At 45.5% G+C, this 57,671-nt stretch carries 48 protein-coding genes (1 of these 48 cut by a window edge); 33 read left to right on the top strand and 15 right to left on the bottom strand.

The window, feature by feature from the left end; all coding sequences use genetic code 11:
* The 3 genes from IQQ51_RS15825 to IQQ51_RS15815 all read left to right on the top strand — a co-directional run.
* Nucleotides 1–151, top strand: partial view of a carbohydrate ABC transporter permease gene (locus IQQ51_RS15825; protein WP_050644910.1) — the 3' end only. The gene continues 701 nt to the left of window position 1, outside the view; the window shows 151 of its 852 coding nt (coding positions 702–852); its start codon lies beyond the left edge, outside the window; it ends in the stop codon at nucleotides 149–151.
* Nucleotides 152–328: 177 nt separating this feature from the next.
* A complete protein-coding gene (locus IQQ51_RS15820; protein WP_193841558.1) occupies nucleotides 329–1,555 on the top strand; it encodes an ABC transporter substrate-binding protein in 1,227 nt (408 codons plus the stop codon).
* Nucleotides 1,556–1,717: 162 nt separating this feature from the next.
* On the top strand, nucleotides 1,718–4,834 hold the full coding sequence (locus tag IQQ51_RS15815; protein WP_193841557.1) for a beta-galactosidase: 3,117 nt from the start codon (nucleotides 1,718–1,720) through the stop codon (nucleotides 4,832–4,834).
* Nucleotides 4,835–5,028: 194 nt separating this feature from the next.
* On the opposite strand, the gene ygjK is transcribed toward IQQ51_RS15815, so the two are convergent.
* From ygjK to ebgR, 7 genes are all read right to left on the bottom strand, one after another.
* A complete protein-coding gene (ygjK, locus tag IQQ51_RS15810; RefSeq protein WP_193841556.1) occupies nucleotides 5,029–7,422 on the bottom strand; it encodes an alpha-glucosidase in 2,394 nt (797 codons plus the stop codon).
* A gap of 15 nt (nucleotides 7,423–7,437) precedes the next feature.
* Nucleotides 7,438–8,502 (bottom strand): protein YgjJ, encoded by a 1,065-nt coding sequence (ygjJ, locus tag IQQ51_RS15805; RefSeq protein WP_048605573.1) that lies wholly within the window; start codon nucleotides 8,500–8,502, stop codon nucleotides 7,438–7,440.
* Between the two features lie 407 nt (nucleotides 8,503–8,909).
* Nucleotides 8,910–10,343 carry an amino acid permease gene (locus tag IQQ51_RS15800; RefSeq protein ID WP_048615552.1) on the bottom strand — a complete coding sequence of 478 codons (1,434 nt, stop codon included), beginning with the start codon at nucleotides 10,341–10,343 and terminating at the stop codon, nucleotides 8,910–8,912.
* Between the two features lie 573 nt (nucleotides 10,344–10,916).
* Complete coding sequence (locus IQQ51_RS15795; RefSeq protein ID WP_048605567.1) at nucleotides 10,917–12,341, bottom strand: amino acid permease; 1,425 nt, start codon at nucleotides 12,339–12,341, stop codon at nucleotides 10,917–10,919.
* A gap of 198 nt (nucleotides 12,342–12,539) precedes the next feature.
* Nucleotides 12,540–12,992 (bottom strand): beta-galactosidase subunit beta, encoded by a 453-nt coding sequence (locus IQQ51_RS15790; RefSeq protein WP_193841555.1) that lies wholly within the window; start codon nucleotides 12,990–12,992, stop codon nucleotides 12,540–12,542.
* A gap of 3 nt (nucleotides 12,993–12,995) precedes the next feature.
* Nucleotides 12,996–16,112, bottom strand: coding sequence for a beta-galactosidase subunit alpha (gene ebgA, locus IQQ51_RS15785; protein WP_193841554.1), 3,117 nt, complete (start codon nucleotides 16,110–16,112; stop codon nucleotides 12,996–12,998).
* Nucleotides 16,113–16,436: 324 nt separating this feature from the next.
* Complete coding sequence (gene ebgR / locus IQQ51_RS15780) at nucleotides 16,437–17,420, bottom strand: transcriptional regulator EbgR (RefSeq protein ID WP_193841553.1); 984 nt, start codon at nucleotides 17,418–17,420, stop codon at nucleotides 16,437–16,439.
* Nucleotides 17,421–17,813: 393 nt separating this feature from the next.
* Between ebgR and galE the strand changes: the two genes are divergently transcribed.
* The 4 genes from galE to galM all read left to right on the top strand — a co-directional run bounded on the left by galE (nucleotide 17,814) and on the right by galM (nucleotide 22,648).
* Complete coding sequence (gene galE, locus IQQ51_RS15775; RefSeq protein ID WP_193841552.1) at nucleotides 17,814–18,824, top strand: UDP-glucose 4-epimerase GalE; 1,011 nt, start codon at nucleotides 17,814–17,816, stop codon at nucleotides 18,822–18,824.
* 193 nt (nucleotides 18,825–19,017) lie between these two features.
* The gene (locus tag IQQ51_RS15770; protein ID WP_193841551.1) at nucleotides 19,018–20,073 is read left to right on the top strand and encodes a UDP-glucose--hexose-1-phosphate uridylyltransferase; all 1,056 of its coding nucleotides are present in this window, start codon (nucleotides 19,018–19,020) and stop codon (nucleotides 20,071–20,073) included.
* A gap of 223 nt (nucleotides 20,074–20,296) precedes the next feature.
* Nucleotides 20,297–21,457, top strand: a complete 1,161-nt coding sequence (galK, locus tag IQQ51_RS15765; protein ID WP_193841550.1) for a galactokinase — start codon at nucleotides 20,297–20,299, stop codon at nucleotides 21,455–21,457.
* 111 nt (nucleotides 21,458–21,568) lie between these two features.
* Entirely contained in the window at nucleotides 21,569–22,648 is a 1,080-nt protein-coding gene (gene galM, locus IQQ51_RS15760; protein WP_061038698.1) for a galactose-1-epimerase, read from the top strand.
* Between the two features lie 219 nt (nucleotides 22,649–22,867).
* On the opposite strand, the gene IQQ51_RS15755 is transcribed toward galM, so the two are convergent.
* Nucleotides 22,868–23,866 carry a substrate-binding domain-containing protein gene (locus IQQ51_RS15755; protein WP_048605550.1) on the bottom strand — a complete coding sequence of 333 codons (999 nt, stop codon included), beginning with the start codon at nucleotides 23,864–23,866 and terminating at the stop codon, nucleotides 22,868–22,870.
* Between the two features lie 197 nt (nucleotides 23,867–24,063).
* Between IQQ51_RS15755 and IQQ51_RS15750 the strand changes: the two genes are divergently transcribed.
* Nucleotides 24,064–24,396: a tRNA-binding protein gene (locus IQQ51_RS15750; RefSeq protein WP_017060796.1), complete on the top strand. Its 333-nt coding sequence runs from the start codon at nucleotides 24,064–24,066 to the stop codon at nucleotides 24,394–24,396.
* Nucleotides 24,397–24,442: 46 nt separating this feature from the next.
* On the opposite strand, the gene IQQ51_RS15745 is transcribed toward IQQ51_RS15750, so the two are convergent.
* Nucleotides 24,443–24,997, bottom strand: a complete 555-nt coding sequence (locus tag IQQ51_RS15745) for a gamma-glutamylcyclotransferase family protein (protein ID WP_193841549.1) — start codon at nucleotides 24,995–24,997, stop codon at nucleotides 24,443–24,445.
* 289 nt (nucleotides 24,998–25,286) lie between these two features.
* Between IQQ51_RS15745 and IQQ51_RS15740 the strand changes: the two genes are divergently transcribed.
* Nucleotides 25,287–26,471, top strand: a complete 1,185-nt coding sequence (locus IQQ51_RS15740) for an NnrS family protein (protein WP_193841548.1) — start codon at nucleotides 25,287–25,289, stop codon at nucleotides 26,469–26,471.
* Nucleotides 26,472–26,538: 67 nt separating this feature from the next.
* Here IQQ51_RS15740 and IQQ51_RS15735 read toward each other — a convergent pair whose 3' ends face one another.
* Entirely contained in the window at nucleotides 26,539–27,546 is a 1,008-nt protein-coding gene (locus tag IQQ51_RS15735; protein ID WP_193841547.1) for an adenosine deaminase, read from the bottom strand.
* A gap of 354 nt (nucleotides 27,547–27,900) precedes the next feature.
* Between IQQ51_RS15735 and IQQ51_RS15730 the strand changes: the two genes are divergently transcribed.
* Complete coding sequence (locus IQQ51_RS15730; RefSeq protein WP_017056240.1) at nucleotides 27,901–28,218, top strand: DUF3622 domain-containing protein; 318 nt, start codon at nucleotides 27,901–27,903, stop codon at nucleotides 28,216–28,218.
* 203 nt (nucleotides 28,219–28,421) lie between these two features.
* Here IQQ51_RS15730 and IQQ51_RS15725 read toward each other — a convergent pair whose 3' ends face one another.
* Nucleotides 28,422–29,468 (bottom strand): succinylglutamate desuccinylase/aspartoacylase family protein, encoded by a 1,047-nt coding sequence (locus tag IQQ51_RS15725; protein ID WP_017060792.1) that lies wholly within the window; start codon nucleotides 29,466–29,468, stop codon nucleotides 28,422–28,424.
* A gap of 271 nt (nucleotides 29,469–29,739) precedes the next feature.
* On the opposite strand from IQQ51_RS15725, the gene IQQ51_RS15720 reads away from it, so the two are divergent.
* The gene (locus IQQ51_RS15720) at nucleotides 29,740–30,279 is read left to right on the top strand and encodes a DUF3332 family protein (RefSeq protein WP_048605541.1); all 540 of its coding nucleotides are present in this window, start codon (nucleotides 29,740–29,742) and stop codon (nucleotides 30,277–30,279) included.
* A gap of 117 nt (nucleotides 30,280–30,396) precedes the next feature.
* Here the strand turns inward: IQQ51_RS15720 and IQQ51_RS15715 are convergent, their stop codons facing one another.
* Nucleotides 30,397–31,869 carry an aminoacyl-histidine dipeptidase gene (locus tag IQQ51_RS15715; RefSeq protein WP_017060790.1) on the bottom strand — a complete coding sequence of 491 codons (1,473 nt, stop codon included), beginning with the start codon at nucleotides 31,867–31,869 and terminating at the stop codon, nucleotides 30,397–30,399.
* A gap of 1,064 nt (nucleotides 31,870–32,933) precedes the next feature.
* Between IQQ51_RS15715 and IQQ51_RS15710 the strand changes: the two genes are divergently transcribed.
* The 14 genes from IQQ51_RS15710 (at nucleotide 32,934) to pgpA (ending at nucleotide 45,725) form a co-directional block, all read left to right on the top strand.
* The gene (locus tag IQQ51_RS15710) at nucleotides 32,934–34,223 is read left to right on the top strand and encodes an NCS2 family permease (RefSeq protein WP_017060789.1); all 1,290 of its coding nucleotides are present in this window, start codon (nucleotides 32,934–32,936) and stop codon (nucleotides 34,221–34,223) included.
* An 84-nt stretch (nucleotides 34,224–34,307) separates the two neighbouring features.
* Nucleotides 34,308–34,772, top strand: coding sequence for an oxytetracycline resistance phosphoribosyltransferase domain-containing protein Tet(34) (tet(34), locus tag IQQ51_RS15705; protein ID WP_009847475.1), 465 nt, complete (start codon nucleotides 34,308–34,310; stop codon nucleotides 34,770–34,772).
* A gap of 89 nt (nucleotides 34,773–34,861) precedes the next feature.
* Nucleotides 34,862–36,115, top strand: a complete 1,254-nt coding sequence (frsA, locus tag IQQ51_RS15700) for an esterase FrsA (protein WP_050619967.1) — start codon at nucleotides 34,862–34,864, stop codon at nucleotides 36,113–36,115.
* 144 nt (nucleotides 36,116–36,259) lie between these two features.
* Nucleotides 36,260–36,649 (top strand): sigma factor-binding protein Crl, encoded by a 390-nt coding sequence (gene crl, locus IQQ51_RS15695; RefSeq protein ID WP_017060787.1) that lies wholly within the window; start codon nucleotides 36,260–36,262, stop codon nucleotides 36,647–36,649.
* A gap of 76 nt (nucleotides 36,650–36,725) precedes the next feature.
* Nucleotides 36,726–37,910, top strand: coding sequence for a glutamate 5-kinase (gene proB / locus IQQ51_RS15690; protein ID WP_012604650.1), 1,185 nt, complete (start codon nucleotides 36,726–36,728; stop codon nucleotides 37,908–37,910).
* Between the two features lie 66 nt (nucleotides 37,911–37,976).
* Nucleotides 37,977–39,227 (top strand): glutamate-5-semialdehyde dehydrogenase, encoded by a 1,251-nt coding sequence (locus tag IQQ51_RS15685; RefSeq protein WP_050711734.1) that lies wholly within the window; start codon nucleotides 37,977–37,979, stop codon nucleotides 39,225–39,227.
* Between the two features lie 156 nt (nucleotides 39,228–39,383).
* Nucleotides 39,384–39,833, top strand: coding sequence for a transcriptional regulator NrdR (nrdR, locus tag IQQ51_RS15680; RefSeq protein ID WP_004734394.1), 450 nt, complete (start codon nucleotides 39,384–39,386; stop codon nucleotides 39,831–39,833).
* 40 nt (nucleotides 39,834–39,873) lie between these two features.
* Complete coding sequence (gene ribD, locus IQQ51_RS15675; RefSeq protein WP_050649652.1) at nucleotides 39,874–40,950, top strand: bifunctional diaminohydroxyphosphoribosylaminopyrimidine deaminase/5-amino-6-(5-phosphoribosylamino)uracil reductase RibD; 1,077 nt, start codon at nucleotides 39,874–39,876, stop codon at nucleotides 40,948–40,950.
* Nucleotides 40,951–41,022: 72 nt separating this feature from the next.
* Entirely contained in the window at nucleotides 41,023–41,679 is a 657-nt protein-coding gene (locus IQQ51_RS15670; protein WP_193841546.1) for a riboflavin synthase, read from the top strand.
* 108 nt (nucleotides 41,680–41,787) lie between these two features.
* Nucleotides 41,788–42,897, top strand: a complete 1,110-nt coding sequence (gene ribBA, locus IQQ51_RS15665) for a bifunctional 3,4-dihydroxy-2-butanone-4-phosphate synthase/GTP cyclohydrolase II (protein WP_050644924.1) — start codon at nucleotides 41,788–41,790, stop codon at nucleotides 42,895–42,897.
* Nucleotides 42,898–43,192: 295 nt separating this feature from the next.
* Nucleotides 43,193–43,663 carry a 6,7-dimethyl-8-ribityllumazine synthase gene (ribE, locus tag IQQ51_RS15660; RefSeq protein ID WP_004741508.1) on the top strand — a complete coding sequence of 157 codons (471 nt, stop codon included), beginning with the start codon at nucleotides 43,193–43,195 and terminating at the stop codon, nucleotides 43,661–43,663.
* Nucleotides 43,663–44,130 carry a transcription antitermination factor NusB gene (gene nusB, locus IQQ51_RS15655; protein WP_004734399.1) on the top strand — a complete coding sequence of 156 codons (468 nt, stop codon included), beginning with the start codon at nucleotides 43,663–43,665 and terminating at the stop codon, nucleotides 44,128–44,130. The genes ribE and nusB overlap by 1 nt, the downstream gene beginning before the upstream one ends.
* Before the next feature lie 114 nt (nucleotides 44,131–44,244).
* Nucleotides 44,245–45,219 (top strand): thiamine-phosphate kinase, encoded by a 975-nt coding sequence (gene thiL, locus IQQ51_RS15650; protein ID WP_193841632.1) that lies wholly within the window; start codon nucleotides 44,245–44,247, stop codon nucleotides 45,217–45,219.
* A complete protein-coding gene (gene pgpA / locus IQQ51_RS15645) occupies nucleotides 45,219–45,725 on the top strand; it encodes a phosphatidylglycerophosphatase A (RefSeq protein WP_017060782.1) in 507 nt (168 codons plus the stop codon). The genes thiL and pgpA overlap by 1 nt, the downstream gene beginning before the upstream one ends.
* A 143-nt stretch (nucleotides 45,726–45,868) precedes the next feature.
* Here the strand turns inward: pgpA and dxs are convergent, their stop codons facing one another.
* From dxs to xseB, 3 genes are read right to left on the bottom strand one after another with little or no spacing between them, the layout of a single operon-like run.
* Entirely contained in the window at nucleotides 45,869–47,752 is a 1,884-nt protein-coding gene (gene dxs, locus IQQ51_RS15640) for a 1-deoxy-D-xylulose-5-phosphate synthase (protein ID WP_193841545.1), read from the bottom strand.
* Between the two features lie 21 nt (nucleotides 47,753–47,773).
* On the bottom strand, nucleotides 47,774–48,658 hold the full coding sequence (ispA, locus tag IQQ51_RS15635; RefSeq protein WP_052878888.1) for a (2E,6E)-farnesyl diphosphate synthase: 885 nt from the start codon (nucleotides 48,656–48,658) through the stop codon (nucleotides 47,774–47,776).
* A 20-nt stretch (nucleotides 48,659–48,678) separates the two neighbouring features.
* Nucleotides 48,679–48,921 carry an exodeoxyribonuclease VII small subunit gene (gene xseB, locus IQQ51_RS15630; RefSeq protein ID WP_004734405.1) on the bottom strand — a complete coding sequence of 81 codons (243 nt, stop codon included), beginning with the start codon at nucleotides 48,919–48,921 and terminating at the stop codon, nucleotides 48,679–48,681.
* 298 nt (nucleotides 48,922–49,219) lie between these two features.
* On the opposite strand from xseB, the gene pomA reads away from it, so the two are divergent.
* The 8 genes from pomA to IQQ51_RS27220 all read left to right on the top strand — a co-directional run.
* Entirely contained in the window at nucleotides 49,220–49,984 is a 765-nt protein-coding gene (gene pomA, locus IQQ51_RS15625; RefSeq protein WP_017060778.1) for a flagellar motor protein PomA, read from the top strand.
* A 12-nt stretch (nucleotides 49,985–49,996) separates the two neighbouring features.
* Nucleotides 49,997–50,944, top strand: a complete 948-nt coding sequence (locus IQQ51_RS15620) for a flagellar motor protein MotB (protein WP_017060777.1) — start codon at nucleotides 49,997–49,999, stop codon at nucleotides 50,942–50,944.
* Nucleotides 50,945–51,260: 316 nt separating this feature from the next.
* Complete coding sequence (gene thiI / locus IQQ51_RS15615) at nucleotides 51,261–52,709, top strand: tRNA uracil 4-sulfurtransferase ThiI (protein ID WP_017060776.1); 1,449 nt, start codon at nucleotides 51,261–51,263, stop codon at nucleotides 52,707–52,709.
* Nucleotides 52,710–53,369: 660 nt separating this feature from the next.
* On the top strand, nucleotides 53,370–54,278 hold the full coding sequence (locus tag IQQ51_RS15610) for a transcriptional regulator GcvA (protein ID WP_012604639.1): 909 nt from the start codon (nucleotides 53,370–53,372) through the stop codon (nucleotides 54,276–54,278).
* Nucleotides 54,271–54,894, top strand: a complete 624-nt coding sequence (locus tag IQQ51_RS15605) for an alpha/beta fold hydrolase (protein WP_193841544.1) — start codon at nucleotides 54,271–54,273, stop codon at nucleotides 54,892–54,894. The genes IQQ51_RS15610 and IQQ51_RS15605 overlap by 8 nt, the downstream gene beginning before the upstream one ends.
* The gene (locus IQQ51_RS15600) at nucleotides 54,884–55,282 is read left to right on the top strand and encodes a DUF423 domain-containing protein (protein ID WP_017060774.1); all 399 of its coding nucleotides are present in this window, start codon (nucleotides 54,884–54,886) and stop codon (nucleotides 55,280–55,282) included. Before IQQ51_RS15605 ends, IQQ51_RS15600 begins: the two co-directional genes overlap by 11 nt.
* On the top strand, nucleotides 55,279–56,370 hold the full coding sequence (rlmM, locus tag IQQ51_RS15595) for a 23S rRNA (cytidine(2498)-2'-O)-methyltransferase RlmM (protein WP_017070491.1): 1,092 nt from the start codon (nucleotides 55,279–55,281) through the stop codon (nucleotides 56,368–56,370). Before IQQ51_RS15600 ends, rlmM begins: the two co-directional genes overlap by 4 nt.
* Before the next feature lie 452 nt (nucleotides 56,371–56,822).
* On the top strand, nucleotides 56,823–57,671 hold an 849-nt coding region (locus IQQ51_RS27220; protein WP_228012899.1), incomplete at its 3' end, for a TonB-dependent receptor plug domain-containing protein.

The raw sequence follows: 57,671 nt of genomic DNA, 5'->3' as shown, positions 1-57,671 counted from the left end.
AGGCTTGAGCTCACTTCAAGGCCAATGGCTGGCGTCTTGGCAGTTTATGTCGGCGGGTGCCGTGGTCGCGGCTATCCCACCGGTAGTGCTGTTCTTTACCATGCAAAAGCACTTTATCGCAGGCCTGACATTGGGTGCGACCAAAGGGTAAATCACTAGATAAGAATCGATACACGAATCTAGCAATAGCGACGGCTTTAAGTCGTTATTGCTACCGACATCCCGAATGGATGAATCATTGAAGAGAAACTAAAACACGAACAACCCTACGAGATAAAACAATAAGAATTGGACTTAGAGAGCTTAGCTCCATAACAAGGACCTTAATATGAAATACGTGAAACATATCGCTGCCAGTGCAGTGCTCGCTGCCTCCATGTCTGCAACATCGTTTGCAGGGACACTCGTTATCAACTCAGATGCTTCTGATCCTGCGCCAAAAGAGGCGTGGGGTGAGATCATTAACCGCTTTGAAAAAGAAAACCCAGATATTACGGTGAAGTACAACTTGTACGATCACGAGTCGTATAAAACAACGATTCGTAATTGGTTGGTCACTTCGCCGCCGGATGTGGTTTTTTGGTATGCGGGCAACCGAATGAAAGCCTTTGTTGACCGTGGCCTGTTTGAGGATGTCAGTGATATTTGGGCTGACAACAACATGAAGCAAGACTTTGCGGCTGCCGCGCCTGCGATGACAGTACAAGGTAAGCAGTTTGGTGTGCCGTACACGTATTATCAATGGGGTATCTACTACCGCAAAGACATTTTTGAGCAATATGGAATTGCGGAGCCGAAAACGTGGGAAGATTTGAAATCTGCGTCTGCAACACTTAAAGAAAATGGTGTAGCGCCGTTTGCGATTGGTACCAAGTACCTTTGGACCGCCGCTGGTTGGTTTGATTATATCAACATGCGTACTAACGGCTTGGATTTTCATATTCAGTTAATGGAAGGCAAGGTGCCTTATTCTGATGAGCGAGTGAAGAAAACCTTCGCTAATTGGGCGGAGTTAGTTGAGCCTGGTTACTTCCTAGAGAACCACGCGTCTTATTCATGGCAAGAAGCTCAACCTTTCTTGTACAACGGTAAAGCGGCGATGTACCTGATGGGTAACTTCATCACGCCTAACTTCCCTGCTGAGTTGGAAGGCAAGATGGATTTCTTCCAGTTCCCGGTGATCGACCCAAGTATTCCTATGTCTGAAGATGCCCCAATGGATACGCTGCACATACCTTCAAAAGCGAAAAACAAAGAAGATGCTCGTAAGTTCTTAGAGTTTGTTGCTCGCGCTGAAAACCAGCAGCTGATCAATGAGATGCTGTTACAGATCCCAACCAACAACAAAGCTAAAGCGAAGTCTGACCCGTTTTTAGACAAAGGCGTCGCGATGTTGGCATCCAGTGATGGTACGGCTCAATTCTATGACCGAGACACCGACCCTGCGATGGCCAAAGAAGGCATGAAAGGCTTCCAAGAGTTTATGGTTCACCCTGAACGAATCGATAAAATATTGAAAAAACTCGATAAAGTGAGCAAGCGTACCTTTAAGTAATATTTCAATAGCCGCAGCTGTTCTGGCTGCGGCTTTTCTTTCTTCTCTTAAGGGATTATTGCAAGAGCTGCTTAGTTGGCGTTCGTAATGTTTGAACGCAATGAGGCGCCGAGCATCACTTGCAATGGTTCACGTTAAACGGCTTTTGGTAAGGAACACGTCATGAGAACTTTCTCTCAAATCATCTCTGCCCGTGAGTGGGAAAATCAACACATCACCCATCACAACGTTGTTGAGGCTCATGCTCCTTTAAATAGTTACACCTCGTTGGTTGAGGCTATGACGAAGAACTCGTCGAGCACTATGCCTCTCAATGGGGCTTGGAAGTTTCAGCTGTTCGATTCACCAGAGTTGGTCTGCGAAGAGGTAGTATCGGAACATTTTGATGATTCTTCATGGAAGTCGATTTCAGTGCCAAGCAACTGGCAGATGCAAGGCTTTGATAAACCGATCTATACCAATGTGAAATATCCTTTCGCTGATAACCCTCCCTTCGTCCCTAGCGATAATCCAACAGGGCTCTACCGAACGCATTTTAACTGCGCAGAACCGGAGCTATTAGATACCCATAGGCTGACCTTTGATGGCGTGAATTCTGCTTTTCATTTGTGGTGTAACGGCAAGTGGGTTGGCTATTCGCAAGACAGTCGATTACCGGCGGAATTTGATGTATCTGAATACTTGCAAGTGGGTGAGAACACGCTCGCAGTCATGGTGCTGCGTTGGTCTGATGGTTCTTATCTCGAAGACCAAGATATGTGGTGGCTCAGCGGCATATTCCGTGATGTGACTTTATTGAGAAAGCCCAAGGTCGCCATTGAGGATGTTGGTATTGAGACTCAGCTAGATGCTTGCTATCGCGATGCGGTTTTAAATATTTCTACGCAAATAACCAAGCACAGCAATGATGTAGAAGGCTGCGATAAGCTGAGAGCTGAACTTTATGATGCTCAAGGACAGTTGGTTTGTGAACCTCAAATCGTGGGCTTTGGTGAGCGAGTTGTGGATGAGAAAGGGCCTTGGTCTGAAGTCGCTGAACACAGCATTTCAGTGGTGAACCCGAACAAGTGGAGTGCCGAGTCACCCTACTTATATCGCTGTGTGGTGTCATTGCTCGATGAACATGATGAGCTAATCGATTGTGAGGCTTACGATGTCGGCTTTCGAAGTGTTGAAATTACCGATAGTTTGCTAAAAGTTAACGGAAAACCGTTGCTGATTCGTGGCGTCAATCGTCATGAACATCACCCTGAATGGGGTCACACCATGACTCGAGAGGGGATGATTCAAGACATCAAACTGCTCAAACAAAATAACTTCAATGCCGTTAGAACCGCTCATTATCCGAATCATCCATTGTGGTATGAACTATGTGATGAGTATGGTCTGTATCTGGTTGATGAAGCGAATGTGGAAACTCATGGTCAATTTCCGATGTGCCGTTTATCCGATGATGCGTCATGGTTGAATGCGTACATGAGACGAATGACAAGGCTGGTGGAGCGCGATAAAAACCACGCCAGCGTGATCATTTGGTCGCTGGGTAATGAATCGGGTATTGGTCGCAATCACCATGCGATGTATCAATGGGTGAAACAAACGGATCCAACACGTCCCGTTCAGTATGAAGGTGGCGGGGCAGATACAGCAGCGACCGATATTTTATGTCCTATGTATGCGCGGGTTGATTGGGATTTACCTGTGGTTGAGAGTCAACCTGAGGTGACACCTCGCGTGGGCATTCGTAAAGCGATAGCTCTACCAAACGAGCATCGTCCTCTCATTCTCTGTGAGTACGCCCATGCAATGGGGAACAGTCTGGGTAGCTTTGATAAATATTGGCAAGCGTTTAGAGACAACCCAAGATTACAGGGCGGATTTATCTGGGATTGGGTCGATCAAGGGATCGCCAAAACCGATTCGAGCGGCAAAAAGTACTGGAGATACGGTGGTGATTTCGGCGACGAGATTAATGATCGCCAGTTCTGCATTAATGGTTTGGTATTCCCAGATCGAACGGTGCATCCAACGCTGCATGAAGTGAAAAAGGCGCAACAGTTTTATCAGTTCAAGCTGGTTTCTGCATCACCACTGGTGATTGAGGTACACAGCGAACACCTATTTGTGACCAGCAGGGTTGAAACGTTGAATTGGACGGTTACCCAGAGTGGTGTGGTGACGAGCGATGGTTGTATCGAATTGATGGTTGGTGCGGGCGAGAGTGTCCAGATAGAACTCAATGGTGTGACTATCCCGAAGACGGCTAATGCGCTCAACTTCCTTAATCTTGAAGTGGTATTAAACACCAATACTGCATGGGCGGATAAAGGCCATGTGACGGCGATTGAACAGCTTAGCTTACCTATTCAGTCGCAATTGATGTTGGATGCTAACCTCTCGCAATACCCACCGAAAGTGACTGAAACCGACACGCTGCTGACGGTGATTGGTGATGCTTATCAAGTAGAGTTCGACAGATTGTCTGGGACATTAGAGAGTTGGAAAATTAAAGGGGTGGAACAACTTGCTAGTGGCCTTAGAGATAACTTTTATCGCGCACCATTAGACAACGATATCGGTGTCAGTGAAGCAAACCGTGTAGACCCCAATTCATGGATCGCACGTTGGCAGGCGATGAGGTTAGATAGGCTCACTCCAGAGTGCATCGAATTTTCATCCATCACTCAGAAAAACGGGGTGTCGGTGACAGCTAGAATTGCCCACACAGTGCAAGGGCAGGTTCGTTTGTTGTCTACTTGGCGCTACCAATTATTTAACGATGGTGAGGTTAAGTTAGATGTGGATGTGCAAGCGGCGAGAGGTTTGCCGTCTTTACCTCGAGTGGGATTAACATTTGCATTGAAGAATCTCCCAGATGGTGTGAGTTGGTTCGGTCGCGGACCTCATGAAAATTACCCAGACCGAAAGATGTCAGCGCATATGGGGCGATATCAGCAGAGCATTGAGCAAATGCATACCCCGTATATTTTCCCTTCTGATTGCGGCTTACGCTGTGATGTTCGTGAGGCTAAGATTGGTGGATTTGGACTGAAAGGAAGCTTCCACTTTTCTGTCAGTCGATTTGGGCAACAGCAATTGCAGCAAGCGAAGCACACCTGTGATTTAGTTGAGCAAGAGCAATTGTTTGTGTACATCGATGGTTTTCACATGGGAGTCGGCGGCGACGATTCATGGACGCCAAGTGTCCATGATGAATACAAATTATTGAAAGAGCATTACCATTATCAGGTGCGCTTCTATTGTGGTGAGAACGGTTAAAGTACAGCGAATAGAGTAAAAGGATCATAGTAGGCCAAATAGTCTAAATGCTTGTTTGTTCGATTATTTGGCTTCAGATATAAAAAAGGCACTCAACATAACGCTGAGTGCCAAAGCCTGAAATTTGTTAATTCGCAGTATCTTATTGAACCGGTGTATTAATGAATCTCAGAGGACAGGTAAAAAGGTTCGATTTACTCTGCGTCAGTAAAGAAATCGTTGTAAAGCATGTACAAGTGAGCCGCACTCCAGGAGAAGTTTGGTGCGCCTTGTTGTTCGCCGGTTAGTGGGTTGTAGTTTTCACGGATTGGACCGTCTTGAACTAATCCATCGGCGTGGTCAAAGAACGCACCTGCCATTTCAATCGCATCGTCACGGTAGCCGTAGCTATCCATGCCTTTTAGGCCGAAGTAGAATTGATCTACCCATACACGTCCACGCCAGTAAATGTCTGGGCCAAACGCAGGGCTAGAAAGCGCTGCTGTGCCTAGTGGAACGTAGGTATTGAACTCTTCCGTATCTTTCATCACAGAGACAACTGCATCAGCGTGACCTTGCGTTGCTGCGCCGTTGAACAGTGGTGACCAACCCTCAGGGCCTTTACCACGTTCTACGATCGGTTTACCTGCACAGCCATTGGCTAGTGGTTTGTCTTCGATACGAATGTCGTAGAAGAAGTTAGTGCCTTCGTCGAACATACAAGTGTTGATGTAGTTCGATAGGTGCTCTGCTTTTTCACGGAACTCTTTCGCTTCTGCGTCTTTACCAAGAATGTCAGCCATTTCTGCTAGGTACTTGTTATCGCTGTACATGTAGCTTGCTTGGTCGACAGATTCTTGCAGTAGTGAGTAGCCTAGTAATGTGCCATCTTCAGCGCGGTTTTGAGCGAACTCAACATCCCAATCACTGCGCTTGCCGCCATTCGCTACATACGCGTCTAGCTGATCTTTATCGATGAAACCAAATGCGGCTGCATCGTCACGACCTGACTCCCAAGAAGCGGCTGTTTGTGCTGGGCTTTCGATGTAATCGTAGTTACCTTCAGCAATCACTTTATCCAGTGCAGCTTGGCCTATAACTGTCTCGTGTTTATCGCCACGAACCACGGTGAAGTACATTTCACCTTCCGGTGTGTTGTGTGCTTTATCACGTGCTGCGCCGTATTCAGGTACGCCGTTGCCGTTGTTGTCACGGTTGCGCAGCCACCAATCGTGGTACGCCACGAGCTTTGGATACATCTCTTCGAGCCAAGCTTCATCGCTGGTGGTCTTATAGACTTCCATTACTGCCCATGCTGCTAGGCTTGGTTTGGTATTACGCTCATTCCAGTTACCGCCATCGCCGCCACGTTCTGGACTTAGGTTGTAAGCGAGTAGATCGGGCACGTAGCCTTCATCCCAAGGACGAACGGCATCGTCAGCCTGAATTTGGTAAGCGAACATCGCGCGGATGTTATTTTTCGCTACATCTGGGTTGAAGTGAGCCATTGCGTAGGCTTGTTTCCATGTGTCCCAAGGCCAAGTTTGGTTGCCCGAGAACCAACGCGCCGTTACTGATGGTGTCACAGAGTCAAACTCCATCGCACCTGCAGCGCCACGCCAGTTACCGTTTAGGGTTTCCATCGCTTTAACCGCAACACGCTCTTGCTCTGGTGTCGCGTTCGGGTTGGTTAAACCCATCTCAAGATAGCCTTCCCAACGTTCTGCTGATGCAGCTAAGAAATCGGTAGGGTTTGCCATGATCTTTTTGATTTCTGGCTGCTCTGCTTGCGCTTCTTCTGCCGTTAGAACATGCGAGTAAGTGGTGTAGATGGTGGTCGATGCTTCAATGTTTGCGGTTGAAGTAAACGCTAGGCCATCCACTGTGGTTTGTGTTGGAATCGACTTGTGAACTTGGTATTCAGACTCACCAGAAGTCAGTAGATCCCAAGTTGAACGCACCTTACCAAAGGTGACTTTTAGGCCATCGTCGGTTGCGACGATTTGACGGTCATACTCAGGGTACGTCTCGGCAATGGTTTTGTCGGTTTGCGAAACGCCTTCTTTGGCATGGGGCTTTTCTAGTAGTTCACCATCCCACACTAATTCGACAGGGGAGTCTGTGGTGATTTTAGTTTCTAGTAGAGAGGTACGGTTTGAAGCAAAACGCATCGTCATTTCTACTGTCACATCGTCAGATTTTAGTGTCTGAACCAATGCGCCTGGTAGGCTGTAAGCTTCCATGGTGAAAGCCACTTTTTTGCCATCTTTGAACACGCTTAGGCGGTCAAAATTATCAGCCATGAAGTTGATGTATTCTTCAGTAAGTAACGCAGTTCCTGGGAACCCGCCCATGCCTTCTGCACTGTCTGGCAGTAGGTGACCGTGCCATGCGCCGAGGTCGAAGAATGGGTTAAAGCGTTGGTGGTCATCGAAGTCGTAATCTCGCATGTATTCTGGTGAGCCAGTACGGTCGATAACGTTCTTAAATTCGTTGGCTTGCAGTTGTTCTGTGTCAGAACCTGAGCCAGAGATGGAGTTTGATGCACAACCAGTAACGACAAGGGCTGCACCGATAGCGAGAGCTGCGAATGATTTATTCAGTTTCATGATCAATTCCTGTTATTACCAGTAGAAGTATTGCATTGCGAACACTTGTGCGTCGCCGATTTCAGTGTCGCTGCCTACGCCAAAGCGGCTATCAAAAGCAGTCGCAAATGTGCCGTTTCCGTATTCGTACCAAACGCCCGCATTGATGTAAGAGGTGATTTCTTTGTCGCCGTTGTCACCATCAAAGTTTGCGTAGTTGTAGGCTGCTGAAAGGTAAACGCCCTGAGCCGCTTCGTACCAAGCACTGGTTTGAATACCGGATTCGCTGCCAAATGATTCTTGGTTGCCTTTATCTGTGTCGTGCCAAATACGAGTCGCAAAGTTTTTGTATTCAGCACCCAATAGCAATAGTTCACCGCCATCGTTGTTCCGAACTTCACCACCACCCATTAGGGTTAAGTCGTCAGTCAGATCGTATTGGAGGTAGCCGTTGACCATGGCGTTCTTATCTTTCCATTGGTCTGCAAAGTTGTCGTATTTACCGAAGTGAATGAGAGCATCGTCTTCAGAGAAGTCAGACTCTGGCGCGAATGAAACGCTGTAGCGAAGCTTGCCTTCTAGGTTTTGGATCTTCACACCAAGGTGCACGTCACGTGTGTTTGAGATCGCGTAACCGTATTCAACCGTAGGGTCACCCCACCATTGAACGTCATCCAGTGAAGAGTCCATACGACCAATCATGAATTCTGTTTTGTTGTCGGTGCGGTAGCCAGCGTAAAAGCGGTTAAAACCACCTTCGAAGCCGCCCCAGCCGTGGCCAGTTGCCCAAGCATTGCCTTCGTCATCGGCTTGCACTGTCCAGCCTTCCATGTAAGCAAGACCGAACCAATTACCGTGTTCGATAGCCAAGCCTGCTTCGATGTAAGTACCGTCTGCATAACGGCCTTTGTCATCACCTTCTAGTGCCACGTGACCACCAAGGCCAAGCTCACCATAAAAGTTAAATAGGGTTTCAGTTTCTGTTTTAGGAGGCTGAGTATCACTGTGGTTTGCTGCGGACTCTTCCGCGTGGGCTGTGGTACTTAGGGCAGCAAGAATACAGCTTGTAATAAGAGTGGTTTTAGTAAAACTACTTTTCATTTTAATCACTTCTGTGTCGGGTTATAAATGAAGGTTCGTAAGCAGTTCTGACTTCTAATATGGGGTGCTCTTCAAGGCGTATTGGTCAGGTTACTTACGATCGCAAAACCGATATTAATGATAATTTTGATGTTTAAAATTAATTAAGTTTAAAAGTGTGATCTATTTTTTAGTAAATATTTACCTTGTTTTTGTTTTGACTTTAAGTTGAATGTGTAGACGCATGGCTAGGGTGATAGCTATTCAGTTGGTGAATTACTTTATAGGCGGTTCGATTGTTGACTCGAATGTCTTGTTTCTTGAAGGCTTTGGTGAAATTTAGGTGTTGAGTGGGAATGTACCGACAAATAAAAAGGCACTCACCAAATGGGAGTACCTTAAGTTTTCAATGAGAGTGTAGGGTAAAACTAAGCGTTCGCCGGTTCAGGTTTTGCTTCTAGTTTTTTCTCTTCTGGAGATAAGCTTTTCTCGTATTGACCGTACTTCCACCATGCGTAGCCAAGGAAGATCACTATCCCGCCCACGTTGTAGAAGATGATGGTCATGATGTCTGCGCCTGTTGGGAAGGTAGAGGCGAAGAAACCAACGGTGAAGATAGCGATAAGAATCGACACAGCAGTAATACCGACCGTACGAGAACCCATGCGGAAATCACGAGGAAGGTGGTCCAGTTTTACACGCAAGTGAAGGTAAGCAATCATGATGAACAGTGGTGGTAACATAGAAGCTGCTGCAGTCATGTTGATGATGGTGCTCATCAAGTCTTGAACGGTGTCAGACGCCAACGTTGGGATGAACATCAGTGGAATTACGATGAAGAACTGAACCCATGCTGCACGCTCTGGAACGCCTTGTTTGTTAAGTGCGACGGTTTTCTCGCCGAAGATACCTTTAGGGATTTCAGAGAAGAAAATCTTAACGGGCGTCGCTGTCCACATTAGTAGAGAGCCCAACATTGCAGTGAATGAAACCACACCAACGAAACGGTTCATCAAGATTTCAGACAGGCCAAAGTGTCTTGCTAGCCCTTCAAATACCTGAACTGAGCCGCCTGTGAATTTAAGTTCTTCACGCGAAACAAACACGTTCGCTAACACAGACCCTACCGAGTAAAGCGCACCAATGAAGATACCCGCGATAATGATGACTTTAACGAAAGACTTGTGACCGCCTTTGATGTCGTTAACGTAAACCGCGACCGATTCTGCACCGCCTGCCGCCATGAAGATCCAAGTGATTACGCCAAGGAATGCCCAGTTGAAGCTTGGTGTCATGGCTTCAATGGTGATTGGGTCAGCTGGCTCGATACCGCCTACCAAAGCCCCGCCAGATAACAAGATGTAAGACATCGTTAGCAGCAGCATCAGTGAGGATGTTAGTGAGGTGATAGGGCCCAGTAATTTCGCACCGTTGTTAGAGATATGAGTTGCGACCGCAAACAAAATAGTACTCAGAATTGCGGTGGTCATTGGTGTGAATATGTACTCGAAACCTAAGAACGCATACGACGCATAAGCGATGATTCTAGGCAGCAGAGAGGTGAAGAAGAACAGGTTAACAAACCAGTAAGTGTAAGCTGAAATAAACGCCCAGCGACCGCCTAGAGAGCTTTTAACCCAAGAGTAAACACCCGCTTCAGAGTCTTTATTCAGTGACACAAACTCTGCAACGATCAAACAAAATGGCACAAAGTAGAATATGGTTGCTAGAAAGAACATCGGAGCTGAGGAAAGGCCGATCTCGATGTTGTTATTAATGATGTTATTGAAGCTGTATACCGCCGCGAAGGTCATAGACAGTAGGGCAAATTTGCCTATCGTACTGCGTTTATTTTCGGACATGATGTTCTCCGGTGAATCACGTTGATGATCGTTATAACTTGGTCCTAGAGAGGGAAGCTCTAGGCCGCACTTTTATTGTTATGTTGGTTTGGCAAACACCCGCTTTGTTTTGTCAGGGTTGGCTCATTGTTGTTTTTATAGATTTACGATCGGACTTCTTTGGGCTTTTTCTCTCTGGTATTTCAGTAAACTTATTACCAAAACAAAGAGTTAAAGATTAAGAAATTCATTGAAGAGATTGCTGGTTTCATGAGCGACGATTTATAAGGCTTGTAGGGGCTTTTTGTCGCTTTTTTTATAGGAATCAGTTTGTCTCTTCAGCAAGAAGATTAAAGATTAAGCGGCGGGAAGTTAATCGAAATTGATCAAATATGTGACCTCGAGTAAATAAATTTAGTTAATGTTTTACCTTGGTTTTTATTCGAGTTTTATTACCTATTAATTGGTGTTTTTCGTGAGCTGAAACCTTGACGGAACGCCGTTTTTATTTATCGAATTTCCTTTTAATTATCTGATTTAAAACAAAAAAAAGCGCCTTAGTAGGCGCTTTTAAAGTTGGGGGAATGCAGAGTGCTACGATTGCTTAGCTGTTTCTAGCTTTGCGTCTTTACCTGCCTGCTTTTTTTCAAAGCGCGAGATCCACCACCAAGCGAGACCAGAGAATACCGCTGTCATGAATACGTTGATAAAGAAGGCTTGAACTAGGTCAACACCTGTTGGGAATGCAGATGCCGTCATACTCACAACGAAGATGCCGATAAGTACAGATACAACAGCCATACCTTGAACTCGAGTACCCATGCGGAAATCACGTGGTGTGTCGTCATGCTTCAAGCGGAATACAAAGTACGCCACCATGATGAAGATCGGCGGAAGCATTGCTGTACCAGCGGTTAGGTTGATTGCTGTGTTCATCATGTCTTGTACTGATTCCGAGCCGAAGCCGTTAACTACAAGCATCACGAATACAAACGCGAACTGCCACCAAGCTGCACGTACTGGCACACCGTGTTCGTTAAGCTCTGTTGTCTTCTCGCCGTAAACACCTTTAGGAATTTCAGAGAAGTGAATTTTTACTGGAGCTGCTGTCCACATCATCATCGAACCGAACATAGCAACGAATAGGATAATACCGACGAAGCGACCCGTTAGAGATTGTGAGATGTCGAAGTAGTTCGCCATACCTGTGAAGATTTCAACCATGCCGCCAGCGTAGGTCAGTTCATCACGAGCAACGAATACGTTAACAAGTAGAGAGCCCACTGCGTACATTGCGCCGATTGCGATACCCGCACCAATGATAACCTTGATGAAAGACTTATGACCGCCCTTAACATCGTTTAGGTAAGCGGCTGCGGTTTCAGCACCACCGGCTGCTTGGAAGATCCAACACATGATACCTAGCGTTGCCCAGTTGATTGTCGGTGTCATTGCTTCAAGCGTGATTGGTTCTACTGGTTCATGGTTGCCGCCAAGTGCCATTAGTGCACCGATAACGTAGATTGCAAACAGAGCGAATACACCGTATGCCACGATCTCGGCAATCTTACCTAGCCAGCTCGCGCCTTTGGTTGAGATGTGAGTCGCTGCCGCAAATAGAGCAATCGAGATAGCCGATGTGACGACTGGCGAGAAGGCATATTCATATCCCAACATCGCGTAAGACGCATAGGCGATTACGTTTGGTAGCAGGGATACAAACCAGAAAAGGTTTACGAACCAGTATAGGAACGAACCTAGGTAGGCTGCTTTTGAGCCTAGCGGTTTTTTAAGCCAGTCGTACATGCCTGACTCAGAATTTTTATTTGCTGATACGAATTCAGCAATAATGAATACGAACGGAATGAAGTAAATAAGGGTCGCAAGCAAAAAGATAGGAGCAGAACTCAATCCCAATTCGATGTTGTTGTTTACAATGTTGCGAACGTTAAATACCGCTGCAAATGTCATGGAGAGTAGGGCAAATTTGCCTAACTTACCGCGTACAGATTCAGACATAGTGTCCTCCAAGGGTCACGTAATTATAGTCGTTATATCTTTAAGCTTCCTTGTAGGGAGAAAGCATAAAGGCGTTTGCAGTGTGGCTGAGTCTTGAACGGCAAGCCTCAGTCACACTGTGAATAGATCTTGTGGTTGCTACTTTCAGCTGTTTGGCTTCGGTAGCTTAATATCGGTTACTTATTTAGCTTCCGTTACTTACTTGTTAAGGAAGTAGCCGTCTTCAATGGTCACTTTCAGCACCACTTTGCGAACTCGGTTATCACCGTGAAAGCGGTAAGCTTTGCTGTTATCAAAGATCGCCACTTGGCCTTCAACTAACTCATGAGTCTCGCCGTTACCCATGAGGTGTTCACGGTCGGTTTCATCGCTGTAAGCTTGGGTCTGTTCAAGTTGAGACTTATCAGCGAACTCGACCGTTTCACGACCTTCCAAGTAGTAGTGCACATCGAAATAACGGCGGTTACCGGTGAAGTATTCGGTGTTACGAGCTACACCGTCTTCAATCATGTAAGCCAGTGAGTCACCAATGGAATACATCACGCCATCTTTGATGTTGCCGATGTTTTCAATCGCTTCTACACAGCGTTGCCATTTACGACCATCGCGGTAAACGACTTTAAATTGTTCTAAGGTGTCTAAAACGATCATCGCTTATGCCTCGTTCTGTTGTGGTTGAGTTGTTGGCGTATTTGCCGTGAAGAACTCATCACCAAAGTTATGATTGATTAGGTGCTGCGCGTCGCAATCGCCTGCTTGGAATGGAATCAGAGTTAAGCCGTAGCGGAACTCGTCCATGTACACGCGGTAAGAGTCGAGCACTTCGCTGCCCCAAGAGTTAGAGCCTAAGCCCATCACTTGGTGATCTAGGTTTAGCGTGATGTAACCGCTCTTCTCTAGCTCAATGGTGTGTTGTGCTTGGTGTAGGTTTTGATTGGTGTAGAACCATGCGCTGAAGTTGATTTCTTGCTGTGGTTTTACTGCAATACCATTACCCGCACGGCTTGAAAGCGCAGCCCAACGAACGTGTTGGCGGTTGCCGTTGTTTTGTGGGAACGGGTAGTTCTCGAACATGTCTGCCACGGTTGATTGGTAAACATCAATCATGTTGGCTTGCTTGCTGTCCTGGTAGTTCTCTTCAGGGCCGCGGCCGTAGTATTGAACTTGGTCGAAGTCGCCGTTGATACCCATATCGAAACCAATCACTGGAATCACGTGAGGGTAATCACCGTAACGCTCGCCACTTAGCTCAACGTTTAACTGACCTTCTGCACTGATCTGGTAGCGATATTCACAACGCATACCGAAATCAAATACTGGTGGAGCAATGATGCTGGTGGTCGTGATTTCAACCTTGCCGTTCACTTGCTCGACATTCACGAACTCAAGGTCAATGCTACGGAAGTGTTCCTGCATGATCTGTAGGTGTGCAGGTTCCCAGTAACCATCGTGTTCTTGCTTGTGGTTATCGATCATTGGCTTGAAGAAGTTGATTCGTGGTTCTGACTTGATCATCTCTTCACCATTGACCAACCATGACGTCAGTTTGCCGTTCACTTTCGAGAAGTTCAGCGCAAAGTTGTGGCCTTTGATTAGGTAAGCAAGACGAGACTCTTCAACATTCAGTGCCGTTGCATTGTTGTTAGTGAAAGCTTCAAGTTGTGCTGTGTTCTCTTTCACTTGGAACTGGTAAACCGCGATGTCGTGGTTCGCTTCGCTGTATGAAGTGCGAGAATCCTTGCGAACCGTAAAGTTCACAAACACTTCACGCTCATCAAATTGTGGCAAGCTAAGCGTCAGTTCGCGACTAGAGTTTTCAGCCAGTTCTTCAACCTTGATGTGCTGTACAGCAATGGTCTCACCTTCAGCGCGGATTTCCGCAGTGATGGTGTAGTCATCGATGTTTGAGAACCAAAGCTTGTTGTCTACTGTGAAGGTGCCCGTTTGTGCATCGAAATCGCGAAGCTTCACTGGGGCAATCACTTGTTTGTACTCTTTCAAGCCAGGGCCTGGTGTTTGGTCTGGGTAGATCAAGCCGTCCATGCAGAAGTTGTAGTTGTTCGGGTAGTCACCGTAGTCACCGCCGTACTTGTAGAACTCTGTGCCTGCTTCATCACGCGCTAGAATGCCGTGGTCACACCATTCCCAAACATAGTGACCTTGAATTGCGTCATGCTTGTAGAACACGTTTTGGTATTCAGTTAAACCGCCCGGGCCGTTACCCATTGCGTGTGCGTATTCGCAGATGATGCGTGGTTTTTCGTGTGGGAATTCACCGAAGGCATTCATCAGTTGAGCGCGTGAGTACATGGTTGAAATGATATCGACCACTTCAGCATCACGGTCTTCTTCATAGTGAACCAGACGCGTGTCATCAATTGCTTTTGCAGCATCGTACATAGAGCGGATGTTGCAGCCGTAACCAGACTCGTTACCTAGAGACCACATGATGATAGAAGGGTGGTTCTTTTGAGCGTGGATATGACGTTCGATACGTTCAACAAACACAGCTTCCCATGCAGCATCGTTAGTGATGCGGCTTAGGTCGCCAACGTTAGCAAAGCCGTGCGTTTCAACATCGGTTTCGCCCATCACGAATAGGCCGTAGATATCACACAATTCGTAGAAGCGAGGGTCGTTCGGGTAGTGCGCAGTACGTACTGAGTTGATGTTGTGTTGCTTCATCAACACTAAATCTTTCTCTACGCGATCCATGCCAACCGCACGACCTTTCAGGTGGTCGTTGTCGTGACGGTTCACGCCATGCAGCATCACGTATTTGTTGTTGATGTAGAACAGACCATCGCGAACTTTAATGTCGCGGAAACCAACGCGCTGTGGAATCACTTCCAACACCTTGCCGTCAGCGTCTTTTAGCGTCAGCAGCAGTTGGTACAGGTAAGGGTTCTCAGCGTTCCATTGAACTGGGTTAACCACATCAATAGAGAATTGAGTATTCGCATTGCCATCGACGCTTAAGTTATCTACAGAGCCTTGCGAGATAACTTGGCTGCCATCAAGCAATGCGTACTCAAGGGTTGCGTTTGCCGCTGCTGCTAGGTTTTCTAGTTCCACTTTGCACGACAGGGTAGCGCTTTGGTAAGCGTCGTCGAAGTCAGTGCGAACGGTAACGTCTTGAACGTGCAGTTGTTCTTTACCTACTAGGTAAACGTCACGGAAGATACCGCCCGTCCACCACATGTCTTGGTCTTCAATATAGGTAGAGTCGGCCCACTGCATCACACGAATAGAAAGTAGGTTGTTGCCTGCTTTTACTTGGTTAGATATATCGAACTCAGCGGTTAGGCGGCTGCCTTTGCTGAAGCCCACGTATTCGCCGTTTACGTAAACTTCGAAGTAAGTTTCAACGCCATCAAATTTGATGATGGTTTGTTTCTCGTCCCAGCTTTCGCCAAGGAAGAAAGAGCGTTGGTATGCGCCGGTTGGGTTGTCTGATGGTACGAAAGGCACATCAATTGGGAATGGGAAACCTTCATCTGTGTATTGAAGATCGCCGTGGCCTTCCATTTGCCACATGTTTGGAACCGTGATGTTGCCCCAGTCGCTCATTTCCTGAGAATAGAACTCTTCAGGAACCAATAGCGGATTGGTGAAATAGCTGAAATTCCATTGACCACTCAATAGTTGGAAGTGGCTGCTCAGTTCACGCTGAAACGTTTTTGCATTTTTTTCTGATGCGTACGAGAAGAAGTATGCACGCGGTGCCATACGGTTCTCATGTAAGTTCAGGAAGTTTTCCCAGTTGTTCACGTTGCCTCTCTCTCGGTCTGAATGCAGTTTGCTGACCGACGTTCTTATGCGTAATTGGGTCGTAGTGAATACGAGTATTTTTGGACTGAGGTAATTATTAGTAAAAGTTTTACTAAATGAAATTGGTGAAAACGTTTTACTTTAACTTCATCACGTTTTTTATGGTCTTTTTACGGTGCTGTGTGATCCACTTAAAAGAATGCTATTGGCTGTTTTATGCAGCAGGTTAAGGAGGGGAATATGTGTCGATTGATGTATGTGATGGGCACAAAAAAGGCCACCTTCAACAAAGGTGGCCTTTATTTATCTATTTGATATATTTAATTATTTTGTTGTGTCGCGCAGCTTAAGTTTGCTTGGTACATAGACACGTAGTGGGATAGTTCGGCCGTCACGTACTTTCTCAATCAGCAGGTTAACGCCTTGAATTCCCATTAGTTCAGAGTGAATACGAACAGTCGATAAAGATGGGAAGGTAAATTTAGCTGTTGGGATGTCGTTTACACTGATCAGCGCAATATCTTCAGGAATGTTTAATCCGTGCTCATGAACTGCTCGTAAAACGCCAATTGCGATGGAATCTGAGGCAATAAACATGGCTTTAGGGTAGTTGCCCGTCGCGAGCATCTGTTTTGCAAGCTTGTAACCTGAAGAGCTAGAGAAGTCACCACGGTAGATATCTTGCTCGCTGACAACGTTCTTGAGGCCACCATATTCAGCAAAAGCGACTTCACGAATATCAGGGGTGTTGACGTCGTCTTGGCCACCAATAAAGCCGATGCGCTCATAGCCTTGGTTGATAAAGAAGTTGGTGATCTCTTTGCTGATCAAAGCCAGGTCGATATCGACAGAGTCATAAGGTTCTGAGTGATCGGTAAAATCGACATAACAGATATTATCGCTCAGCTTCTTAGCTTGCTCGATAACCTCTGGTGTCATTCTTCCCACCAACAAAACACCGGTGATTGGCGCTGAGTTGATTTGTATTTTGTTTTCATAACAGTTGGTTAGCTTTACTTCCATCTTTTCACATTGGGTTTCAATCCCGTGGCGAATCGATAGGTAGTAAGGGTCGTTAACTTCCGCTTCTTGTTTGTAGTTATACAGTGCTAGAAAGTGGTGGTTTTGTTTTTTACTGCTAACGGTTTTTCGTGAGCTGCTGGTTTTGTATTCCAACTTCTCTGCAATTTCAAAGATACGTCTTTTGGTCTCTTCCTTGACGCTTAATGTTGGATCTTCATTGAGAACCCTTGAAACTGTAGCCAATGATACATTCGCTTCAGTCGCGATATCTTTTAACGTTGCCATACTCACTTCCTGTTATTGGAACATTGCGCTGCTTTGAAATTGGTATTTAGTAAAAAAGCAATGCACCTCTTTATTCTACAGACCTATTGTAATCAAACTGGACATCATTGCATTAACTTTTAGTAAAATAAATGCTCAACTCATCTGTGATGTCTCAAATCTAACTATCTATAATTATCTTATTAAAATTCAATGAATTAGAGGTTAACAGCTATACGTTCTCTCTATGTCATGATCAGTTCCAATGATGAAAGTTAGTGTAAACGTTTACACTTCGTGGTTTTGATCACAGAATTATAGTCAAAATGGCTGCTACTATTTCTGACATACGGTGCTACTGAGCTGAATGTCAGTTCGAGTTAGCCCACGAATGACGACAAAGAGAGGTTGATTGTGAAAGTACTGGTTACGGGCGGCATGGGTTACATCGGAAGTCATACATGCATTCAAATGATACAGGCAGGTATGGAGCCGATCATTGTTGATAACCTTTGCAACAGCAAAGAGCTAGTGCTGGAACGAATCGAATCGTTAACTGGCAAGCGACCAACGTTTTATCTTGGCGACATTCGTGACCAATCTTTTCTAGATAGCGTGTTTTCAGAAAACGATATCCAAGCCGTGATTCATTTCGCTGGCCTAAAAGCGGTGGGAGAATCAGTAGTTAAGCCTTTGGAGTACTACGATAACAATGTAAATGGTTCTCTGGTTCTAGCGCGCAGCATGAAGAAAGCAGGCGTGAAAAGCATTGTGTTTAGCTCTTCAGCAACCGTGTATGGCGACCCTGAGATTGTGCCGATCACCGAAAGCTCACCAACAGGTGAAACCACGAACCCTTATGGTCGCAGCAAATATATGGTGGAAGAGTGTTTGAGCGATCTGTTCAACGCGGAGAACGATTGGAGCGTGACTTTACTGCGTTACTTCAATCCAGTCGGCGCACACCCATCGGGCACTATGGGTGAAGACCCACAAGGTATCCCAAATAATTTAATGCCGTTTATTGCTCAAGTAGCCGTCGGTCGCCGTGAAAAACTGGCTGTTTTTGGAAACGATTACCCAACAGTCGATGGCACAGGCGTTCGTGACTATATTCATGTAATGGATTTAGCGGACGGCCATGTCGCAGCTCTAAAAGTGGTTGGCGAGAAAGCGGGTTTACACATTTACAACCTAGGTACGGGCAAAGGCTCAAGTGTACTCGAGATGGTTGAAGCCTTCGCACAAGCATCGGGCAAACCGGTTCCTTATGAACTTTGTCCACGCCGCGCAGGTGATATTGCCGAATGTTGGGCAAGCACTGAAAAAGCAGAGCGCGAGCTTGGCTGGAAGGCGACGCGTAGTGTGATGGAGATGACAGCGGATACGTGGAATTGGCAGTCGAATAATCCACAAGGTTACTAAGTAACTTTTAGGTTATTGAGAAAAGAGATTCCAGATATCTCGTACCTCGATTCTGGAATGACGAATTTAAAAACTACGATTTCTGAACGTCATTCCCTACAGCGAGGCACGAGCGTGATAGGGAATCTCCTTGTAGAAGAATTATTCATCTTGGTGAATTGACCAAGACACAAAATTTGAGAGCAATCTAAACATGTCAAAAGTTGAATTTAACCCAGTAGACCACCCGCATCGTCGTTATAACCCATTAACGGGTCAGTGGATCTTAGTCTCACCGCACCGAGCAAAACGTCCTTGGAGTGGCCAAGATGAAAAACCATCGACCGCGCAGCTTCCTGCGTACGAGAAAGAGTGTTTCTTGTGCCCAACCAATACGCGTATCTCGGGCGACGAAAACCCAGATTACGACGGCACTTACGTATTCAGTAATGATTTCGCGGCCTTGATGCCCGATTCACCTGACGCTCCAGAGTCTGAAAACCCTCTATTCAAGACTCAAGGTGTTCGCGGGTTGAGCCGCGTGATCTGTTTTTCTCCGGACCACAGCAAAACGCTGCCAGAGTTACCAGTAAACAAGATTCGCGGTGTTATCGACACATGGAATGAACAGATTGAAGAGCTAGGTAAAGACTACCTATGGGTTCAAGCGTTTGAAAACAAAGGTGAGACCATGGGCTGTTCTCAGCCACACCCACACGGTCAAATCTGGGCAAACAGCTTTTTACCCAACGAGATTGAACGCAAAGAGAAACTGTTAAAAGAGTACTTCGAACAACAAGGTTCGAATCTTTTAGTGGATTACGTTGACGCTGAAATGAAAGACGGCTCTCGCACTGTGGTTGAAACTGAACATTGGATTGCTGTGGTGCCTTACTGGGCAGCGTGGCCATTTGAAACCATGTTGCTACCAAAAACACACATCCGTCGTATGAGCGAACTGACTGACGAGCAGCGTGATGATTTAGCGCTTGCGATTAAGAAGCTGACCAGTCGTTACGACAACTTGTTCCAATGCTCATTCCCTTACTCAATGGGCTGGCACTATGCGCCGTTCTTCGAAGAAGGTACGGATATCGATCACTGGCAGCTGCATGCCTTGTTCTACCCGCCATTGTTACGCAGTGCTTCGGTTCGTAAATTCATGGTCGGCTACGAAATGTTGGCTGAGTCTCAGCGTGATTTAACCGCAGAACAGGCGGCGCAACGTCTGCGTGATTTGAGTGACGTTCACTACAAAGAGCAGGAATAGCCTACTTCGTAGATAACGAATGAGATTCCTGATATCTCGTCCCTCGATTCTGGAATGACGGCAGATGAGAAGCCCATAAGTTTAAGAGCTTAGAAGCTTGGTCGCTGATGTTGTCATTCCCTACCGTGAGAGACGAACGAGATAGGGAATCTAAAAGAATTAAAGTGGTGCCATGAAGGGGCCATAACCAATTGAACAAAGAGTTTAACCAGAGAGTTTACTTATGTCTGATCTAATCCAAAACGTGAAAGCATCTTTTGAGCAAGTCCTTGGTTACCAAGCGACTCATATTATCCAAGCACCAGGTCGTGTGAACCTGATCGGCGAGCACACTGACTACAACGATGGTTTTGTTCTACCGTGTGCCATTAACTACCAAACGGTAGTCGCAGCGACTAAGCGTGACGACAACATTGTACGCGTAGTATCAGTGGACTACGGTAATGCAGTCGATGAGTTCGACCTAACTCAAGAGATCACCTTCCAGCAAGACAAGATGTGGGCGAACTACATTCGTGGTGTGGTGAAGTGCTTAAAAGGTCGCGGCTTTGAATTTACAGGTGCAGACATCTCTGTAACGGGCAACGTGCCTCAAGGTGCAGGTTTAAGTTCTTCTGCGGCATTGGAAGTGGTGATTGGTCAAACATTCAAGGTGCTTTACAACCTAGAGATCAGCCAAGCCGAAGTGGCGCTTAATGGTCAACAAGCTGAAAACGAATTCGTGGGCTGTAACTGCGGCATCATGGACCAAATGATCTCTGCAGAAGGTCGCGCAAACCATGCGATGCTTTTGGATTGTCGTAGCCTAGAGACTCAAGCGGTTTCAATGCCAGAAGATATGGCTGTGGTTATCATCAACTCAAACAAGAAACGCGGCTTGGTCGACAGCGAATACAACACACGTCGTGAACAGTGTGAAGAAGCGGCGCGCATCTTTGGTGTTCCGGCACTTCGTGATGTGACCATTGAGCAGTTCAAAGCGAAAGAGTCTGAGTTAGATGAAATGGTCGCGAAACGTGCTCGTCACGTGATTACTGAAAATGACCGTACTGTTGAAGCGGCTCAAGCTCTGCGCACTCACGATATGAAACGCATGGGTGAGCTGATGGCTGAATCGCATGCATCAATGCGTGATGATTTTGAAATCACGGTGAAAGAAATCGATACGCTGGTTGATATGGTCAAAGAAGTGATCGGTGACCAAGGTGGCGTGCGTATGACTGGCGGTGGTTTCGGTGGTTGTATTGTGGCATTGGTTCCACCTGCATTGGTTGATGAAATCAAAACAACCGTTGAACAGAAATATCAAGCGGCGACGGGGCTAAAAGAATCTATTTATGTGTGCCAAGCGAAAGACGGAGCAGGCTTAGTTGAAGTAATCTAACGGCTTCGAGACTTAATATAGAGCTTACCAAGTAAAAAGATCATGGTAGGCCAAATACTAAAGCCTTTACTTCAGGTAGAGGCTTTTTACTGGCACTAGAAGGAATTTAGAATGACACAAGAGCAAAACCTGCATCAATCCATGACGCAGACTCCAGCCTATGATGGCCAACCCGCTCAGTTAGTGACGCTATCAAATACGCATGGCATGCAAGTGACATTCATGGATATTGGTGCAACATGGTTGAGCTGTATTCTGCCAGTAAAAGGAAACAAAAGAGAAGTTTTGTTGGGTGTTAACTCAATGGAGAACTTCGATAAACAAGCCAGCTATATGGGCACAACCGTTGGCCGTTATGCTAACCGCATTGCTAATGGTCGTTTCAAAATTGATGGTCAGAATTACAAGCTGGAAACCAACCAAGCGGGCAATACCTTGCATGGTGGCCCGAACGGATTTGATAAACGCCGTTGGAATATTGCTGAGCAAACCGAAACGTCAGTGGTGTTCACTCTAGAGTCTGCTGATGGCGACCAAGGATTCCCGGGGAATTTGAATGTGTCGGTGCGTTATGACATCACCGAAGACAATCGAGTGTCCATTAATTACTCTGCAACCACAGACAAGCCGACTGTAGTCAACCTAACGAATCATGCGTACTTCAATCTACTTGGCGCTGAAGCTGGACACGATTGTTTGTCACACATTGTCAGTATCAATGCTAATCAGTTCTTACCGACCAATTCGGTGGGTATTCCGTTAGGTAACCTTAAATCGGTGAAATCGACCAGCTTTGACTTCAATCAGCCTATGATGATCTCAGAGCGTTTGTTGGGCGATGAACAGCAGAAAGCAGCAAAGGGTTACGACCACTCTTTCTTATTGGCTGATGGCTGCAAACGCACTCAATGTGCCGCGACCGTAACCTCACCAGATGCGCTCGTCACACTAAAAGTATTTTCAACCAAACCTGCAATGCAGCTATACACCGGAAACTGGCTTGGTGGCACACCAAACCGAAGTGGTGGCAGCTATGAAGACTACGCTGGTTTGGCGCTAGAAACCCAGTTCTTACCTGACTCTCCTAACCACCCAGAGTGGAAGCAGGACAGTTGTATTCTCAAGCCTGAACAAGAATATAACTACAGTACCTGTTACCAGTTTGAATTTTCGGGGGATTCTTCAAACTAGTACGCTCTAGCTCAAAGTGGTTATGCCAATGTCTTTTGCTTGTGAATAGGATGACGTGAATTATCGCGTTTTTCTTGGGGGATGAGCAAAAGTGGCGCTCAACAAGAGTACGGTTTATTAAGTGCGATTGTTGAGTATCTGAGTAAGGTAGGAAAGCCCTAACAGAAGCGATTCTGTTAGGGCTTTTTTTTGTTTATTGCTTGATGAGTCGGCCAGAACTTAGACTTTCTCTACCGAATTGCGGCGTACCAGAGTTGGAGAGAACATCATTGGTTCAGTGGAGGTGTTTTCACCTTTGGCTAAGTGCAGCGCGAGTCGTGTCGCTTTCTCTGCCATCATCTGAATCGGGTAGCGAATAGTGGTGAGCTTTGGATGAACATAGCGGGCAATCAAGCCATCATCGAAACCGATGATCGACATTTTGTCTGGCGCTTGAATACCGTTTTCATCAAGGACAGACAAAGCACCTGCTGCCATGTAATCGTTGTACGCCACAATGCCAGTGATTGGCAGTGACTTAGTCAGAAGGTTAGTCATGGCGTATTCGCCACCGTCACTGGTGGGCGCTGAGTATTCAATATAGCTGTCAGAGAGCGCTATTTTGTAATCTGAGAGTGCTGCTAAGTAACCTTGGATACGCTCATCGGCATCTTCAATGCTATGTGATGAGGCGATACAGGCAATGTTCTTATGGCCATGGCGGATCAGATATTCCGTCGCAAGATACGCGCCTTTCTTGTTGTCCAAGAAAATACAACGGTTGGCAATCTCAGCAATATAACGGTTGATCAGCACTAAGCCTTTGACTTCTTTCGCATAGGCAATCAGTTCTTCGTCGGTGAGGCCTTTCGAGTGGATCACCAGGGCGTCACAACGGCTATTAATCAGCAACTCAATCGCTTGTCTCTCTTCTTCACGATCGTGTGAGCCATTACCGACAAGGATATGTTTTCCGTTCTCACGAGCGACATTATCGACAGCCTTAACCAGCGTGCCAAAAAAGGGATCGGAGATGTCACCGACCAATACGCCAACAGTGTTCGTGCTTTGGCTTACCAGCGCTCGAGCATTGGCATTCGGGCGATAGCCGAGTTTAGACATCGCTTTAGTTACAGACTCTACCGAGCTTGCACTCGCCTTGGGAGACTTGTTGATCACTCGAGATACGGTTGCAACAGAAACACCAGCTTCCTTTGCTACATCTTTAATTGTTGCCATTTTTAACCTCTATACATTGCTGCATCTATTTAACACCGACAATGATAGTAAGGCAACGAAACTCTCATTTTACTTCCAGTAATGAGATCTTTACCGCTTGTAATTATTAGGCTTAATGCTAGTGTAAACATTTACATTTTACTTAATTTTAGTAAATGATTTAATGAGTGAAAACAAATCAATATAGGAAGTGAGAAATGGATACTGTCTCTTATGGTGACTTTGCTAAGTTAGAAATGCGTGTGGGTAAGATCATTGAGGTTGTGCGTCATGAAAACGCCGACAAGCTCTACATCGTGCAAGTGGATGTTGGTGACAAGACACTGCAAACGGTGACCAGCCTAGTTCCTTACTACACAGAAGAAGAGTTGATGGGTAAGCAGGTTGTTGTTTTGTGCAATCTAGCGAAGGCGAAGATGAGAGGCCACACTTCTGAGTGCATGTTGCTTTGTGCAGAAACGGAAGATGAATCTGAAAGTGTATTGCTAACACCTGAACGTGCGATGCCAGCAGGTATTCGTGTCGTTTAAGCTCACTTTAGGTTGGTGAGTCAATGTGTTCACCAACCTAAATCAACTAGCTGCGTACAGTTAGTATCAAGCCATCAATCACACTGTGATGGTGATCGGAAACCCCAGCAAGGTTGCCGTATTTAGGCTGGTGGCGATCATTTTCTAATGGGTGATGCCAACCTTGTGTGTGTTTAACAAAATGCGCCGCAAAGCTTTCAGACACCTCTAAACATCCTGCTAATACCGTATCGACGTAGGTTTGAACGATAGGGCTGTTTTCGCAAGGTGCTTCAATCTCGTCTTTGATGTAAACCCAGATCGGTTGATCCTGTTTGAATTCATCTTGGCTTTCTATCTGAGAGGCCTTTAATTCGATACGGTGATAACCACGCTCACGGCGATCAAACTCAGCTAGTGAAATATCATCCACCTCAAGCAACACACCATTCACTTGTCCCTCACCAAGATTGACGATCAAAGGTGATAACACATAGCTGTCATCGATCTTGCTCCAATGGCGAATTAAGCCATGAACAATCGCAGGGATCGCTTGCCCTGTCTGACCGGTAAGCTGGCGTGAAGATGAGTTGATTAAACTGCCATAACCAAAAATATACATCGCATTCCTTGTCTGAGTTGTTCCATTTAAGTCTAGTCTTACTATATGTGGCGAGATACCAAAAGTCAGTAAGTTTCTATTTACACACCTATAGGTCTTTATGACTCTTTTGGTTGTGTTTTTTTGACTTGTTTATTGGCTATTGAATCTCGTGAGTCGCTGTTTTTACTGGTTTTATCTAATTGGCGCGTTTCATGCAATGTGATTCTGCATATTGCATCGGGTTTGATGCACACCAAATTTGGTTTAGGTAATACCTTGGCCGCTTATCTGAGAATTAGGAGCGAGTTTGTTAAATATCACAGATAAAAGTGTAGAAGACGCGATTCCAGCCTACCTGCGTTTAGGCTTTCGACCTTTCTTCTTTTTAGGCAGTCTCTATGCCGTGATTGCGATTGTAGCTTGGGTCATCATGTTTCAAAACGGTCAGCCTGAAATGCTAAAAGTACCGGCGCTTTGGTGGCACGTTCATGAAATGCTGTTTGGTTTCTCAATGGCGATAGTGGTTGGTTTTGTGTTAACGGCGGTACAAACGTGGACGGGTGTCAACGGCACCAAGCACTATCGATTAGCTGCGCTAGTCGGTTTGTGGCTCGCACCTCGTATTCTATTTTGGACACCCGCTCCGTTATGGTTGATCTCGTCGGTTGAGGCGCTGTTCTTAATCTTCGCCGCCTACGAAATTGGTTTCCGAGTCGTGAAGTCGAAAGGCTGGAAGAACCTGTTCTTTGTGCCGCTGTTTATATTGGCTATCGTGGCGAACTTTGCTAGTTACGCGACCATTAAGGGCATGCCTCCATTCCCATCGTCTGCAGTTTGGCAGGCCATGTTGTGGTGGTTTACTTTGCTGCTATCAGTGATGGGTGGGCGAGTTATCCCATTCTTCACGGCACGTCGTTTTTATTTCGAAAAAGCTCAGCCCTTGGTTTGGTTGGAATGGTTAGCCAATCTACCTTTGGTTGGTTTATTTGTGTTGAGCTTCTTCCCATTGACCTTTGCTCAAGTCGGCAATGAGTTGATGGTATTTGCAGGTGTGACTCAGTTGGTGCGCTTTATCCGCTGGAAACCTTGGACAACGCTATCAGAACCTTTGGTGTGGTCGCTGCATGCGGCTTATCTATGTATCCCTCTCAGCTTGCTGCTACGCGGTTTGCTAGACAACCCATTCGCGAGCCACAACATGCTGCACTTGTTTGCGATTGGCGGTTTGAGTGGTTTAATTCTGGCGATGATTACGCGCGTGACAATGGGACATACTGGGCGTGCTATCTATAAAGGGCCAAGTATGGCTGTGGCGTTCTCGGCTATTTTTATTGCGGCACTCGTTCGTAGTTTAGGTGTAACATTCTTCCCGGCGTATTTATTTGAGATGGTCAACATCAGCGCCGGTTTATGGACGTTAGCGTTCGGGCTGTTTATCTGGAAGTTCGGTATGATGCTGTTAACGCCAAGAGTGGATGGTCATCCGGGCTAAGCCAATGGGTTATCGAACCATACTGAAAGGGAAGCTCAGAGCTTCCCTTTTTGATCTTGATAACTTATTAAGTATTCGCAGCAAGGTATTGGCGTACCTGCGTGATGAGATCTTCCTTGGCGTGAGGTGAGATAAAACTGGCTTCGATGGCATTAATACTAAACTGCGCTAATTCGTTTTTCGTCAGTGGATGAGCATTGGCGACCGCGAGGAAGTTATCATTCATATAGCCGCCGAAGTAAGCCGGATCATCGGAATTGATGGTGACGCACAGCCCTTTTCTCAGCAACTCGACGATGTTGTGCTCTTGCATGGTCTCAAACACCTTGAGTTTGGTATTCGATAGCGGGCAGACGGTCAGCGGTGTACGTTTTGCTATTAGCTGTTCCATCAAATCTTCATCTTCTACACAGCGAACGCCATGATCAATTCGGGTAATGCTTAGTAAGCTCAGAGCGTCGATAATATTTTGTGCTGGGCCTTCTTCTCCGGCGTGTGCGACAGTCAGGAACCCTTGGTTGATCGCTTCTTGGAATACATGTTTAAACTTTTCTGGCGGATTGCCCTGTTCTGATGAATCTAGCCCGACGGCAATGATCTTATCTTTATAGGGAAGGGCTTGTTTGAGTGTTTCAAAAGCGCTGTCTTCATCAAGGTGACGCAGAAAGCACATGATCAGTTGGCTGCTGATGCCAAGTTCTTGTTCCGCTTGATTCAAAGCTCGAGTAATCCCGCCAACGATGACTTCAAAGTCAATGCCGCGTTCAGTGTGAGTCTGAGGGTCGAAGAATATCTCAGTATGAACCACATTATCTTGCTGGCACTTCAACAGATAAGCCCACGTCAGGTCGTAGAAATCTTGTTCATGAATCAGTACGTTTGCGCCTTGGTAATAGATGTCGAGAAAGGATTGAAGATTGTGAAACTGGTACGCGTCTCGAACTTGGTCTGGGGTCTCAAAAGGAATCGACACGGCATTACGCTTGGCGAGTTGGAACATCAGCTCTGGCTCTAGTGTGCCTTCTATATGTAAGTGCAGCTCAACTTTGGGTAAATTTTTGATGAAGCTATCCATAGCAACTCCTTAGCTATTTTAATTATGAGCGGAGTAGGTGAGACAGTAGAGTCTATAAACCTGAGTAAGTAGGTATCTCTTTCATTTATCTCTGTTTGAGCATAGTCCATTTCATTGTTGTCGATAAAACAGGGCTGAAGTTGATGGTGAATTGGAAGTTACGAACTAATTGAAATCAGGCGCAAACGATTTGCAGCATTGGAGTGTGATCCGCTGCAAATATTTGCAGCAATATTCATTGATTTGTGCTCTAATACCGCGCTTACCAAGGGATGGTGTTAAAAGATGCTCACTTAGATGGAGTTATCAAAGTTGACCGATCCCTTAATGATCTCCCTTAGGAAAAAATAGAACATGTCTAAGAACAAAAAATTTGATATCCGCCTTACAGAAAAACGCAACGGTTGGTGTGCAGAGATTACTCGTCAAGTAACGTCTCGCAGCACTACAGTATCTAAGCGTGAGTCTGGTTTCGAAACTGAAGCTCTAGCACAAGAGTGGGCAGAGAAAGAGCTAGCATCTTTCATCGCTAACCAAGCTGAACGTAACGAGCGTAAATCAGAGCAGCGTAAAGAGCGTGACGAACTACGTCACACTAAAGAGCTTAAAGCTGAGCAAGCACGTGAAGCGCGCGCTAAAGCTCGTGCAGAAGAGCAAGAAGACGCTGAGTAATTCAGTGCATGACTAATTTATAGATCCCTTAATTTTAAGATAAGGGATTTGTGAAAAAAAAGCCCCGATACAACTTTTTTCTTTCTAGTTAAAAGTGTATTGGGGCTTTTTAGTTTGTGGAGTTCTGTTTTATTGTGTTTAAGAGCACTGTTTTGGCTTCTCGCTTTTAACGTCGAGCTCTTAAACTGTTAAGCATTGTCTGATCAGTTATTCAGTGCAGTTAGCCAATCATCTTCTGCCACTTCTTCAATGTAGCTTTCTACTGATTGTCCTACTTCTTCATCGTCTTGCTTGAAGTAAGCGATGTGGAACACAGCATCACCTTCGTTGACCAAAGGTAGAGTCTGCTGACCAATCACGATACCGCCTTTGGTTGTGATCACTTGGCCTTCTTGGTGACCCAATGGAGAGCTGATGTAAGCAAGGGTTTGTCCTGCTTCAACCTGTTCGCCAAGTCTTACCATGTTACGCAAAATACCGTCTGATTCAGCGCGGATCCAGCTGGTGGATTTACTCAATACTGGCTCTGGTAACTTCTTACGGTTAGGGCGCAGCATGCCGATTTCTTTCATCACTTGGTGCACGCCAAGGTAACCCGCTCGAATTGCTAGGTGATCAAAACGCAGTGCTTCACCACCTTCGTAAGTTAATACAGGAATACCCAGTTTTTCCGCTTCGCTACGCAGTGAACCGTCGCGCAGTGGAGAATCAATGATCACGGGTGTTGCGAACGCTTTTGCGATGCGAAGTGTTTCAGGGTTCGATAGGTTTGCACGAATCTGTGGCAGATTGGTACGGTGAATCGCGCCCGTGTGTAGATCCAGAATGTAATCACAGTGCTTTGCCACGTTCTCGAAGAAGGTGTAAGCGATGCGTGATGTTAGCGATCCTTTCTCACTGCCAGGGAAGCAACGGTTTAGGTCACGACGGTCTGGTAGGTAACGAGATTTATGGATAAAGCCAAACACGTTAACGATAGGCACAACAATTAATGTCCCTTTCAGTTTCTTTGGATCGATAGCGTTCGTCAGTTGTCGTGCGATCTCAACACCGTTTAGCTCATCGCCGTGGATAGCCGCATTTACCATCAGTGTTGGGCCTGCTTGGCGACCGTGAATAATTTCAATCGGGATCGAAAGTGGAGAATGCGTGTAAAGCTGAGCCGCTTGCAGTTCAATCTCCATTCGCTGTCCTGGCTGAACAGTATAACCAAGTAATTCGAATGGTTGATTAGGTTTTAGTCTTGCCATTTAGGTTGTTCTCAACATGGTGATAATTCGTTAACACGGAATGTAGCAATCGTTGATTTTTAGTACGAATCAATCGCTTTACGGTGACGACAAAAGTTTTTTATGAAGGGGCTTCTGAATTGGTTTCAGTTTTTTATTTGGCTAATTGAAGGGTGTTTCAAATTGTGAATTTTCTGACAATACATTGATTTAGCGCTGATATTTGTTACTCAGTTCGTTGGTATTATCCACCGCCATTTTTTGGCGGCCAAATTCAAATATCGAGATCAAAATGAAAAAAACAATTTCAAAAGTTGTAGCACTAGCGGTGGTATCTGTTGCTTTATCTGGCTGTGTTGGTAGCAACGCAGTAACGGGTTACCTAATGAAGTTCAACATCAAGGCTGTTGATAACCGTTACGCTCGTGGTGGTTTGAACATGCTACTTGCACCTGCATACGGTCTAACAGTTGCTGCCGATTACCTAGTATTCAACTCACTAGAGTTCTGGACAGGTAGCAACCCACTAACAGGTGCTCCGCACATCTTTGATACTAAGACTGATACTTACCTAGACATCAACCACCAACTTGATCCGTCTCTAACGGAAGCGCCAGTGGGTCCTATCACGAGTGCAGATGTGATCGAAAAAGGTCAAATGCAGCAGATTGATGAAAACACGATCCAAATGGACATTACTTACCAGTCTGGTGAGCGTGCGACGTTAATCGGTGTTCGTGATGGCGAGATGGTGACTTACTTCATCGATGGCGAAGTTGTGGCACAAACTTCAATTGATGAGCTAGAAAGCTACGCGGCTTCACGCGCTTAATCTAGATTGATTCATTAGATACAAAAACAGGTACTCATTGAGTACCTGTTTTATTTTGTGTCGATAAACGGTGTTTACTGTAAAACACCATTTATTAAACAAACATAGCTTATCGAATTAAGCTTTTTCTGGGATCGCTTCAAGCAATGCCACCATTTGGTTCCAGAATAGCTCAACGGTGTCGATCTTCACTTTCTCATCAGGAGAGTGCGGGAACTTGATGGTTGGGCCGAAAGAAACCATATCCATGTTCGGGTAAGGTTCTTTGAATAGACCACACTCAAGACCAGCATGGATAACCATGATGTTTGGCTTGTGACCGTAGATACCTTCGTACATGTCGCGGAAGATATGCATGATTTCTGAATCTGCGTCTGGTTTCCAGCCTGGGTAAGCACCAGAGAACGCGATGTTAGCGCCCGCTAGTTCAGCAACAGAGTGAAGCATGCTTTCTACTTGGCTACGACCTGAATCGATAAGAGAACGGATCAGGCAAAGCACTGTGATTGAGTTCTCTTCTGTTGTGATAACACCTACGTTTAGAGACGTTTCAACGACACCTTCAATCTCGTCACTCATACGAATCACGCCGTTTGGACATGCGTTAAGTGCTGCGATAAAGCGAGCTTGGTCTGCTGACGCAAGTGCGCCCATTTCTACAGAAGCCTCTTCATTGAAAGTCACGATGCTGTCTTCTACTTTGCCTAGCTCTGTTGAAAGCAGCTCAGTGTAGTAGTTGTATAGTGAAGCCAGTTTTTCTTGGTTTGCCGCAGGAACAGCAACCGTTACGAAACCTTCACGAGGGATCGCGTTACGAAGGCTACCACCTTTGAATTCGACGATGCGAAGGTCTAGCTCTTTTGCGTGACCCGCTAGGAAGCGAGCAAGCAGTTTGTTTGCGTTTGCACGACCTGTGTGGATGTCACAACCAGAGTGACCGCCTTTTAGGCCTTTTAGCGTTAGCTTACGTGTTACAAAGTCAGCTGGAATCGCGTTACGTGCAATTTCAAATGTCATTGCGCCGTCGATACCGCCAGCACAACCCATGTACACTTCGCCTTCTTGCTCTGAATCGGTGTTAAGAAGGATATCGCCTTCTAACCAACCCGCTTCAAGACCGAAAGCACCAGTCATGCCTGCTTCTTCATCTACTGTTAGTAGAACTTCGATAGGGCCGTGCTGGATTTCGTTTGAAGCAAGAACCGCTAGGCAAGAAGCCATGCCCATGCCGTTGTCAGCGCCAAGCGTTGTGCCTTTAGCTGTAACCCACTCACCATCAATGTATGGTTGGATTGGATCTTTAGCGAAGTCATGAACTGTGTCTTCGTTCTTTTGTGGAACCATATCGATGTGAGCTTGTAGCACGACACCTTTTTTGTTTTCCATACCCGCCGTTGCTGGCTTTTTGATGAATACGTTGCCCGTTGGGTCACGACGTACATCTAGGCCTTGCTCTGTTGCCCAAGCAATAATGTATTGAGCAAGCTCTTCTTCATGCTTAGAAGGGTGTGGGATTGAGCAAATCTTATCGAAGAACTGCCAGATAGGGGCAGGGGATAATTTACTGATCTCAGAATGGAATTCAGACACGGATGACTCCTTTTTTATTTAATAACCATATATTTAGGTTTTGTATGGGTAAAAACCTAGAACAAAAATCTAAAATATGGGTCTGTTTTGATGGCAACAGCATACCACTTGAGCGTTTTGACGAGTAGCGGTTCTAAACCTCAAATAGCTCAAATTTTGAAAGCGATCTTGTCCACCTGATCACAATTAAGCGCCTTGATGCTTATAAATGGCGCAAGCAAACGTTTGTTTAATTCTATTCTGTAATTTAATTACGAAAATAAGTTTGCAAAATAACCGTAAATGGCAAAAAGTGTGACGTATAGCAAAAAATACTTGTAATCTTTTTTCTTTAGGGTATATTAATAACCAACTTCTGAGATGAAGAGTAAATGCTCAAAGGATGAGTCCGTTTTATCGCCTCCAAGGAACCGAGAAATCAAATTCGTTTTTTATTGATTTATTAAGGTGATAGTTATGAAAGGTTTACCATCTGCAATGTTCTGGATTAACAGCTCTGTTTACACTAGCAACTTTGCATACCCTACAAGCTTTGGTTACTAATACCGTAAGCATGTAACTCGAACAGTTTTGTTCACCCCTATATATTGGAATTCTTTTACAGCCCTTTTGGTTGACAGATTCTACCGCCACTCAGTTTTGAGTGGCGTTTTTTTTGCCTGCTACTTTTCCAAACCGCTTTCGCTTGTCACTTTCCCTGCAGTTCTGCGTGGTTGTTTTTTAAACGCCGAAATATCAATTTGCGCCTTATTACTGATCCTGTTGAAAAATACATAACTATTGTGGGTTTGAATTCAGAATTTACTGGCTAGATTCTCAATGAAAATAACCGATGGTAGAAAAAACAACCAACTAATTTCATTGAATGTAATGTTATTAATTGTTTGTTTTTAAACACTATTTACCGCTAATGTTTTTATTTTTAATCGCTTTGTTTCATACGGCATTCTGATAAATATCGATTAGAGCCTTAATTCTATCTGGAATTTGTTATTTGATAACTTTATAATCCACAGCCAATCGATTACGCAACCGTTTACTTTTTACCCTTATAGGATTCGATAATGTTCGAAAAGCTATTCAAACTCAGTGAAAATGGCACCAATGTGCGCACTGAAATCATCGCAGGTCTAACAACCTTCCTAACAATGGCTTACATCATTTTTGTAAACCCAATGATTCTAGCTGATGCTGGTATGGACCATGGCGCTGTATTTGTAGCAACCTGTTTAGCGGCTGCTATTGGCTGTTTCATCATGGGCTTTGTTGCTAATTACCCAATTGCTCAAGCTCCAGGCATGGGTTTGAACGCATTCTTTACCTACGCTGTTGTAATGGGTATGGGTTATACGTGGCAAGTTGCTCTGGCAGCGGTTTTCGTATCCGGCGTAATCTTCATCTTCTTAAGCATCTTTAAGATCCGTGAATGGATTATCAACTCGATCCCTATGTCTCTGCGTGTTGGTATCTCTGCAGGTATCGGTCTTTTCTTAGCGTTTATTGCTCTTAGCAATGCAGGCATCGTTGTTTCTAACCCAGCAACTAAAGTTTCACTGGGCGACATTACCGCGATTGCTCCTATCTTAGGCTCACTTGGTTTCTTCCTAACGATTGCTCTTGTTCACCGTGGCGTGAAAGGCGCAGTAATGATTGCGATTCTAGCTATCACAGCTCTTGGTATTGTTATTGGTGACGTTCAATACGGCGGCATCATGTCTACACCACCAAGCCTTGCACCGACATTCATGCAGCTTGATTTCTCTGCGGTATTTGAAATCGGTATGATTTCAGTGGTATTCGCATTCTTGTTCGTCGATTTGTTCGATACAGCGGGTACTCTGGTTGGTGTTGCAACGAAAGCAAACCTAATCAAAGAAGACGGCAAACTACCTCGCTTGAATAAAGCACTGCTTGCTGACTCTACAGCAACATCTATTGGTGCACTGCTAGGTACATCAAATACTACTTCTTATGTTGAGAGTGTTGCGGGTGTCGCTGAAGGCGGTCGTACCGGTCTAACGGCTGTTGTTGTTGGTATCTTATTCCTATTGGCTCTTTTCTTCTCGCCACTTGCAGGTATGATTCCGGCTTACGCAACATCAGGTGCACTTTTCTATGTAGCAATTCTGATGATGTCTGGCTTAGTTGGCATTGATTGGCGTGATCTTACGGAAGCAGCACCAGTCGTGGTAACATGTCTGCTTATGCCGCTGACGTACTCTATCGCTGAGGGTATCTCACTAGGTTTCATCGCTTACGCTGCAATTAAGCTGCTAAGTGGTAAAGGTCGCGACGTTTCACCTGCTGTGTGGGTAATGTCGGCTATCTTTATTCTTAAATACATTTTCGCTTAATCGTCTAGATTTCTGCTTAATCGCTGAAGAGGCTATGTTTGAAATAGCCTCTAATAACATGACAAAATTATTAGGTTTTATACTATGAGCAACAAATTCGTTATCACTTGGGACAACATGCAGACTTACTGCCGTCAACTTGCTGAAAAGCAAATGCCAGCAGAGCAGTGGAAAGGCATCTGGGCTGTAAGCCGTGGTGGTTTAGTTCCTGGTGCAATCTTGGCTCGTGAGCTAGGTATTCGTCACGTAGATACGATTTGTATTTCTAGCTACGACCACGATCACCAACGTGATATGACAGTAGTTAAAGCACCTGAAGGTGACGGCGAAGGCTTCCTAATCGTTGAAGACTTGGTTGATAGTGGTGACACTGCACGTAAGCTTCGCGAAATGTACCCTAAAGCGAAACTGATCGCTGTATGTGCAAAACCATCTGGTGCTGATTTGCTAGACGAGTACATTGTTGATATCGCTCAAGACACATGGATTGAGCAACCTTGGGATACTAGCCTAAGCTACGTTGAGCCAGTAAATCGCAAGTCAAAATAAGCGTAAACTTAGTTTTTTGAGAAATGACCCTTTATAGGGTCATTTTTTTTTATATTATTAGTGACAACCATTTCTTATTAAGTATCCCAATGTCTGAACCAGAAGAAACGAGCTCGAACCTTTCGGAAACGTTGTTTGTAAAGCACAAGCAGGCGAAAGAGACCTCAATGTTGACACAATACATGCCAAGCTCTGAAGCGTTATTGGATGAGAAGCGTGAACAGCAAAACTCATCATGGTATCGAAACCTAAGACGTCTTCAGTGGGTATGGCAAGGCGTTAATCCAATAGAGCAAGAAGCGGTATTGGCTCGCATCGCGTCATCAGATAACTCTCGTACAATCGACGAGTGGCTTGATACGGTCATGGGTTACCGAAGTGGTAACTGGGCATACGAATGGACCAAGCTGGGTATGCAGCATCAAAATCGTTCTAATGAGAAGAGCGGTGAAGAGATGGCTGAAGAGCTGTTTTCAGCATCGCTGTGCTTCAGTATTGCGGGTTACCCACATCTCAAGAACGACAACTTGGCAGCTCAGGCTCAAGTGTTGGCCAACGCAGCCTATTCTGAAGCGATCAAGCACACTAAGTTGATCGTCAAACAGATTGATATTCCATACCAAAACAAGAAGATCAAAGCGAACTTGCATTTAACTAAGACAGACAAACCACAACCGGTTGTGATTGTCAGCGCGGGTCTAGATAGCTTGCAAACCGATATGTGGCGCTTGTTTAGAGATTACTTAGCACCAAAGAACATTGCCATGCTAACAGTAGACATGCCATCGATAGGGCACAGTGCACATTGGCCGTTAACAGAAGACTCATCTTGTCTTCACCAAGCGGTGCTGAATGAATTGCCTAACATCCCATGGGTCGATCACCACAAAGTCGGCTTGTTTGGTTTCCGCTTTGGTGGCAATGCGATGGTGAGACTATCTTTCCTTGAGCAACATAAGATTAAAGCGTGTATCTCTTTAGGCGCGCCAATTCACGACATCTTTGTTCATGCCGACAAACTGAAACAGATGCCTAAGATGCATCTAGATGTGTTGGCTTCGCGTCTTGGTAAAGGGGCAGTTGATATCAATAGCCTTTCTGGGCAGTTGATGGCGTGGTCACTCAAGGTACAAGGTTTGCTGTCAAACAGTAAAACCAGCGTTCCTATCTTGGCATTGGCTCTGGAAGGTGACCCGGTTTCACCGCCAATGGATAATCAACTGGTTGCTATTTACAGTGATTACGGAAAAGCGAAGAAAATCAAAGCTAAGTCAATTACACAAGGTTATGAGCAATCCCTCGAATTGGCGATAAAGTGGCTTGAGGATGAATTATTTAGATGACATTTCTCCTAAATTAGTTAAGCATGAAAAGTGTACAAACTAAGTACCTGATACTCAGAGATAATTTATAAAATCCAAATGCGTAGTTTCTACGTATAACAGTCTGAGTAACGTCATTCTTAACATTGAAAATGGAGATTCAATATGTCAGAAGTGACACAACAACCTACGCATTACCGCTTGTTGAATGTTTTAAAGGCGATCGGGCCTTACTTAAGGGAACCGCAATCAGAAGAAGGCCACTATATCTTTGATTGCTTGTCTGTATGTGTGAACGATAAAAAATCACCAGAAGAACGCGAGTTCTGGGGCTGGTGGCTGGAATTGGATAAGTCGGAAGAGGGATATTCGGCGAAGTACAATATCGGCAAGTACAACATCGATGGTAACTGGGATTCTTTGCCGTTACCTAAAAAGGCGGTCGCTGAGGTATCTCGAACTCAAGAAGCCTTCCACAAAAAACTGGTTGATGAACTTCAAAGTAAGTTTGAAATCAGTATCCAATTAGACGAAGAGTCTGTCGAATTCGTCTAATTTTAAAGGTTACTCTTCTATATAAAGCAAAAAGGTGCGATTTCGCACCTTTTCTGCTTGTGAATTCCCCTTTTGATTGCTAAAACATCACCTCTTATTTGTTTTATCCATAAAAGACTTCATGACAACAAATCATCAAAGCGGGACAACAACACAGCGTAAAACTGTCGTTGTTAAACTGGGTACCAGTGTCTTAACTGGTGGAACATTGGCATTAGACCGCGCTCATATGGTTGAGCTGGTTCGTCAATGTGCTGAATTAAAAAAACAAGGCCACTCTGTGGTTATGGTTTCGTCTGGCGCAATTGCAGCAGGACGTGAGCACCTTGGTTACCCCGCACTTCCCAACTCAATGGCGAGCAAACAGTTGCTTGCGGCAGTTGGGCAAAGTCAGTTGATTCAAGTTTGGGAGTCTTTGTTTGCTATCTATGGCCTTAAGATTGGCCAGATGCTACTGACTCGTGCTGATCTCGATGATCGCGAGCGTTTTCTTAATGCACGTGACACGATCAACGCACTGGTTGAGCACGATATTATTCCGGTAGTAAACGAAAACGACGCAGTAGCCACCAACGAAATTAAAGTGGGCGACAATGATAACTTGTCGGCCTTAGTGGGTATTTTGTGCGGTGCTGATAAGCTTTTGCTACTAACAGACCAAAAAGGCCTGTTTACGGCTGACCCTCGTAAAGACCCAAATGCTGAGCTCATCAAAGAAGTGAAAACCATTGATGACACACTGCGCAAGATCGCAGGCGGCAGCGGTACGACATTAGGTACCGGCGGCATGGCGACAAAACTGCAGGCGGCTGATATTGCTCGTCGCGCAGGCATCGAAGTGATTATTGCGGCGGGCAGTGCTGAAAATGTGGTGTTTGACTCACTGAGTGACAACCCACAAGGCACACGTTTCTTGCCTTTAGCCGAAGCACTTGAAAACCGTAAACGCTGGATTTTAGCGGGCCCTGCTTCAGCAGGTGACATCGTGGTCGACGACGGTGCAGTAAACGCAGTCAACACCAAAGGCAGCAGCTTGTTGGCGAAAGGGGTTGTTCGAGTTAAAGGCGAATTTTCTCGTGGTGAAGTTACCCAAGTCACAGACAGCAAAGGCAAAGTAATTGCGCGTGGTATCGCCAGTTACTCCAGCCAAGACCTAGCAAAAATTGCAGGCAAGCACAGTAAAGATATTGGCGACATTCTTGGATACGATTATGGGTCAGAAGTCATTCACCGTGACGACCTAGTTGTGATTCAAGAGTAGCTCGTGATGATAAGGCGAATCGCCTTTTTGCATCCAAAGACAGACAGAATTTAGGGAGAGTTAAACGTGGATTTAACTAACATGGGTATCGCAGCAAAAGACGCTGCTTTCCACCTAGCGACCGCATCTACGGCGCAAAAGAATAAAGCATTGGCGATCATCGCTGATGAGCTAGAAGCAAACGCAGCAACGATTTTAGAAGCGAACGCGAAAGATATCGAATTAGGTCGCGAAGCAGGTCTAACCGACGCACTGCTTGATCGTCTACTTCTTAATGAAGAGCGCTTAACCGGTATCGCTAATGATGTGCGTAACGTGATCAGCCTGAACGACCCAGTTGGCAGCGAAATCGACAGTAAGGTACTGGAAAACGGTATGTCGCTGTCTCGTCGTCGCGTACCACTTGGTGTGGTGGGTGTTATCTATGAAGCGCGTCCGAACGTAACTATTGATATTGCAGCTCTGTGTCTGAAGACAGGTAACGCAAGCATTCTACGTGGTGGTAAAGAGACGTTCTTCTCGAACATGGAATTGGTTAAAGTTATCCAGTCTGCATTAGAGAAAGCGGAGCTTCCAGCCGCTTCTGTTCAGTACATCGAGAAGCCTGATCGTGAACTCGTTTCTCAACTGCTTAAACTGGATGACTACGTGGATATGATCATTCCTCGTGGCGGTGCTGGCCTGCACAAGATGTGTAAAGAGAACAGTACCATCCCAGTAATCATCGGTGGCTTTGGTATCAGCCATATCTTTGTTGATGAAAGTGCTGATCTTGAGAAATCTGTCGATGTGGTTGAAAACTCAAAAGTTCAACGCCCGTCAGCGTGTAACTCGTTAGATACACTGCTAGTGCATGAAGCGGTTGCTGAAGCTTTCCTAATTAAGCTGAAACAGCGTTTAGCAGGCAAGGTAACCTTGGTTGCTGATACCAGTGCAAAATCACTGCTAGCGGGTTTTGAAGACCAACGTGATGCGGTTGAAGGCGACTTTGATACTGAATGGCTAAGTTACACGTTAGGCGTGAAAGTCGTTGCGGATGTGGCTGAAGCGATTGACCACATGCGTGTACACAACGCGAGTCACTCAGATGCGATCATGACCAATAGCCTAGAGAGCTCAGAGCGTTTCATTAACTCTGTTGGTTCTGCAGCGGTTTATGTGAATGCATCAACACGTTTTACTGATGGCGCACAGTTTGGTTTAGGCGCTGAAGTCGCCGTGTCTACTCAGAAATTGCATGCTCGCGGCCCAATGGGCTTGGAAGAGCTGACAAGCTACAAATGGGTAGGTAAAGCGAACTATTTAGTCCGCGGTTAACGCTGGTCGTTAATTTTACTCCTCAGCTCATTTTTGAAATGGCGATCGAGTAGCAATAATCAATGAATCACCACACAAAAGGGCCTTAATTGGCCCTTTTTCTTTCCTAACGTTTGGCAATTCCGTTACACTGATATTCAATTATTTGGAGGTGATATGCATTGTCCTTTTTGTTCAGAGAACGACACTAAAGTAATCGATTCAAGACTGGTAGCCGATGGTCATCAGGTTCGTCGTCGCCGTCAATGCCTTGCATGTAGTGAACGTTTTACTACGTTCGAATCGGCAGAACTTGTGATGCCTAAAGTCATAAAGTCGAATGGAAACCGCGAACCATTTAATGAAGATAAAATGGTGGGTGGTGTACAGCGCGCCCTAGAAAAACGCCCAGTGAGTGCTGATGCGATTGAACTTGCGATCAGTACGATTAAGTCACAACTCCGTGCAACTGGTGAGCGTGAAGTACCAAGCGAGATGATTGGTAATCTTGTGATGGGCCAATTGAAAGAATTGGATAAAGTGGCGTACATCCGTTTTGCCTCTGTTTACCGCAGCTTTGAAGACATCCGAGAGTTTGGCGAAGAAATCGCTAAATTAGAGGATTAACTCCTCAATCATGTCAAACTTTACTCCCCTAGATTTTCAAATGATGTCGCGTGCTATTCAATTAGCGAAACGCGGCATTTACACTACTGCACCCAACCCGAATGTGGGTTGTGTCATTGTACAAACCGACGGTCAGATCGTTGGCGAAGGTTTTCATGCCAAAGCTGGCGAGCCTCATGCTGAAGTACATGCCATGCGAATGGCGGGCGATAAGGCAAAAGGTGCGACGGCTTATGTCACGCTAGAGCCTTGTTCTCATTACGGTCGAACGCCACCTTGTGCAGAAGGTTTGATTAAGGCTCAAGTTTCAAAAGTGATTTGCGCCATGCAGGACCCAAACCCAAAAGTCGCAGGTCGTGGTATCAAAATGCTACGCGATGCGGGTATTGAGGTTGAAATCGGTTTGTTAGAGCAAGACGCTCTCGACTTGAACCCTGCATTTATCAAGCGTATGCAAACTGGCATGCCATTCGTTCAGTTAAAGATGGCCGCTAGCCTTGATGGGCAAACGGCATTGGAAAATGGTCAAAGCCAGTGGATCACATCGCCAGAAGCGCGTCGTGATGTTCAGAACTACCGAGCAAAATCAGGCGCTGTGTTATCAACTAGCCAGACGGTGATTGAAGACAACGCGTCGTTGAATGTTCGTTGGGCAGAATTGCCAAGCAGCATCAAAGCTCATTACGCTGAAGACGAGCTGCGTCAGCCGATTCGCGTGATTCTTGATCGTCAAAACCAACTGCGTCCTGAACTCAAGTTATTCCAGACTCCAACATCCGTGTTGAGAGTAGCGGAAGCGTCTGCTGATATTAAAGTCGCAACCACAGATGCAGGTCAGCTCGATTTGCACGATCTGATGCGTCAATTACCTGCGAATCATATCGACCATATTTGGGTCGAAGCGGGCGCAACATTGGCAAAAAGCTTGATTGAAGAACAGCTGGTGGATGAGCTAATCCTCTATTTAGCACCTAAACTTATGGGCAGTGACGGACGAGGTTTGATGGGCGCATTAGGGCTCACTTCAATGTCTGACGTTATTGACCTAGAAATTAAAGATGTTCGACAGGTTGGTGTGGATATTCGCATCGTTGCGAAACCCGTATTTCGAAACTGATAGTAACGAAACCACAGTAGAAATAGTTACTCCAACTGCATACGTGTCGTTGACAACAAAAAGAGTTTTAAAATGTTTACAGGAATTGTAGAAGCCGTAGGTACATTGAGTGCAATCACTCCCCGCGGAGAAGACATCACCGTAACGGTTAATGTTGGTAAGCTTGATATGGCTGACGTTCAGTTAGGCGACAGTATCGCTACCAATGGTGTGTGTTTGACAGTTGTTGAGTATAACGACCACAGCTACAGTGCAGACCTTTCGCTTGAGACCCTGAAAAAAACGGGTTTTGTCGATTACCAAGCGGGCGATAAAGTTAACCTTGAGAAAGCGATGCTACCGACGACTCGTTTCGGTGGTCATATCGTATCGGGTCACGTGGATGGCGTGGGTGAGATTGTTGAACGTAATCAAGTCGGTCGTGCGATTGAATTCTGGGTGGAAATGCCAGCAGAAATCTCAAAATACGTGGCTCAAAAAGGTTCAGTAACAGTTGATGGCATCAGCCTGACTGTGAACGATTTACGTAAGAACGCATTCAAGCTGACTATCGTCCCTCACACTTCTTCAGAAACCACCATCGACCAATTCAATGTCGGTCGTAAAGTGAATCTAGAAGTTGATGTATTAGCGCGTTACATGGAGCGTTTACTGCAAGGTCAGCAACAAGAGTCTGAGCCTGAATCTCGATTAACGATGGAATTCTTACAGCAGAATGGTTTTGCCTAACCGTTGATACAAAGTGCGTTAAGCGAGACTTTGTAAAGCGAAGCAATATCATCAGGTTTAAATAGTGTCGGTTCTAGGAAGCAGAACCATTTCAAAGGATATAGAACAATGCCAATTAGTACTCCTCAAGAAATTATTGAAGACATTCGCCTAGGAAAAATGGTTATCCTGATGGATGATGAAGATCGCGAGAATGAAGGCGATCTGATCATGGCAGCAGAACATGTGACGCCAGAAGCGATTAACTTCATGGCGATGTATGGCCGTGGCTTAATCTGTCTGACGCTAACCAAAGAGCGTTCAAGCCGTATGGGTCTAGCCCCTATGGTTCAAGACAACAATGCACAGTACACCACGAACTTTACGGTTTCGATTGAAGCGGCTGAGGGTGTAACTACGGGTATCTCTGCATCAGACCGTGCAGTGACAGTTCAAGCGGCAGTGGCGAAAGATGCAAAAGCGGCTGATCTTGTTCAACCTGGTCATATTTTCCCACTGACAGCGCAAGATGGCGGTGTTCTGACTCGCGCAGGACACACAGAAGCAGGTTGTGATTTAGCACGCCTAGCAGGCTGTGAGCCAGCATCTGTTATCGTTGAGATCTTAAACGACGACGGTACTATGGCTCGTCGCCCAGATCTTGAAGTGTTTGCTGAAAAACACGACATCAAGCTAGGCACGATTGCTGACTTGATTGAATACCGCAACAACACAGAAACAACGATTGAGCGTGTAGCACAATGCCATTTACCAACAGAGTTTGGTGATTTCGAGCTGGTGACTTACCGCGATACAATTGATAACCAGATCCACTATGCGATGCAAAAAGGCGACCTAACTGAAGGTGCTCCTTTGGTACGTGTTCACCTGCATGACACGTTCACCGATCTGCTTCATTCAGACCGTGGTACTGAGCGCAGCTGGTCGCTAGATAAAGCGATGAAGCGCATTGGCGACGAAGGCGGTGTGTTGGTTATTCTTGGCAACGAAGAGTCGTCTGATTCTTTGATTCACAAAGTGAAGACATTCGAAGCGCAAGACAAGAACGAGCAGCCAACCATGGCGAAGAAGCAGGGTACCTCGCGTCGTGTTGGTGTCGGTTCTCAGATTCTTCAAGACCTAGGCGTGCACGATATGCGTCTGCTTTCTTCAAGCACTAAGCGTTACCACGCATTGGGTGGTTTTGGTCTTAACGTTGTTGAGTACGTTTGCGAATAAATCCTGTGTCAGCGAGCAGACGTTTCTCCGTTTGTAGCGACATAATTTACCGATGATTTCAGTGGCTCTTTTGGTGATAAATCTAGCCAAAAGAGCAAAGTAGCCAAGTTCGACTCAATACGTGTTCAATACACAAACTTGGCTCCTCGCTGTTCCAATATGCTTGGGATCAGCGCTGCATTATCATCTTTACATTGCCGGTGTCTGTTCTTCTAAATTACCATTAGATATTGCTCACAGTTTTGTGCTAGAATCCGGCGATTCTCACTTGATGAAAATAGTTAAAGGAAGGCTTATGAAAGTGATCGAGGGTGGCTTCCCAGCGCCAAATGCAAAAATTGCTATCGTTATTGCTCGTTTCAACAGTTTTATTAACGAAAGTTTACTTTCTGGTGCAATCGATACTTTAAAGCGTCATGGACAAGTAAGCGAAGACAACATCACTGTTGTTCGTTGCCCTGGTGCAGTAGAACTTCCACTTGTAGCGCAGCGCGTTGCAAAAACAGGTAAGTTCGATGCGATTGTATCTCTTGGTACAGTAATCCGTGGCGGTACACCTCACTTTGACTATGTTTGTAGTGAATGTAATAAAGGTTTGGCACAAGTGTCTCTGGAATATTCTCTTCCAGTAGCGTTTGGTGTTCTTACTGTTGATACGATCGATCAAGCTATTGAACGCGCAGGAACCAAGGCTGGTAATAAGGGTGCAGAAGCAGCACTTAGCGCACTTGAGATGATCAACGTTCTTTCTGAAATCGATTCCTAATGGGGGCCAGTGTGAAACCAGCCGCACGTCGTAACGCACGTCAATTTGCTCTACAAGCAATTTATTCTTGGCAAATTACTAAAGAAAATATTGCTACCGTTGAAGAACAGTTCTTATCTGGTGGTAAGTATGATGAAGAAGAGCATCATGCTGCAGAGCCTGCTCTTGCTATGCCAGAAACAGACGTTGCATACTTCCGCGACCTACTAACTGGTGTTGCTCTTAGCCACATGGAACTTGATAGCAAGCTTCGTCCATTCGTATCTCGCCCTATGCAAGATCTGGATCTGATGGAACTAGCGCTTCTACGTTTAGCTATGTACGAGATGACTCGTCGCGAAGATGTACCATACAAAGTGGTTATCAACGAAGCTATCGAGCTTGCAAAAGTATTTGCAGCCGAAGACAGCCATAAGTTTGTTAACGGTGTGCTTGATAAAGCAGCACCGCACGTTCGTAAGAAATAAGACGTTCGTATATTGAATCTAAAGGTCAGCTTTCATGCTGGCCTTTTTTGTAACTAAATTTCTGTAATATCCATGATTACGGCGATTTTTATGAGACTAAAGATAGGGCATGTGATGTCTGGCGAATTTAACCTGATTGAAAAATATTTTGTAAATCGACAACCACAACGTAAAGACGTTCTTCTAGCTGCTGGCGATGATTGTGCTTTGGTCAAAGCGCCGGGCAATGTTGAGATAGCGATCAGCACGGACACCTTAGTGGCTGGTACCCATTTCTTAGCTGAGGCGAATCCGGCTTGGGTGGCACACAAGGCGTTGGCTTCCAATATCAGTGACCTTGCGGCAATGGGCGCGACGCCTGCTTGGGTGTCATTTGCTTTAACCATGCCTGAAGTGGATGAAGCATGGCTTGCTCCTTTCTGTGACTCCTTTTTTAAACTCGCAGACTACTTTGGTATTCAGTTAATTGGTGGTGACACCACCAAAGGCCCACTAAGCCTGACACTGACTGTACAGGGCTTTGTTCCTGAAGGACGAGCGCTGCGTAGAGATGGCGCGAAAGTGGGTGACTGGATTTACGTAACAGGTAACCTAGGTGACAGTAAAGCTGGCCTAGAGGTACTACTGAACCCTGAGCAGAACAGAGCGAAGCCCTATGCTGCTGAGCTAGAAGAGAGACATTATGTGAGCGCTCCACGAGTGTTAGCGGGTCAGGCGTTGGTGAACCTTGCTTCATCGGCGATTGATATCTCTGATGGCGTTATTGCTGATTTAAAACATATCCTTAAGCGTTCTCAAGTTGGTGCGAGTATTGATGTAAGCACGCTGCCTATCTCTGCAGAGTTACGTCAGTTCACTCCTGATATCACTTCAGCTCAGCAATATGCGCTGACCAGTGGTGAAGAGTACGAACTGTGCTTTACTGTACCAGAAGAGAATAAAGGGTCGTTGGAAAGTGCTTTGTCACACACAGGTACAAAAGTCACCTGCATTGGCCAGATAAGACCTGTAGAATATTTTGAATTACACAATAATGGTGAACCACTAAGCTGGAACTTAACTGGTTACGATCACTTTAAGGTTAATTGATGACAAACCCACTTTCTCTTATTTCTCTTAAAAACCCTTGGCATTTCTTAGCAACGGGTTTTGGCAGTGGCTTATCGCCTATTATTCCTGGCACAATGGGCACGCTCGCGTCTATTCCGTTGTACCTGTTGTTGGTTCAGTTACCGTTTCCTGCTTACGTAGCTGTGGTGGTGGTAAGCTGCATTATTGGTATTAAGATCTGCCAAGTAACGTCTGATGATATGGGCGTGCATGACCACGGTTCTATCGTTTGGGATGAGTTTGCGGGCTTTTGGATCACCATGAGCTTAGTGCCTATGCTGAATATCCCTGCCGATGACTGGAAATGGCTGCTGACTGGCTTTGTGCTTTTCCGCTTCTTTGACATGGTAAAACCATGGCCGATTGGTTGGTTAGATGCGCGAATTCACGGCGGCTTAGGTATCATGATTGACGATATTGTAGCGGGTATTATGGCGGCTATTTCGTTGTATGCTGTAGCACATTTCGCTGGTTGGTTAGTGTGAGTTAGCTGAAGGGCTAAGGTTTCGCTGTCGATACACCAAACTAACTAATTGATACTAAAAAGGTTGACCCTAGGGCCAACCTTTTTTGTTTTTATTGCTTACGAGCTTACGAGCTTACGAGCTTACGAGCTTACGTATTAAGACTACTTAGCAAGGTAGTCCGAGATAGACTTCTCAATGCCTTTCGCATCCAAACCAAGCTCTTCATGCAGTTCGCCTTGAGTACCTTGAGCAATGAACTTGTCTGGTAGGCCAAGGTTCAATACTGGCATCAACAGCTTCTCTTGCATCAATAATTCAATCACACCTGCGCCCGCACCACCTGCAATCGCATTCTCTTCGATAGTCACCAGAACATCGTGGTCAGCAGCAAGTTGTTTGATCAGAGCTTCATCGAGTGGTTTTACAAAGCGCATATCTGCAACTGTCGCATCGATGGCGTCAGCGGCTTGAAGTGCACTCTCAAGGAAAGTACCGAAGCTTAGGATCGCGACTTTCGAGCCATCTTTTGCTTTTTTGCTTTCGCGAACGATACGACCTTTACCAATCTCAAGCGCGGTAAATTCATTTTGAATCTCAGTGCCCATACCATTACCGCGAGGGTAACGAACGGCACTTGGACCTGTGTGCTGGTGGCCGGTGTAAAGCATTTGGCGACATTCGTTTTCGTCGCTTGGCGCCATGATCACCATGTTTGGAATGCAACGCATAAAGCTTAAGTCGAATGCACCTTGGTGTGTTTGACCATCAGCGCCGACAAGACCAGCACGGTCGATAGCGAACATGACCGGTAAGTCCATGATAGCCACATCGTGGATCAGTTGATCGTAGCCACGTTGTAGGAACGTCGAGTAGATAGCGACAATCGGCTTGTCACCTGCAATCGCCATACCGGTTGCTAACGTCACAGCATGCTGCTCAGCAATCGCTACGTCGAAGTATTGTTCTGGGTACTCTTTCGAGAAACGCACCATGCCAGAGCCTTCACGCATTGCAGGCGTGATCGCCATTAGCTTAGGATCTTGCGCGGCCATATCACACAGGAAATCGCCAAAAATCTTAGAGAAAGTTGGTTTAGAGCTGGTGCTCTTAGGCAGACTTGAGTGTGCTGGATCGAATTTCGGTACGCCATGGTAACCGATTGGATCTTTCTCAGCTGGCTCGTAGCCTTTGCCTTTCTTAGTCATGATGTGCAGGAACTGAGGGCCTTTTAGGTCTCTCATGTTCTTAAGCGTTTTAATCAGCTCATTGACATCGTGACCATCAATTGGGCCAATGTAGTTAAAGCCTAACTCTTCGAACATGGTGCCAGGGACAACCATGCCTTTTAGGTGTTCTTCTGTACGACGAACCAGCTCTTTAATCGGCGGAACGCCTGATAGCACTTTCTTGCCGCCCTCACGAATTGACGTGTAAAGACTGCCAGAAAGAACTTGAGCTAGGTGGTTGTTTAGCGCACCTACGTTTTCAGAGATCGACATCTCGTTATCGTTCAGGATAACCAGCATGTCATTGTGAATATCGCCCGCGTGGTTCATGGCTTCAAATGCCATACCCGCAGTAATCGCCCCATCACCAATCACACTCACGACTTTACGGTTCTTGCCTTCTTTCTTCGCACTGATAGCCATACCAAGTGCAGCACTGATCGACGTTGAAGAGTGACCAACAGAAAGAGTGTCGTATTCGCTCTCTTGACGCCATGGGAATGGGTGCAGTCCATCTTTTTGACGGATAGTCGACAAGCGGTCGCGACGACCTGTAAGAATTTTGTGCGGGTATGCTTGGTGGCCAACATCCCAAACCAACTGGTCAAAAGGCGTGTTGTACACGTAATGCAGAGCAACTGTCAGCTCTACTGTACCTAAGCCTGACGCTAAGTGACCACTTGACTGGCTCACTGAGTTAAGAAGATAGGTACGTAATTCATCACAAAGCTGTGTCAGCGTCTCTTTTGGAAGTAGACGCAAATCCTCTGGCTTATCAGCCAAAGCAAGAGTTGGGTACTTTGATATATCAAGAGTCATAGGTAATGCGCGCTTATTGTCTTAGTTCTTGCGCTCGATGACGTATCGGGCGAACTCTTCGAGTGACTGGGTATTGTATGGGATTGCAGCCAAAGCTTGAAGCGCTTCCTGTAGCAGAGTTTGCGCTTTTTCTTGAGCGCCCTCTAAACCTAACAAAGAAGGGTAGGTGCTTTTGTTCAATTCTTGGTCAGAACCCTGTGGTTTACCCAAAGTTTCAGTATCGCCAGTGATATCTAAAATATCATCTTGAACCTGGAATGCTAATCCAATGGCATCGGCGTACTTGTCTAATTGAGGCATCACTTCAAACGCTTTTTCACCAGCAGCAAGCGCACCTAAACGAATCGCACATTTCATTAGCGCGCCCGTTTTATTGCGGTGAACTTCTTCTAACTCTTCTAGCGTGACAGAGCGGTTTTCAGCTTCAATATCAAGTGCTTGTCCAATACACATACCTTGTGCACCAGAGGCTTCAGCTAGGCGCTGAATCATTCGAACGCGATTGCTTTCACCGTCAGCACTTAATGTACCTTCCGCAAGTATAGTAAACGCGAGAGTTTGTAGTGCATCGCCCGTTAAAATTGCCGTTGCTTCATCGTATTTGATGTGACAAGTCTGATGGCCACGACGCAGTTCATCATCGTCCATTGCTGGAAGGTCGTCGTGAATCAGAGAATAGGCATGAATACATTCGATTGCAGATGCTGGAGTGTCGAGTTCTTCAGCGGTGCAGCCGAGCATTTCCCCTGTAATGTAGACAAGAAATGGACGTGCGCGTTTACCGCCTAAAAGTAACCCATAACGCATTGCGTTGATCAGGTTCTGATTTTGGTGTGGCAGGCGATCAAGCCAAAGGTTCAGTTGCTCGTTATTACGTGCTTGATAAGACAATAAAGTCTCGATCATAGGGGATCTCATACAATTCGTTATTCTGGTTGTGGGTTAAAGTCACTAAGTTCTGCGTTTTCATCATTTTGCAGTAGGATGCTAACACGCTGTTCAGCATCGTTTAGTTTGCTTTGACCGGCACGAGCGAGGGAGATGCCTCGTTCGAACTTTTTCAGCGCATCATCTAAAGCTAGATCACCATTTTCTAGTTGATCAACCAAGCCATCAAGCTCTTCGATTGCTGCTTCAAAGCTCATATTTTCAGGTTTCTTAGTAGCCATAATAAATCTGCGTTTGGAAAGATGAACGAACGTTACCCTAGGCCGCTGAGATGGTCAAATGTAACCAAGAAATTTTGCTAGAAAGTTCGTTTTTAAGGGGCTTGAACGCACTTTGCTTGAATAACCTTAGCTTTATCGAGTTTATGCGCTACGTATAAGAGCAAAGTAAGCCAATAGTTGGGATTCAAAAACGAAAAGTGTGATACTTAGGCCAAGAATTTACTAAAAGATCTTATAGTCTTGCCGATACAAAGATTATCGTCGACATAGAGCTACAAAAAAGCATGAGGAGTGCTCAGTGGATTTAGCAACCCTAATAGGTTTGATTGGTGGATTTGCCTTTGTAATTATGGCAATGATCCTAGGTGGAAGCCTCGGGATGTTCTATGACACGACATCCATTTTGATCGTAGTTGGTGGCTCAACTTTTGTTGTTCTAATGAAGTTCACCATGGGACAGTTCTTTGGCGCGACTAAAATCGCAGGCAAAGCTTTTATGTTTAAAGCGGATGAGCCTGAAGATCTTATTGCGAAAGTTGTAGAGATGGCTGATGCGGCTCGTAAAGGTGGTTTCTTAGCACTGGAAGAGATGGAAATTAACAACAGTTTCATGCAAAAGGGCATCGACCTATTGGTGGATGGCCATGACGGTGATGTGGTACGCGCTGCACTGCAAAAAGACATTGCATTAACCACAGAACGTCACGAACAGGGCGCGAAAGTGTTCTCTGCATTTGGTGATGTTGCCCCTGCAATGGGCATGATTGGTACCTTGGTTGGTCTGGTTGCGATGCTTTCGAACATGGATGATCCAAAAGCGATCGGTCCTGCAATGGCGGTAGCACTTTTAACCACTCTATATGGTGCGATTCTTTCGAACATGGTGTTCTTCCCAATTGCCGACAAGCTTGCGCTGCGTCGTGACCAAGAGACACTCAACCGTCGTTTAGTTATGGATGGCGTACTCGCGATTCAAGATGGTCAGAACCCACGAGTAATCGATGGTTACCTCAAGAGCTACCTAAACGAAGGTAAGCGTACGATTGATGGTGAACCTGCGTAAGAGGAGTTGAAGATGGATGAAGAAAATCCATGTAAATGTCCTCCTCCGGGGTTGCCTCAATGGATGGGGACATTTGCTGACTTGATGTCACTGCTGATGTGTTTCTTCGTACTGCTGCTCTCATTCTCTGAGATGGACGTACTGAAGTTCAAGCAGATCGCTGGCTCGATGAAATTTGCGTTTGGTGTACAAAACCGCTTGGAAGTGAAAGACATTCCTAAAGGCACCAGCATCATTGCACAAGAGTTTCGACCTGGTCGTCCAGAGCCGACACCGATTGATGTGATCATGCAGCAGACGATTGATATTACGCAGCAAACGCTTGAGTTTCATGAAGGTGAATCTGAGCGTGCTGGCGGTACCATGCGTGATCAAGGCAAGATGACCGGAGGCAAGTCGCCAGAGGTCTCGACTCACGACAATCAAAACTCTGAGTCAGACCAACAGCAACAACAAGCTGAAGCTCAATCCCAAGAGATGGAAACCTTGATGGAAAGCATCAAGAAGGCGTTGGAGCGAGAGATAGACCAAGGCGCGATTGAAGTTGAAAATCTTGGCCAGCAGATTGTGATTCGAATTCGTGAGAAGGGTGCATTCCCATCGGGTTCTGCTTTCCTACAGCCTAAGTTCCGACCTTTGGTGAGACAGGTTGCTGAGTTGGTGAAAGATGTTCCGGGTATCGTTCGAATCTCAGGGCACACCGATAATCAACGTCTTGATTCCGAGCTTTATCGCTCTAATTGGGACTTGTCATCACAGCGAGCAGTGTCTGTTGCTCAAGAGATGGAAAAGGTGCGTGGTTTCTCTCATCAACGCTTGAGAGTACGCGGCATGGCGGATACCGAGCCAGTCGAGCCAAACGATACTGAATGGCAACGTAGCCTCAACCGCCGCGTTGAAATCAGCATCATGCAGGGCGAGCCGCTTTACAGTGACGAAGTGCCTGTTATTAATGAATAGCCTATACGTGCTCACGCGGTAGCATGCAGATAGCATCGAAAGCCCAACCTTATAATGAGGTTGGGCTTTTTGTTTGCTGGTCTTCAATGGTTCTCTGCGGTATTTATGTCGTTTCGAAACCTGCTACTGTTAATAACAAGCGGTTTAATGAGGGTGTTACAGCAAGCACTCTTTTCCTTGCTTCACTTTCTCATGTATAATTCGCGCCCTTAGATTTAGATATGATCTATTCTTGCTTCAAGTGCTGTGTAAATTCTCTAATTTACTTGGCGATGAGCGTTTTCAAAATTTTGAACATTAATGTTGTGAAAGTACTATGAAATTTATTGTTAAGCCCCATCCGGAAATTTTTGTAAAAAGTGAATCGGTGCGTAAGCGCTTCACAAGGATTCTAGAGTGCAACATTCGTAACGTTATTCAACGTCGCTGTGAAAGTGTTGCGGTATTCAACCGTCGCGATCATATTGAAGTGACGTCTGAGAGTGACCAGTACTACGCAGAAGTGTTAGAGGCTCTGACTCACACTCCAGGTATTCACCACTCTCTTGAAGTTCAACAGTCTGAATTCAAAGACTTGCACGATATTTACGAGCAAGTACTAGAACGCAGCCGTGCTGACATTGAAGGCAAGACTTTCTCTGTACGTGCTAAGCGTCGTGGTAAGCATGACTTTACCTCTATTGAACTTGAGCGCTACGTAGGCGGCGGTCTAAACCAAGCAGTTGAGTCAGCGAAAGTTCGACTTAAGAACCCTGATGTAACCGTTAAGGTTGAAGTGGCTAACGACAAGCTAAACCAAGTTCTAGCTCGCCACAAAGGCCTAGGTGGTTTCCCTCTTGGTACTCAAGAAGATCTACTGAGCTTGATCTCTGGCGGTTTTGATTCTGGTGTTTCAAGCTACCTGCACATCAAACGTGGCTCTAAGGTTCACTACTGTTTCTTCAACCTTGGTGGCCCAGCCCACGAGATTGGCGTTAAGCAAGTGGCTCACTACCTATGGAATAAATACGGCTCATCTGCAAAGGTGAAGTTCATTTCTGTAGACTTCGAACCCGTGGTTGCTGAAATCCTTGAGAACGTAGAAGACGGCCAAATGGGCGTTGTTCTTAAGCGTATGTTCATGCGTGCTGGTGGTATGGTTGCAGAGCGCTTCGGTATTGAAGCTCTAGTAACGGGTGAAGCACTTGGCCAGGTTTCTAGCCAAACGCTAACTAACCTTCGCCACATCGACAACGTGACAGACACTTTGATTCTTCGTCCGCTTATCAACTGGGATAAAGAAGACATCATCGACCTTTCTCGTATCATCGGTACTGAAGACTTCGCTAAAGTAATGCCTGAGTACTGTGGTGTTATCTCTAAGAAGCCAACAGTGAAAGCGAAGAAAGGCAAACTGGAAGCAGAAGAAGCTAAGTTTAACTTTGAAGTGCTGGATCAAGTGATCGAGAACGCTCGTGTTATGGATATCCGTGACATCGAGAAAGAGAGCCAAGAGCAAGCGCCTGAAGTTGAACAAGTTCAAGCTGTTGCTGAGCACGCTATCGTTCTTGATATCCGTAGCCCAGAAGAAGAAGACGAAAGCCCATTAGAGATCGAGGGTGTTGAAATTAAACACATCCCATTCTTCAAGCTTTCGACTCAGTTTGGCGACCTAGACCAAGCGAAAGAGTACTTGCTGTACTGTGACCGTGGTGTAATGAGCCGTCTACAGGCACTTTATCTACAAGAGCAAGGCTTCCATAACGTTAAGGTTTACCGCCCATAGTGGTGTGTTGACCAAGCGTTAATCATTTTGCAAAGCCGCTTACTGAAAAGTAAGCGGCTTTTTTATTTTCTATTGTGAATGATTTACAGTAGTCAGACAGAGGCGTGAGTTTGGGCGTGCTATCGTCATGCTCAGCTTTGAAATAGAAAGAGTAAGCTCTAAACGGGCTTATAAGTACCGAAGATGTGTGAGTATCTTGAAGTATTCTGTTACTTTTTAGTGCAACTCAATGGTGCTATTTGTATGTGTTCAGTTGATTATTTGAGTGGGTGTCTGATTCTGTGATTGGCGATGAAAAATAATAAAGATTAATTAGCACAGCTATTGATAAACTTGTTGTTACATTTCTTTGCACATAAAAAAACACCGCCCATAAGGCGGTGTAAACAAATTTGACAGACAGGTCAAAATAAATACAGGAAGTACATGCCTCGTTTCAGTATAAACTGCAACAAAACATTTGGTAGAACTCTACCCAACTCGAAAAGAACGAGTTTGCAAACACAACATCGCAGGAGCTAAGCCAATTGATTCTAGAGAGAATCAAGCCGTTCAGGCTAGCTGCTGCGGGATGAAATATAGAATTTCTCTGGCCGCTAGGCAATGGACAAATTATAATGTTTCAGATAAAAAAAACTAATGCTTATTTAGAGAGTAACTATGTCTCGTCGATTACCCCCATTAAACTCGCTAAGAGTGTTTGAAGCTGCTGCTCGACACTTGAGTTTTACGCGTGCCGCAGAAGAGTTGTTTGTTACTCAAGCGGCGGTCAGTCATCAGATCAAAGCGCTTGAAGAATTCTTATCTTTGAAGCTGTTTCGCCGAAGAAACCGCTCTTTGCTGCTAACTGAAGAAGGTCAAAGCTACTTCTTAGATATCAAAGATATTTTCACATCACTGGCAGAAGCGACAGACAAAGTGCTTGAGCGAAGTGAGAAGGGCGCATTGACCATCAGTTTACCGCCGAGTTTTGCTATTCAATGGTTGGTACCAAGGCTCGCTGACTTTAATCAGCAAGAGCCTGATATTGATGTAAGAATCAAAGCCGTTGATATGGATGAAGGCTCGCTAACCGATGATGTAGACGTCGCTATCTATTATGGTCGAGGTAATTGGTCGGGGCTCAGAGCCGATAAGCTTTACCAAGAATACTTGATCCCTCTTTGCTCACCTTCCGTGCTGCTAGGAGTAAAACCATTAGAATCTCTCAGTGATTTAGCATGCCATACGCTATTGCATGATACTTCTCGAAAGGATTGGAAACAGTTCGCTAAGCAAAATGGCATCGACGGGGTAAACGTCAATCACGGTCCTATCTTCAGTCACTCAACCATGGTGCTGCAGGCGGCTGCTCACGGCCAGGGCATTGCTCTAGGTAACAACGTGTTGGCGCAGCCTGAAATAGAAGCAGGTCGTTTGATTGCGCCTTTTGATGAAGTGTTGGTGAGTAAGAACGCCTTCTATGTGGTTTGTCATGAGAAACAAGCCGACATGGGTCGTATTGCTACCTTCCGCGACTGGATGCTAGCGAAAGCGCAAAGTGAACAAGAGGACTTACTCGATGAATAACGTCATCATTGATGGTGAAGACAATCCGATCACCTTTATCTTTGCCCATGGTGCTGGCGCAGGTATGGATCATGAGTTCATGCAGTCGGTAGCCAAAGGGTTAGCCTTTAAAGGGATAAGAGTGATTCGTTTCAACTTCCCTTACATGATTAAACGTGCTGAAGATGGTAAGCGTCGTCCACCTGACAGAGCGCCTAAGCTACTTGAAGCCTATCAAGAGATTATTGAGCAGGTTGATGCCGATAAGCTTGTGATTGGTGGTAAGTCGATGGGAGGGCGTATGGCGAGCCATTTGTCTGAACTTGATAAGGTGGCAGCAATGGCGTGTTTAGGCTTTCCTTTCCACCCACCAGGTAAACCCGAGAAATACAAAGGTGAGCATCTGGCTGAGTTAGCAAAACCGTGCCTCATTTTACAAGGTGAGCGCGATACCTTTGGTAAGCGTGAAGAGTTTGCTGACTTTGATCTGTCTGATTCTATTCGTGTTGAATTTATTCCTGAGGGCGACCACAGCTTTAAGCCGCGTAAGAGTTCTGGTTACACCGAACAGCAGAATATTGCGTTAACCGTTGAGAAGTTATCAGCGTTTATCAAAGAGGTGCTCAATGAGAAGTAAGTATTTACTCACGTTTGCTGGCATCTCTGGCGCGGTTGCTGTGATGCTTGGCGCCTTCGCGGCTCACGGTTTGAAAGCTATTTTACCTGAGTATCTGCTAGGCGTGTTTGAGACTGGTGTTCAGTACCAGTTTATCCATACTCTGGCGATATTGGCGTGTGGTGCTCTGCTGCAGATGAAACTTGGCGCTAAATCACAAAAATATTTTTTCATTGCGGCAATTTGCTTTATCATCGGCATCCTTTGTTTTAGTGGCAGCCTTTATGGCTTAGCACTGACAGGAATAAAATGGTTTGGCCCTATCACTCCGTTTGGTGGTCTACTATTTATCATTGGTTGGGGAGTCTTCTCCTTCGCTGCTTTGAATATAAAAGAGGTAACTCAGTGAAACACGTACTACTTTATTGTCGCTCTGGTTTTGAAAAAGAATGTGCTGGCGAAATTCAAGACAAGGCAACACAACTGGAAGTGTTTGGTTTTCCTCGCCTAAAGAACAATACAGGCTTTGTATTGTTTGAATGTTATCAAGCAGGTGAAGCCGACAAGTTGATCAAAGAGATCGATTTCCAATCACTGATCTTTGCTCGTCAAATGCTAGCAGTGGCTGTTGAAATCAAAGACCTGCCAACTGATGACCGTATTTCTCCAATTCTTGAGGCGCTTTCAGAGAAAGAAGGTTTCCCTCGTTGTGGTGATATCCGTATCGAAACACCAGATACTAACGAAGCAAAAGAGCTTTTGAAGTTCTGCCGTAAGTTTACTGTGCCGATGCGTCAAGCTATGCGTGGTAAAGGCCTGATGACAGCGAAAGATAACGCTAAGAAGCCTGTGCTTCATTTATGCTTCATCGCTCCGGGTCACTGTTTTGTTGGTTACTCTTACCCAACGAACAACTCACAGTTCTTTATGGGTATCCCTCGCCTGAAATTCCCGTCAGATGCGCCAAGCCGCTCTACATTGAAGCTAGAAGAAGCATTCCACGTATTCATCCCTCGTGATGAGTGGGACGAGCGTCTGGCTCCAGGTATGTGGGGTGTTGATTTAGGTGCATGTCCAGGTGGTTGGACTTACCAATTGGTTAAGCGCTCGATGTTCGTTCACTGTGTTGATAACGGCATGATGGCAGACAGCCTAATGGAAACGGGTCAAATTAAGCACCACATGGTGGATGGCTTTAAGTTTGAACCAGACCGTAAGAACGTAACTTGGATTATCTGTGACATGGTAGAGAAGCCTGCTCGTGTTGCACACCTTATGGGTGAGTGGATCATCAAAGGCTGGGCGAAAGAAGCACTGTTCAACCTTAAACTGCCTATGAAAGGTCGTTACGATGAAGTACTGCAAGATATCGAGAACCTAAAAGTGTTCCTTATTGAGAACAAAGTGAAGTTCAAGATGCAGGCTAAGCACCTTTACCACGATCGCGAAGAGATCACGGTTCACATTCAAGCGCTTTCAAACATCTCACCGCACTAATATTTACGTTAGTGTGTCAGTCTCAGTATCGAGATAAAGAAAATGCTCCTTTAAGGGGCATTTTTTGTATCTGCAATTTGGCAAACTCTGGGTTGAATCTATGGCTATTGTCGCTAGAAATCGCATTCATTAGTCTGGTACTGGTGTTGTTATAATCAATACAACTGACATGAACATCGCTAAATATCCTACATTAGCCGTGGTTTGAGATGAAAAAAGCCGTAAGTGAACGAGACTTACGGCTACCTAATTCAGGGGTGATTCGAACAAGGCTTTATTCAATAATTCAGCAGCAAAACGAAGTAAGTTTTACAGCCAGAACATGTTAATCAAATTCTATTTTATTAAAAGTAAGTGAATGTAAGTAAAGAATGTAAATGATAAGAATTATCATTCAAATTATGTAATATTCACGCCTCCTCACTCGAACTTGTAAAATATAAAAATAGAATATGAAACTTAAAGCACTATCAGTGGCCGTAACGGTTGCCTTAACTTCATTTACAGCACTTGCTGCCGACGAACAAGAAACCGTAGTGGTTATCGGTTCCGCTCTTGATCAACTTGTTCAGACTGAAATCAACTCAGACACCCTTGAAAAGAAACAAGCATCAGACATCAAGGATGTTTTGAACACTATGCCGAGTGTGACGGTAGACGGAAATGCACGTTACTCTCGTAAAGTCTATGTACGTGGTATGGAAGATAAATTTGCCGTTGTGACCATTGATGGCGCTCGTCAAGAAGGGCAACTATTCCACCACTCGGGCGATCAAGCGATTGACCCTGCGATGCTTAAGCGTGCTGAAATTGAGCTGGGTGGTAACTCAGCGCTATCGGGTTCTGGAGCGATCAACGGCTCATTTAGCTACGAAACCAAAGACCCAAGCGATTTGCTTAAATCGGGCGAAAGTGTTGGTGCTCGAGTAAAAACAAGCTACCAAACGGCTTACGAGCGTTTCGCAACCAACGTTGCTGTGTACGCAAAAGTGAACGACAAGCTGCAGTTCATGGGCATTGCAAATTACTCAGAAGATGGCGACCTGCATATTCCTGATCAGGAAGCGGTAACGTCTAAGCAAGGCGAGCTTAAGTCTGGTTTGGCTAAGGTTGTCTTCATCCCGAATGATGCCAACGAATTTAAATTGACCTTCAACCGCTACAACGATGGTGGTAAGCGTCAGCTGTCTGGTGAGAAGGCAGGTGCACTGTATGCTGATGATGAACACAACTACCACTCGCTAAACCGCGATACAGTAACTTTGCAACATGAGTACGATGCGGGCAGTGATTTGGTACAT

It is taken from the genome of Vibrio sp. OPT18 (assembly GCF_015163615.1).
GTDB lineage: Bacteria > Pseudomonadota > Gammaproteobacteria > Enterobacterales > Vibrionaceae > Vibrio > Vibrio coralliirubri.
This window is presented reverse-complemented; position numbering and strand designations above follow the sequence as displayed.

Excerpts from the sequence above, each read along its gene's own strand:
- IQQ51_RS15820 (WP_193841558.1), top strand. The coding sequence starts at position 329 with ATGAAATACGTGAAACATATCGCTGCCAGTGCAGTGCTCGCTGCCTCC.
- IQQ51_RS15815 (WP_193841557.1), top strand. The coding sequence starts at position 1,718 with ATGAGAACTTTCTCTCAAATCATCTCTGCCCGTGAGTGGGAAAATCAA.
- ygjK (WP_193841556.1), bottom strand. The coding sequence starts at position 7,422 with ATGAAACTGAATAAATCATTCGCAGCTCTCGCTATCGGTGCAGCCCTT.
- ygjJ (WP_048605573.1), bottom strand. The coding sequence starts at position 8,502 with ATGAAAAGTAGTTTTACTAAAACCACTCTTATTACAAGCTGTATTCTT.
- IQQ51_RS15800 (WP_048615552.1), bottom strand. The coding sequence starts at position 10,343 with ATGTCCGAAAATAAACGCAGTACGATAGGCAAATTTGCCCTACTGTCT.
- IQQ51_RS15795 (WP_048605567.1), bottom strand. The coding sequence starts at position 12,341 with ATGTCTGAATCTGTACGCGGTAAGTTAGGCAAATTTGCCCTACTCTCC.
- IQQ51_RS15790 (WP_193841555.1), bottom strand. The coding sequence starts at position 12,992 with ATGATCGTTTTAGACACCTTAGAACAATTTAAAGTCGTTTACCGCGAT.
- ebgR (WP_193841553.1), bottom strand. The coding sequence starts at position 17,420 with ATGGCAACGTTAAAAGATATCGCGACTGAAGCGAATGTATCATTGGCT.
- IQQ51_RS15770 (WP_193841551.1), top strand. The coding sequence starts at position 19,018 with ATGTCAAAAGTTGAATTTAACCCAGTAGACCACCCGCATCGTCGTTAT.
- galK (WP_193841550.1), top strand. The coding sequence starts at position 20,297 with ATGTCTGATCTAATCCAAAACGTGAAAGCATCTTTTGAGCAAGTCCTT.
- galM (WP_061038698.1), top strand. The coding sequence starts at position 21,569 with ATGACACAAGAGCAAAACCTGCATCAATCCATGACGCAGACTCCAGCC.
- IQQ51_RS15755 (WP_048605550.1), bottom strand. The coding sequence starts at position 23,866 with ATGGCAACAATTAAAGATGTAGCAAAGGAAGCTGGTGTTTCTGTTGCA.
- IQQ51_RS15750 (WP_017060796.1), top strand. The coding sequence starts at position 24,064 with ATGGATACTGTCTCTTATGGTGACTTTGCTAAGTTAGAAATGCGTGTG.
- IQQ51_RS15745 (WP_193841549.1), bottom strand. The coding sequence starts at position 24,997 with ATGTATATTTTTGGTTATGGCAGTTTAATCAACTCATCTTCACGCCAG.
- IQQ51_RS15735 (WP_193841547.1), bottom strand. The coding sequence starts at position 27,546 with ATGGATAGCTTCATCAAAAATTTACCCAAAGTTGAGCTGCACTTACAT.
- IQQ51_RS15730 (WP_017056240.1), top strand. The coding sequence starts at position 27,901 with ATGTCTAAGAACAAAAAATTTGATATCCGCCTTACAGAAAAACGCAAC.
- IQQ51_RS15725 (WP_017060792.1), bottom strand. The coding sequence starts at position 29,468 with ATGGCAAGACTAAAACCTAATCAACCATTCGAATTACTTGGTTATACT.
- IQQ51_RS15720 (WP_048605541.1), top strand. The coding sequence starts at position 29,740 with ATGAAAAAAACAATTTCAAAAGTTGTAGCACTAGCGGTGGTATCTGTT.
- IQQ51_RS15710 (WP_017060789.1), top strand. The coding sequence starts at position 32,934 with ATGTTCGAAAAGCTATTCAAACTCAGTGAAAATGGCACCAATGTGCGC.
- frsA (WP_050619967.1), top strand. The coding sequence starts at position 34,862 with ATGTCTGAACCAGAAGAAACGAGCTCGAACCTTTCGGAAACGTTGTTT.
- crl (WP_017060787.1), top strand. The coding sequence starts at position 36,260 with ATGTCAGAAGTGACACAACAACCTACGCATTACCGCTTGTTGAATGTT.
- nrdR (WP_004734394.1), top strand. The coding sequence starts at position 39,384 with ATGCATTGTCCTTTTTGTTCAGAGAACGACACTAAAGTAATCGATTCA.
- ribD (WP_050649652.1), top strand. The coding sequence starts at position 39,874 with ATGATGTCGCGTGCTATTCAATTAGCGAAACGCGGCATTTACACTACT.
- IQQ51_RS15670 (WP_193841546.1), top strand. The coding sequence starts at position 41,023 with ATGTTTACAGGAATTGTAGAAGCCGTAGGTACATTGAGTGCAATCACT.
- ribBA (WP_050644924.1), top strand. The coding sequence starts at position 41,788 with ATGCCAATTAGTACTCCTCAAGAAATTATTGAAGACATTCGCCTAGGA.
- ribE (WP_004741508.1), top strand. The coding sequence starts at position 43,193 with ATGAAAGTGATCGAGGGTGGCTTCCCAGCGCCAAATGCAAAAATTGCT.
- nusB (WP_004734399.1), top strand. The coding sequence starts at position 43,663 with ATGGGGGCCAGTGTGAAACCAGCCGCACGTCGTAACGCACGTCAATTT.
- thiL (WP_193841632.1), top strand. The coding sequence starts at position 44,245 with ATGTCTGGCGAATTTAACCTGATTGAAAAATATTTTGTAAATCGACAA.
- pgpA (WP_017060782.1), top strand. The coding sequence starts at position 45,219 with ATGACAAACCCACTTTCTCTTATTTCTCTTAAAAACCCTTGGCATTTC.
- dxs (WP_193841545.1), bottom strand. The coding sequence starts at position 47,752 with ATGACTCTTGATATATCAAAGTACCCAACTCTTGCTTTGGCTGATAAG.
- ispA (WP_052878888.1), bottom strand. The coding sequence starts at position 48,658 with ATGATCGAGACTTTATTGTCTTATCAAGCACGTAATAACGAGCAACTG.
- xseB (WP_004734405.1), bottom strand. The coding sequence starts at position 48,921 with ATGGCTACTAAGAAACCTGAAAATATGAGCTTTGAAGCAGCAATCGAA.
- IQQ51_RS15620 (WP_017060777.1), top strand. The coding sequence starts at position 49,997 with ATGGATGAAGAAAATCCATGTAAATGTCCTCCTCCGGGGTTGCCTCAA.
- thiI (WP_017060776.1), top strand. The coding sequence starts at position 51,261 with ATGAAATTTATTGTTAAGCCCCATCCGGAAATTTTTGTAAAAAGTGAA.
- IQQ51_RS15610 (WP_012604639.1), top strand. The coding sequence starts at position 53,370 with ATGTCTCGTCGATTACCCCCATTAAACTCGCTAAGAGTGTTTGAAGCT.
- IQQ51_RS15605 (WP_193841544.1), top strand. The coding sequence starts at position 54,271 with ATGAATAACGTCATCATTGATGGTGAAGACAATCCGATCACCTTTATC.
- IQQ51_RS15600 (WP_017060774.1), top strand. The coding sequence starts at position 54,884 with ATGAGAAGTAAGTATTTACTCACGTTTGCTGGCATCTCTGGCGCGGTT.